Genomic DNA, 57202 nt, shown 5'->3' on the forward strand with positions numbered 1-57202 from the left:
GATTCTTTTTATTACGCATGAGATGTCGCCTTTCCTTGAACTTACCAAAATTTCTGAGATCACCCGCCAGCTTCCCCAGGCAATGCAAGACAAAGGATTTGAGATCCGGATCCTGATGCCACGTTTTGGTAATATTAACGAACGCCGTAACAGGCTACACGAAGTGATTCGTCTTTCAGGAATGAATATTATCATTAATGACAATGATAACCCATTAATAATCAAGGTAGCTTCTATTCCTTCAGCACGGATGCAGGTTTACTTCCTTGATAACGAAGAATATTTTCAAAGGAAGCATGTATTTGCTGACGGAAACAATAAGTTTTATGAAGATAATGACGAGCGTACTATCTTTTTCTGCAAAGGTGCGCTCGAAACAGTTAAAAAACTAGGCTGGTCTCCTGATGTGGTTCACTGTCACGGATGGATGAGTTCTTTGGTTCCTGCTTATCTGAAAACTATCTATAAAGATGATCCTACCTTCAAGAATTCAAAAGTAGTTTACTCTGTCTACGACGACGCGTTTGAAAACAGCCTTAATGCAGGGTTTGCTGCCAAAGCAATCATGAACGGCATGAATGCAGAGCACACGGAAGTTTATACTGCTGCAACAAATACCGCGTTGAATATCGGCGCTATTTCTTATTCTGATGCGGTTATTTATGCAAGCGAAAATATAAGCGAGGAAGTGTTAAAGTTTGTTAAAAAAGGCAATAAACCTACGCTGGAATTCAATTCCACTTCAGATTTCGAAAATTATTACAACCTTTACGAAGAAATCGCTAACGAAGAGCTGGTCTCTTTAGCTTAAAGGTGTATCGCCAATGAAACCACGACTATCGCTTAAAGCGATAGCCATTCGGGATTCATAAGGCTCTTAAAACAAATGTAATACAGATGAAATTATACAAATTAGACTTATTAACGTTGTTGATAAGTCTTTTTATTTTAAGTGGCTGTCAGAATACAGATTCTATAGGTCTGGATGTGGATCCCGCAACTGGGATTAGCGGAACGTTTACCGATACGGTAACGGTCAGGACATCCACTGTACGTGAGGATTCAATACCGACAAATTCATTATCTCAATATCCGCTTGGATATTTTAACGATCCTGTTTTTGGGAAAACCACTGCCAATATCGCCATGACGTTAAAGATCGCTAATACCGGTGCTACTTTTGGAACATCCCCCACATTAGACTCAGCTGTTCTTATTCTTCATTATGGTAAGGAGTTTTATGGCGACAGTACTTCTAAATTTCAGATCGAGGTACGCCAGCTGTCCGAGCAAATGAACAGAACAAAGAGCCACTATAATCAATATGGGTTTAACGTTTCTCCCGCGGTTATAGGGAGCCAGCTTGTTACTGTAAGGAGAAGAGACAGTGTTAAAGTTAATGAAATCGTTACCGGTAAGCCTGATGTCGTTAAAACCAAGGCTCCTCAGATACGTATTCCAATAAGCGCGGCGTTTATAAACAACAACTTTCTAAATGCGCCGGCAACGAACTTCAGCACTAACGAGCTTTTTATTAAATTTATTAAAGGCCTGCACCTTCGGGTCAATGAGGCACAGAGTTCCGGACCAGGTGGTATCGCATTCCTTAACCTTACAGATTCGAGCAGGCTGGATGTTTTCTACAAAAGTACAAGCGGAACAACTATCGATACGACCATGATGTCGTTTCCTATTTCAAACCTTGAATACCCGGTATCTGCGCAGTTTACACACGATTATACAGGAACTGATGTCCAAACTCAGCTTAACAATCCAAATACCCAATACGATTTTACGTATGTACAGGGCTTGGGGGGCGTTCGTACCAAGATCCGTTTCCCGTATATCGAGAAACTAAAGGAACTGGGTAATATTACCATTAATAAAGCTGAGCTGATAGTCACCGTGGTCGGAGGTACAGATAATTATACGCCTTCGCCGCGCATGATCATTTATACGACGGATATTGCGAACCAACGGCAGTTTATACCCGATTTTGGTACAGACCCCCTTGTCTCATTAACTGACAATGAGTTCGGCGGCTTTTACGACGCTACTAAAAAGCGTTATAAATTTGTAGTTACAACTTTTCTGCAGGATATCATTAAAGGAAAATCTAAACAGTACGATACCTTTATAGCCCCTGTTAGTGAAGGTTACACTCGTTCGGAAGGCAAAGGCCCTTCAGGCACTACCGCATCAAGAACAATTTTCGGCAGCGGCAAGACTGGGGTGACCTACAAGATGAAGTTGAATATTTTTTACAGTAAAATAAATTAAGTTCCGGTAAATTTCTTCATTTACTTCTTAGTTTTCAGTAGTTTCGTCACATACATTATTAACAACTATGTGCGGAATTGTTGGATACATCGGTTATCGGGATGCCTGGCCGATCGTAATTAAAGGGCTCCACAGGCTTGAATACCGGGGCTATGACAGCGCCGGAGTGGCACTGATAAATGATACCCTTAAAATCTATAAAAAAGCTGGCAAGGTAAGTGACCTTGAAGATGCCGTTAAGGGAATAGATCTTAATGGCAAAATAGGCATGGGGCATACCCGTTGGGCAACCCACGGTGAACCTTCGGATAGAAACTCGCACCCGCATACATCGGGTGACGAGCGTCTCGCTATCATCCATAATGGGATCATTGAAAATTATTCCGCGCTCAAAGAAACCCTGTTGTCCAGGGGGCACGTTTTTAAAAGCGACACCGATACAGAAGTTCTGATACACCTGATAGAAGACATTCAGGATCAAACTGGCCTTGATCTCAGAGAGGCTGTAAGGATAGCTTTAAATGAGGTTGTCGGTGCATTTGCCATAGTGATTATGAGCAAAGACGATCCTGATGAACTTATTGCCGCGCGTAAAGGCAGTCCTATGGTTCTGGGTGTGGGAGACGATGAGTACTTTATTGCTTCAGATGCTTCCCCGATCATAGAATATACTAAAAACGTAATCTACCTTAACGACAACGAAATTGCTTTTATCAGGAGAGAAGAGCTGCTGATTAAAAATATCGATAATGTTGTGCAGATCCCCTATGTGCAGGAATTGGAATTAAAGCTGGAGATGCTTGAGAAAGGAGGATTCGACCACTTCATGTTAAAAGAGATTTACGAACAGCCTCGATCTATAAAAGACTGTATGCGCGGAAGGATCTACCCTTCCAGCGGGCAGGTACAATTAGGAGGTATCAAGGAATATGCTGAAAAGCTAAAAAATGTTGACCGGATAATCATTGTAGCCTGCGGTACCTCCTGGCACGCAGGCCTGGTTGGTGAGTATCTTATCGAAGAATGTGCAAGAATACCGGTGGAAGTGGAATACGCCTCAGAATTCAGATACCGTAACCCAATCATATCAGAAAAGGATATCGTTATCGCTGTTTCACAATCCGGCGAGACTGCTGATACAATGGCCGCAATCGAGCTTGCGAAAGAGAAGGGAGCAACCATATTTGGAATTTGTAATGTAGTAGGTGCTTCAATCCCGAGACTGAGCCACGCCGGCGTTTACACTCATGCCGGCCCCGAAATAGGCGTAGCCTCTACCAAAGCCTTTACAGCACAGGTGACTGTACTGACATTGATGGCCTTATATATGGCCCAGCAGCGAGGAACGATCTCTCAAAGTAAATTGATTCACTTACTTACCGAACTTGACAATATCCCCGGTCTGGTAGAGAAATGTCTTGAATCAAATGAGAAGATCAAAACTATTTCAGAGCATTTTAAAGGGGCCCTTAATTTCCTCTTTCTGGGCAGGGGAAGCGGTTTCCCGGTCGCACTTGAAGGTGCTCTCAAGCTGAAGGAAATCTCATATATCCACGCTGAAGGATATCCGGCAGCTGAAATGAAACACGGCCCTATCGCGCTGATCGATGAGGAGATGCCGGTGGTGTTTATCGCAACAAAGAATTCATCTTATGAGAAAGTAATTAGCAACATCCAGGAAGTAAAGGCTAGAAAGGGAAGGGTTATCGCAATAGTTACTGAGGGTGATACTGTTGTACGGGGTATGGCGGACTACGTGATTGAAATCCCTGATGCGGATGAAGTATTTTTACCTTTGCTGGCTACCATTCCGTTGCAGCTGCTATCATATCACATCGCTGTGCTTCGTGACTGCAATGTTGATCAGCCCCGGAATCTGGCTAAATCGGTAACAGTAGAGTAAATTCCTGTTAAATCCTATCAATTATGGCACAAGGTGCGTAACTTTGTGCCATGTTTATTACTGTTCTTAAATCAAAGATCCACCGCGCGACGGTTACGGACGCAGATCTAAATTATGTTGGCAGCATTACAATAGATGAAGACCTTATGGATGCTGCAAATCTGATTGAAGGCGAAAAGGTGCAGATCGTCAATAATAACAATGGAGAACGCTTTGAAACTTACGTCATAACTGGTGAGCGGAAAAGTGGTACGATAACACTAAATGGGGCTGCAGCCAGGAGAGTGATGAAGGGTGACATCATCATCATCATTTCATACGCAATAATTGATACCGAAGAAGCAAAGAAATTTAAGCCTGCTATCGTATTTCCGGTAGAAGGAACGAATTTATTAAAATAGCTGTTCCGGCAGATCGGTATGCGTTTTTGAAGATGTTGATATCAGGTTGTTGATATCATTCAGTTCCCGGTCTGTCAGGTATCGCCATTTACCTATAGGCAGATCAAGCACGATATTCATTATTCTTACACGTTTAAGCTTAACCACTTTAAAGTCAAGATACTCACACATACGGCGAATTTGTCTGTTAAGCCCCTGTGTAAGAATTATCTTAAACGTATTCCGGTTAATCTGTATTACTTCACATTTTCTTGTCACGGTATCCAGAATAGGCACTCCTGCGCGCATCTTTTTTAAGAAATCCGGCGTCACGGGCTTGTTTACAGTTACTATGTACTCTTTTTCGTGATTATTTCTGGACCGAAGGATTTTGTTGACAATATCCCCATCACTGGTCAGGAGGATTAATCCTTCACTTGGCTTATCCAACCGGCCTATCGGAAATATCCGCTTAGGATATTTAATGTAGTCGATGATATTATTCTTCTCTGCCTTTGTATCCGTTGTACACACGATACCTATAGGTTTATTAAAAGCGATATATACCGGCTTTTCGTCAGGGGGAGAGACAAACTTCCCGTCCACCTTTACCACGTCTCCCTGAACGATCTTCGTTCCCATCTCCGGAACGGCCCCATTGATAGTTACCCTGTTCTGAAGTATCAGACTATCCGCTGCCCTTCTGGAACAATATCCGATCTCGCTTAAGTATTTGTTTATCCGGGTAGTTTTTTCGTCCTCCATCTCTGATTGCCGCCTTCAGGTATTATGGGCTAATTGATTTTCACTGCAAAGGTAGGAGGATTTAAATATTTAACTTTACATCAACAACAAAATACCATGACCATTGTCCAACTTGAATATATTGTTGCAGTCGACACCTACAGAAGTTTCGGTACTGCAGCAGAGAAATGCTTTATAACACAGCCAACTATGAGCATGCAAGTGCAAAAGCTGGAAGAAGAGCTCGGAGTAATCCTTTTCGACAGAGGTAAACAACCCGTAGTGCCTACAGAAATAGGGACCGAAATAATCGAACAAGCGAGGATTATTCTGAAAGAAAGTTATAAGGTAAAGGAACTTATAAGGAACAGAAAAGGAAAAATTGAGGGTGAGCTGAAGATTGGTATCATCCCAACTATGGCCCCCTACCTGATGCCTAAGGTCATCTCTGCTTTTATGAATAAATTTCCAGGTGTCCAGTTATTAATCTGGGAATATACAACAGACCAGATCATCCACGAGTTAAAAAATGGTTTGCTCGACTGCGGCATTCTGTCAACACCCGTTGATGATAAGAGTTTACACGAAAATCCGCTCTTTTATGAATCGTTTGTTGCTTACCTGTCCAAATCCAGTCCGCTCATTAAAAAGAGAAATCTGGTTCCGAAAGATATCGACCTAAATGACCTATGGCTGCTAAACGATGGGCATTGCATGAGAAATCAAATACTGAATATCTGTAACAGGGAAAAATCGACCATGCTCAAGCCATTTGAATACAACACCGACAGCGTTGAAAGTCTCAAGAGAATGGTAGACATGAATAACGGAATTACCCTCTTACCCGAGCTTTCGACGGCAGACTTTTCTGTGAAGCAACTCGATCGTGTACGCTATTTCAAATCACCCGAGCCCAGCCGGGAGATAAGTATAGTCACTCACCGGAACTTCCTTAAGAAAAAACTGATCTCTGCACTTGAGCAGGAAATTATTGCTGCAATACCTAAGCGTATGCAAAGCAAAAAGAAAAAAGAGATACTGGATATATATTGAATTATCCTCTGCCCCTGAATTTTGACAAGAGCCAAATGATCAGCGCAATAATAATAACAACAATGAAAATTCCGGTATAGGCACCAGCTGCAAAGATATCACCTATAAGCTCGCAGCCTGACAATAAGGTGATGACGAAAAGAGCAACTATCGGATATATTTTGTTCATGATCTTTAAATTAAAAAAGTGATGTACTTTCATAATACATCACTTTTTTAATAAAGTTTGCTTTCGCAGGTTTTATTTTGCTTTTGCGTAACGATCTGAAACTGCGTTCCAGTCGACAACATTCCAGAAAGCAGCAATATAATCAGGACGCTTATTCTGATATTTTAAATAATAGGCGTGCTCCCAAACGTCCATACCAAGAATCGGAGTCCCTTTAACCTCAGCAACATCCATTAAAGGGTTATCCTGGTTTGGAGTTGAACTCACCTGTACCTTACCGTCGCCGCCTACACTTAACCAGGCCCATCCTGAACCAAATCTGGTAGTGCCTGCCTCAGCAAATTTCTTCTTAAATTCTTCGAATGACCCGAAGGCTTCGTCAATAGCTTTTGCAAGATCGCCAGAAGGAGCACCACCTCCATTTGGTGACATCACCGACCAATACAAAGTATGATTAAAATGACCGCCACCATTATTTCTAACCGCCGCCGGGTACTTTGAAACATTTTTCTGAATATCTTCTATGCTTTGGCTTTCACCATCTGTCCCGGCCAGAGCTTTGTTTAAATTATCTACATAAGCCTGGTGATGCTTCCCATGGTGGATCTCCATGGTAGCTTTATCAATATGTGGTTCTAAAGCGTCGGCCGCGTACGACAGCGCAGGTAGTTCAAATGCCATGATATTTTAATTTTAAGTTTAACAATATTACTTTAACAAATATAAGAGTGTAATGTTGGAAATTATTCAATTAGATGTCATGATTTATTACGTTTTGCAATAAAAAAATCTTTCATTAACTGCGCCGCATTCTCAGCCATAACGCCGCTTATCACCTCAGTTCGCGGATGCACAATTCTTTGCTTGATCTGGCTGAATCCACGTTTCATATCATGTGCTGCAAAAACTATTCTGCTGATCTGTGTCCAGTAAGAAGCACCTGCACACATAACACAGGGCTCAATAGTAACAAACAGCGTGCAGTCTTTTAAGTACTTTCCTCCCGTATAATTCGCAGCTGCAGTAAAAGCCTGCATTTCGGCATGAGCAGTTACATCGTTAAGTTGTTCAGTAAGGTTATGCCCACGCCCGATTATCCGCCCGTTATGGACAATCACGGCGCCAATAGGCACCTCATCGAGCTCTAGTGCCTTCTGGGCTTCCTTAAGTGCCTCTTTCATGAAGAACTCATCCGGAACTACTGCCGGTTCGCTGTTAAAGCTGACATATTTCATAGATCAAAGCTAGGCTTGTTTTATTTAGGAAGCAAGCCAATGGTAGTTGTAAGTTATACGTTGTAAGTTATACGTGCTGCTTCGAAAGGGAAACTATCTTATTTGACGCATGGTACACTTGAAAGAAACGCACAACCTATAACGTACAATCTATAACTTATTTAGGTATTTCAGTTTGGCAACTTATCGCGATCCTGTTCCACGCATTGATGGTTACAATTGCCATGATCAGCTGAGCAATATACTGTTCGTCAAAGATTTCGATAGCTCGCTGATAAGTCTTATCGGTAAGTCCGTGCTGGCTGATTAGAGTAACCTCTTCAGTAACAGCTAAGATCACTTTCTCTTCGTCAGTAAATAGATCTGTTTCCTTCCAGGCATTTAACAGGAAAATCCGTTGAGCTGTCTCACCATTTTTTAAGGCGTCTTTACTGTGCATATCAATACAATAGGCACAGCCATTTATTTGAGATGCCCTGATCTTTAAAAGTTCCATATGCGTTTTGGAGATCTTGCTCGTTCCCAAATAGTTCACCAAACCATACATAGCTTTGTAAGCTGCGGATTCGGTTTCTGCGATGTTTACTCGTTTACTCATTTCGTTTGACTAAAGTTTGTTAATTATTCAAGGGCGTGCCTCGTTTGTGTTTACACATCAAAGGTCTTAAATGATTAAACAGAAAAACTTAAACTGGTTTAAGAAATGATCCTCGCCCTTAATTCACTTAAATATTCGGGGGTCATGCCAAGATAAGAAGCTAGCAAATACTGGGGCACCCGTTGGATAAATTGGGGGAAATTCGCTGAAAAGTATCGATAGTTTTCTTCCCGTGAAAAGTCATAAAGATATCTGATCCTTACCTGGGTGGCCGCATTGGCAGTCTGATGTACCATTCTAAAATAACGCTCCATCTGCGGAAATTTCCTCAGCATATTTTCCTGTTCCTGAAGACCAAGAGCCCATACTTCAGATTTTTCAACTGCCTGAATGCAGAAGCTGGAGGCGGTTTGGTTTTGAAAAGAAAAATAGTCAGCCAGCCACCAGTGCTCAAGAGCAAACTGTGTGGTTTTTTCAACACCTTTTTCGTCGATAAAGAACATCCGCAGACATCCGCTGGAAACAAAATAGTTGAACTTGCAGATCTGTCCTTCTGTTAACAGATCCTCTTTCTTTTTCGAATGGATGATCTTAAAATAACCCAGGATAGAAGAAAGGTCTTCATCATTTACTGCTATAAATTTGCGAATGTGATCCTGAAGAATTTGTGACATATACAAAGGTATTCGATTCCGGATGAAACTTTTATGTCTTATTAATTTCCAAGAGTGGTTGCTTAAAGCGGCTTCAGATAAGCGCAGATCCGTTTGGAACGTTACGTTCTACTGTTGACAAGACAATATCTCCATTTTCATCGGCAAAACCTGTCACAAGAAACTGCGATTGAAACCCTGCAATGTTCTTTTCAGCGAAATTAACGACCCCTATAACCTGGCGCCCAATTAATTCCTCTTTCGTATAATGTTTGGTAATCTGAGCGCTGCTCCACTTAAGACCGAGTTCACCAAAATCAACCTTGAGCTTATAAGCCGGCTTCCTAGCTTTAGGGAAATCGTAAACTTCCAGTACTGTTCCAACTCTTAATGCTACCTTTTCAAAGTCACTCCATTCTATTGTTTCCATTCTTGATCAATCGCATTATTATTTTACAGTCGTTGTTCCATCCGGCCAGGCAACAGGCAGACCACTGCTTTTATATATAGGCATCTGCGCCTTATACGACTTCAGCATCTCACTAAGCTTCGCAGCCAGCTCTTTGGCTTTCTTGGGATTTGTTGCACTAATATCCTTTTTTTCACCCAGATCATCTTTAAGATTATAAAGCTCCAGCTTCTTCTGCTTCATCAAATAGATCAATTTCCAATCGCCTTGCCGGATGGCGCTTGCGTAACAGAATGCATTACTTTCATCGCTAGTCCAACGGTTAGGGTAATGCCATACAATAGCTCGGGAATCGTCTTTCAGCGCCGGATCTTTGAGGGACGGTATGAAGGTTATCCCGTCGACCGTCTGCTTTGTTGACACATTGCGGATCCCGGCCATTTCCAGAATTGTCGGAAAAAAATCATTGATGTGAACATTCTGGCCCGAAACCGATCCCGCCTTCGTGACACCCGGCCATTTTACAAGCATCGGTTCACGGATTCCACCTTCATATAAAGAGCCTTTTCCGGCTTTAAGCGGATAGTTATGGGTATAAGCTTCGCCTCCGCGGGGAGGAACTAAGCTGAGTCCACCGTTATCAGATATGAACATAATGATCGTATTATCAGCTATTTTCTTCTCTTCAAGCATATCCATCACATCCCCCAGGCTCTTATCCATTCCCTCGATCAAGCTGGCATATTTCGCCTCAATACTGTCAACCCCCTTGTCCAGATACTTTTTCAAAAACCTCGGATCACCCTCGATAGGAGTATGTACGGCATAGTGAGACAAATACAAGAAAAATGGCTTCTTGTATTTTATCGGATCAGCTACTGCCTTTATCGCTTCTAGGGTCAAGGCTTCTGTCAGAAAGATATCTGAGCCATAATATTCTCCCAATCCGGGCACAGCGTTTAACATCAGCGGCCGGCCTGGATTGTTCCCATAATTCTCCTCTCCATAATAACTTTCAGGATGACCTATTGAACTGCCTGCTATGTTCACTACAAATCCTAGGTTTCGTGGGTTGGATGCCGGGGTACCAAATGGCCCCCAATGTGCCTTTCCTACATGTGCGGTGAAATATCCGGCGTCTTTAAGTAATTGCGGCAAAGGTGTAGCGTTTACGGTCGCAGGGATTGACGGGCCAGAACTTATACCATTCAGATTCCAGGAAGGCGAGGTAAATAAGTCATCTGCATAATCAGTAAGCTTATCTTTCTCAGGAGATGTCCAGTTAGTTACCCGATGCCGTGCCGCACTCATCCCGGTAAGGAAACTCACCCGTGTTGGTGTGCAGACTGAATTAGCATAGGCATTCGTAAACTTCGTACCTTGTGCCGCGAGACGTTCCATATTGGGCGTTTTATAACGCTTGTTCATTTCCGTAACCCCGTCCGCGAAAGGTACAGACGTATCCTGCCAGCCCATATCGTCAACCATAAAAACAATGATGTTGGGACTATTTTGGGAAAAGGCCATCCCCGATGCTAATATTAAAGCAATGAGTATAAATAATTGTCGTTTCAGAATCATAAGCATAGTTTACATTCCCTGGCTAAAAATGAATAGCGATAGAATCGTATAAAAAGTACAAAATTACCATATTAAAGCTATAATTCAATAAATTATGTCCGTCAGGTGCTAATGAACTACCTTTGCAGATATGTTCAAAGTCAGATTAAAAAAAGGTAAAGAGAAAGCGGTCAGGCAATTGCACCCTTGGGTGTTTTCGGGGGCAATAGAAAATATAAAGGGTGCACCTCAAAACGGGGATATCGTGATGGTGAACGATAATAGCGACAACTTTCTTGCCTACGGGTTTTTTAATGATAAATCGCGCGTGGCCGTTCGTCTGCTGGAATGGAACCTTGAAACTGAAATTAACGAAGACTGGTGGCGTAAAAAGATTGCAAAAGCGGTAAAAAGCCGGGAACACTTGTATACGGGGGATACAAATACTTATCGCCTGATCTTTAGTGAGGCAGATTTCATCCCCGGGCTGATAGTGGACCAATATGCTGATTTCCTCTCCGTTCAAATACTTACCAGCGGCATAGAAAGGATAAAGCCGATAGTCATTGAAGAACTTCAAAAGCTTCTGGATCCTAAGGGAATATTTGACCGCAGCGATGCTTCTGCACGTGCCCATGAAGGAATGGAGACATCTTCAGGCGGCGTCCTGGCAGGACTGCAGCCTCCTGATTTTGTCAGTGTAAAAGAGAATGGCATCTTTTATCATGTAAATATTGCTGATGGTCAAAAATCTGGCTTCTATTGTGATCAGCGTGATAATCGCAGAATGGTTGCAGATCATTCGAGTGGCAGAAAAGTCCTTGACTGCTTTTCTTATTCCGGTGGCTTTAGCCTGAATGCTTTTAGAGCAGGCGCATCGGAAGTTGTAAGTGTAGATAGCTCAGGCCTTGCAATTGAAACGTTAAGACGTAATATTGAAATAAATGACTTCAGTAAGATCCCGCACAGGTTAATTCAATCAGACGTCAATAAGCAATTGAGGCTGTTCCGTGAAACCAATGAGACATTTGATCTGATCATTCTCGATCCGCCGAAATACGCACCTTCACGGTCCGCGTTAACAAAGGCATCAAGAGCATATAAGGACCTGAACCGTCTTGCAATGCTCCTGCTGAATGAGGGCGGCCTCCTGGCCACGTTTTCATGCTCCGGGGCGGTCGATATCAATACATTTAAACAGATCCTTGCCTGGGCTGCGCTCGACGCCGGCAAAGAGGTCCAGTTTATAGAACAATTCGCGCAGCCGGCAGATCATCCGGTAAGGTCATCTTTTCCGGAAGGAGAGTATTTGAAGGGTTTGCTGTGCAGGGTGAACTGATTACTTCGGCACTATTTCTCCTCAGGTACGTTTTTAAGCTTAACCGGCTTAGCGCTACCTGTTTTCATCTTGAGGTTCAACATTTCAACCAGTACAGAGAATGCCATGGCAAAATAGATATATCCTTTCGGTATATGCTGATCTAAACCTTCCGCTAAAAGGGATACTCCGATCAATAGAAGAAAAGACAAAGCCAGCATCTTCACGGTAGGATGCTTATTAACGAAATTGCTGATCCCTCCGGCAGACACCATCATAACTATTACAGCAATTATCACGGCTGCTATCATCACCCAAATGTGGTCGGCCATACCAACGGCGGTGATTACAGAATCTAATGAGAATACTATGTCGAGAAGCAGGATCTGAAATATTACGCCGCTAAATGTAACAACTGTCTTAGCCTGCACCGCATGCTCGTCGCCCTCCAGTTTTTCATGTATTTCACGTGTGCTTTTGTAAATAAGAAAGAGTCCGCCAATAATGAGTATCAGGTCGCGCCCGGAAATGGCCAGTTTTTCGTACCATTCTCCTGAACTTAAACCAACCCAGTCTGCCATATTGAATAATGGAGAAGTTAGACGCATAATCCAGGTGAGCGACAGCAACAGCAGCACCCTGGTGATCATCGCCAGAGCAAGTCCAACCTGCCTGGCTTTCTTCTGCTGATTTGCCGGAAGCTTCGAAGCCATGATCGAAATAAATATGATATTATCTATTCCCAGCACTATCTCAAGTACTGTCAGGGTAACAAGGGAGATCCAGATCTCAGGATTCGAAAGCCATTCCATAGTTCAGTGTTTCTGCAAAAGTAATTAATTGCGGTTACTATAAACAAAAAAACCTCCCGGAAGTTCCGGAAGGTTTTAAAACATTTAAAGCAGTATTAAAGAAATTTCACCCCGCCGTAATTTGACTTGATGGTAATCTTTGAATCTGACCCTTTGCCCATGCTTCCCTTATAATTCTTCGTTGGGTTCCATGACTTTGTCTTGCTGGCGTCTGTCATCTGATTTACGAGGTTCATCTTTTGATTATTATAGTTGAATCCGGCATAGCTTACAGTAACATCAAAGTTAAAATCAGCGTTTTCGTCTATCCCGAGAGTAACCCCTGAGTAAGACGAATTAATGTTCAAGCTCTTGACATTTTTATCTACATCATCGATTTTAAAGCCGCTGGCATAAGCTAATTCGAAGTTCCCCCCATTGCTAAGCGTGGCAATTTTAGCATTGCTATATTTTATAGTCGCATTTATCTTTTCAGCACGCGATAGCTTCAGGCCACTGTATGACACATTAAGGTTTCCATTCGCGTATTCCTCCATGGTAGCTGAACCATAGCTTATTTTTACCTGGTTAGCCGGATTATCCAATCTTCCGGATTTAAAGGAACCGTAGGAACTACTAATATTTACAGGACCTGAAAAATCGGGAACGGTTGTACTACCATGACGATTATGTATGTCCAATGCATTTTTAGCCGGCATATAGATCACATAATTTATCTGCACACCGCGTCTTTCCTCTTTTCCATTTCTGATACGGGTCCAGATATTCATCGTGCTCTTTTCGATCGTTGTTTTAAAACTGATGAGATCATTCTGACGAAGATCGGTGATCTTTACTTTATCGAGCAGCTCCTGAGCACCATTATCAGTGGCTTCAAAAGCTTTTACCTCAACATCAACTTTTATTTCGTTCTTATTCCAGACGTGAACTTCAACTTTGCCATATTGGTTATTGATCGCAAGCTTATCGCTTTTATTCACCGAATAAGTTTTGCTGATGATCCTGCTTTTCTCCGCAGTCCCCACAAGCTCCCTAGGCTCCGGATCCGGCTCATCCTGACCTTCAACTATTACTTCAATATCTCCAACTTCGCTGCCGATCTGATCTGCAACAGAGGCAACAGCATCGCCTACTCTTTCGAAATCGATCTTATTTATTTCGAAAGCAACTGTTCTGAAGACATTTGAGATTTCTTTCGAAATATTCCGGGTATCGATCCTGATGGTATTATGCTTATGTTCCTTAACGTCGGACTGCCCCACTGCCACCTGCGCTAAAAGAAGACTAAGAGCTACGAGAGCAAGCTTCTTAAATCTGTTGTGTATCATCTTTTTGTTCTTTTTTAACCTTATTAATTTGTTGAATAACATTGAGCTGCTGATTTAACAATTCTGTTTGTATCTGCAAGTTCTGGATCATGGCCCTTACTGTTTCCTCCTGGTTAGGACTGGCTGGCAGATCACTCTTTAATTTCTGATAATTAGCGTCCATTTTGCGGATTTCCGCAGAGAACTCATTAAATAACTGAGGTTCTTCTTTTTCTATCTGCTTCAGCTCGCTTCGCTTAATTTCAATTAAGGTAGCGTAGTGGACCTGCTGCCTGGCTAACTGAGGGTCAATGTTACTCAAGTCCATCACCTCCTTTTTGTTGTACTGATATCCCCCGAGAGCCACAGCCACCACAACAACAACAGTAGCCGCTATTTTCAGCAAAAAGCTCAATCGTACTACCTTTTCCGTTTTCCTGACAGGGGAACCACTTAAGCGCTTCTCATCCAACTGCTTCTCTATTTTATCCCATAAAGCAGGAGGCGGATCAAACTGATCAAACTCCTTCCTATTATCCCTGACAAAATTTTCTAATCTATCATTCATCTTTAATCTCTCCCTGCCCCTTCCCCAAGAGGCATATTTTTATTTATTAATTATAACCTATTCCTTTGTTCCTCAATATTTCGGCAAGTTTCCTTCTCGCTCTCATAAACTGTGTCCTGGAGGTATTCTCACTGATCCGCAAAATATGCGAGATCTCTTCATGATCGTAACCCTCTAACAGGTACAGCGTCAGTACTACCCGGTAACCATCCGGAAGCTGTTGGATGGCCGTTCGTACCTGCCGCACCTGCAATTCCATTTCTTCATTGTCAGACATTTCCGTATCCGGGATTGCCTCCACATCCGTGTCATCAATTGATATCAGTTCTATCTTACGTTTACGAAGCTGGCTGATCGATTTATTGATCACTATCTGCTTCATCCACAGCCCAAAGGTTGTCTCCTGCCTGAAGTCTCCAATTCTTCCGAAAGCATCAATAAATGCTTCCTGTAATACATCTGCCGCCTCGTCCTGGTTGTTAACTATACGCATAGCTATGTTATACATAGCTCTTGAATAGAGCTTGTACAGGTCGTTATGCGCCTTTCTACTACCGTTTCTGCATTCGACGACAAGGTCATAATGCTGATCTACGTAAACAGCTTCCAAATTTTTACGTGTTTCTTATTCAAGAGACGCAGAGATTTTCCCGGCGTTGCATGAGGTGTGAGAAATATTGTGCAGATAGGCTTATTTTGCGTTAATTGGTGTTTTTAGCATATATAAAGTTCATTTCCAGATCAAATAGGGGCTTTTTTCAGCCAAATTCGCTGAAAAGATTTCCTTAGACCGGTGCTTCGTGTACTAAAGGTGTTATTATACTTAAATATACCAGATAAAATACTTCTGCAATAAGAAATGGATGAACGGACTAGACGCTGTGCAAGGAAAAAGGTCGTGCATTAACTACCAAGAAAACCATCAATCCTTTTAATCGCGTTGCTCAGCCTCTCCTTATCCGTTCCGGAAATCAAATAATATTTGGCATCCAGGGTTTTCAATTCCTTATGCCAAACTTCCATAAAATACTCCCGGAGATGGGGAAAATCCCGGAGAGGATCATCCTGCCAGGGCAGGTCGATATCCATCAGGAGATACAAGTCATAAGGGTGTTTTGGAAGCTCATCTAAAACTTCCTGGGGCGACTTCCCGAACATCTGGTCGCTCCAGATCTTTACGGTGATGAACGTTGTATCGCAGATAAGGATCTTATTTGCTTTGGGAAGCAGGCTCCTCTCAAGCTCCAGCTGCCCGCGAAACATATTTATTTCGTCTTGCCAGGTACATGGTTCAGTAAGAGCCGCACAATATTCACGGGCAAACTCCGGAACCCAGACCGTATGATAATGAGCTGCAAGCTGGGCGGAAATAGTGGATTTCCCCGTAGACTCGGGACCTACGACCGCTATTTTGAATATTGAACGGTCCTGGTTCATCCGGCAGCCTTAACAGAGTTTTTCGGGCCTTGGGAACGGAACTCACGACGCCATTCAACATATCCCATAGCGGCAATGTAAATATATAATGCATACATACCTGCAGTTAAATGAAGATCTTTGGCTACATACACGCCCACGTAAATTATATCTACAAAGATCCAAATCAGCCAGTTCTCTATGACCTTGCGCGCAAGGAAGATCTGTGCTACGAGGCTGCAGGCCGTACAAAAGCTGTCTACAAAAGGAAACGACGCGTCTGTGCCTTTATATAGAAAAGTGCCGAGGCCGGCTGTAAAAACAGCAATGCCAATAACCGATAATATTATTTCCTTTAGCGTTATCGTCGAAACCGGAACTTTTAATTCTAAATCCTTCCGGCTCCAGAAATACCAGCCATACAGATTCATGATAAGAAAATAAACCTGCAACCCCATATCTGCATACAGCCTCGCATCCCAAAAAATAAAAATGTAGATGATTACGCTGACTATAGCGAAAGGCCAGTTCAGGATCTTGTTTTTCGCTGCAAGATAAACACACAAAATCCCGGTGATGACCCCGAAGGTTTCAAGAATGTTCTGGTTTTTAAGCCAATCAGCTACGGAATCTGAGAGAGTAAGGAGGATCATCGATCAAATATACGTTGCTTCGCTTCGCTCGCAATGACATAATAACAATTGTCACTGTGAAAAAAGGAGAACGTCATTGCGAGCGAAGCGAAACAACTACCTTGCCGTATTGGGAGCCACACTAAAGCCTAGGCTGGCTTTTAAACTGACATCCGAAGTCAATGAACTTCTTAGTACGTATTCCATCCTTACTCTAACTGTCGAGCTCTTTATATAGTCGTCCAGCAATCTTGAATTATCAATATCCAGCATAATACTGTTGCCTACCGCGGTTCCAATATCATCCCGTGAAGCTACCAGAACTTCTGACGCGCTGTCACCTCTTGAGACGTATATGCGGATCGATTTGAATGCTCCCATATTTTGACCGGACGGACTGGTTGCATCGAGCCTTGCCGAAGCAATTCGCACATCCTTTATCGCATCAGTATTTGAACCTTGTCCGGTGAAGATCTGGTCGAAGCTACTCGCCTGACTGGTAGCAGATAGAGTAGTATTGACCTGGCTGGCGGCCGGGACAATTAAAGTAGCTGTGTAAGGAAATGATGAACGAACAATTGACTGTACTGCTGCGCATCCTGTCATAATAACTGCTATGACAAAAAGTAATACTAATGGCTTTTTCATTTCGTTTATTTGATTTAGGTCTGCGGTGCAAAATACGTTCCAATACTCACAGTATATTCATTTTTTAAACATTCGCGCTGCTTCAGGACCATTGCATAACTGAATTTCTGACTAACTTGCTGGCAACTGTGTGATTTTTTCCTTATTCTCCCAATAAATCCGCTAAAAATATCTAACTTTGCATCCCGACAAAACAGCCGGGATTTTTTGTTTCCACAGCATAGCAATCTCGTTTTGTAGAGTCTTTTCAAGAATCCAAACACGTACTATGCCATTAGATACCTCCATCCGCTCAGTTCTAATCATCGGTTCAGGTCCAATTATCATTGGCCAGGCCTGCGAATTCGATTATGCCGGTTCACAAGCTGCGCTTTCATTAAAAGACGAAGGAATTAAGGTTTCCATTATCAACTCTAACCCTGCCACTATTATGACAGATAAGGTTATTGCTGATCATGTATACCTTTTACCATTGACTTGCGAAAGTATTGAACAGATCCTGAATGAGCAGAAGATTGATGCCGTGCTCCCGACAATGGGCGGACAGACAGCCCTGAACTTATGTATAGAGGCTGAAGAAAGAGGAATCTGGGAAAAGTATAATGTGCGCATTGTTGGTGTAGATACTGCCGCAATAGAGAAAACTGAAAATCGCGAAGAGTTCAGGAAACTGATGGTCGAGATTGGAGTAGGTGTTGCGAAGTCTAAAATTGCCAATTCGTTTCTGGAAGGAAAAGAGGCCGCACAGGATATAGGTTATCCGTTGGTTATCCGTCCATCCTACACCCTGGGAGGATCAGGCGGTGGCTTTGTTCATAAAAAAGAGGACTTTGACCAGGCGTTAAGCCGTGGATTGCAGGCCTCGCCAACCCATGAAGTACTTGTTGAAAAAGCCGTTCTTGGGTGGAAAGAATATGAGCTGGAATTACTTCGCGATGGGAACGATAATGTGATCATTATTTGTTCGATCGAAAACTTCGATCCTATGGGAATTCACACAGGCGACTCTATAACTGTAGCGCCAGCTATGACCCTTAGCGACAGATGTTACCAGGAGATGAGAAACCAGGCGATCAAGATGATGCGTGCTATCGGAAATTTCGCTGGTGGTTGTAACGTTCAGTTTTCGGTTGATCCTACTACAGAAGATATCATTGCCATTGAGATAAACCCAAGAGTTTCGCGTTCATCAGCCCTTGCTTCGAAGGCGACAGGCTACCCGATCGCTAAGATCGCAGCTAAGCTTGCCGTTGGATACAATCTGGATGAAATAGAGAATCAGATCACCAAAACCACCTCGGCTTATTTCGAGCCGACGCTGGATTACGTCATAGTTAAAGTCCCAAGATGGAACTTTGATAAATTTAAAGGCGCTAACACCGAACTCGGACTTCAGATGAAATCCGTGGGCGAGGTAATGGCAATCGGGCGTACGTTCATCGAAGCTCTTCAAAAAGCTTGTCAGAGTTTAGAGACAAACCGTCTCGGACTTGGAGCTGACGGAAGACAAAACCGCAACCTGGAAGAGATCATGCACAGCCTTGAACACCCAAGCTGGGACAGGCTTTTCCATGTAAAGGATGCCATGAGCCTTGGAGTGCCTTTAGAATCTATCCGCAAGATCACTCATATTGATAAATGGTTCCTGACCCAGATCCTGGAACTGGTTAACCTCGAAGCAGAATTAAAACGTTATTCCCTCAACAATATTCCTACAGATTTCTTTACTAACCTGAAACAAAAAGGCTATGCCGATGCGCAAATTGCATGGCTTTTGGGAAATGTGACGGAAGACGAGGTTTACAAGCGACGCAAGGAATTAGGTATTCACCGGGTCTACAAAATGGTTGATACATGTGCTGCGGAATTCCCTGCAAAGACGCCTTATTACTACTCTACATTTGAGGATGAAAATGAATCAATTGTAAGCGACAAGAAAAAAATAATTGTTCTGGGATCTGGTCCAAATCGTATCGGGCAGGGGATAGAGTTCGATTATTCATGTGTTCACGGTTTGCTGGCGGCAAAAGAAGCTGGTTACGAGGCTATCATGGTCAACTGTAATCCGGAGACAGTCTCAACAGATTTCAATATGGCTGATAAGCTTTATTTTGAGCCGGTGTTCTGGGAGCATGTAAGGGAGATCATCGAGCTTGAAAAACCTGAAGGTGTTATTGTTCAGCTTGGCGGGCAAACAGCGCTTAAGATGGCTCAGAAGCTTCATGAAAATGGGATTAAAATCGTCGGTACATCTTATGATGATATGGATATCGCTGAAGACCGCGGACGCTTCTCTGATCTTCTTAAAGAGATGGATATTCCCTATCCATTGTACGGTGTTGCCGAAAGTGCAGAGGAAGCACTTGAGGTTGCTCATAAAGTAGGCTATCCGGTATTAGTTCGCCCAAGTTATGTACTTGGCGGGCAGGGCATGAGCATCGTTATAAACGATGAGGATCTCGAAAAGGCGGTAGTCAAGCTGTTAAGAAATCTGCCTGGAAATCGTGTTCTGATTGACCATTTCCTGGATCGTGCAGAAGAAACTGAATCAGATTCGATATGTGACGGGGATGATGTGCATATTATTGGCTTGATGGAACATATCGAGCCTGCGGGAATTCATTCCGGAGATTCATTTGCTGTGCTGCCACCGTTCAGCTTGCCGGAAAGTGTAATAAATGACATGACCGAATATAGCAAGAGAATTGCCAGAGCCTTAAATGTCAGGGGTTTATTAAACATCCAGTTTGCTGTCAAGGACAACAAAGTTTATGTAATTGAGGCAAATCCACGCGCTTCCAGAACAGTTCCTTTTATAGCAAAGGCATATGATGTTCCATACATTAATATTGCCGCCAAGATCATGTTAGGTGCAAACAAATTAAAAGATTTTAACATCGAAAGAAAACTAAAAGGCTATGCGATTAAAGAGCCTGTTTTCTCTTTTGATAAATTCCCCGAAGTGGAGAAACAGCTTGGGCCTGAAATGAAATCAACAGGAGAGGCTATCAGGTTTATAGATTCACTTGAAGATCCTTATTTCAGACATTTATATAAAGAGAAGTCGATGTACCTCTCTAAGTAGGAGTAATAAAGAGCTGAAAAACAAGAAAATGGCCGCCGGATTAAGATCTGGCGGCCATTTTTGATCTGGAGGTAGGTATTTCCTTATCTACCCAAAAAGTGCATTAAACACTTCCTCTACCTTGGCCACCGTATGTATTTCGATTTTAAATTTCTTCCAGTTAGGGTCATCAGATACTTTCTTTCCTGCCGGCAGGTTATATTTCGATATAAAGATTTTCTGAAACCCTAATTTCTCCGCCTCGGCGATCCGCTGCTCTATACGGTTCACCGCCCTTATCTCCCCGGATAATCCTACCTCAGCTGCGAAACATATCTTAGAATCTACAGGCATATCCTCGTGAGATGAAATGATGGCAATAACCACCGAAAGGTCGATCGCGGGGTCTTCGACCCTGAGGCCACCTGCTATGTTCATAAAAACATCCTGGGTGCTCAGCTTAAAACCACATCGCTTTTCAAGTACCGCAAGCAGCATATTCATTCTCTTCGTATCAAAACCCGTAGCAGAGCGCTGCGGCGTGCCATAGGCTGAAATACTTACCAGAGCCTGGGTTTCGATAAGCATCGGCCGCAGGCCCTCTAAAATGACCGAGATCGTTATACCGCTGAGCGGCTCATCGCGTTGGGAAAGCAAAATCTCTGAGGGGTTCGAAACCTCTCTAAGTCCGCTGCCCAGCATTTCATATATACCAAGTTCTGAAGCAGACCCAAACCGGTTTTTGACTGCCCGTAAGATCCGGTAAACATGATGCCTGTCGCCCTCAAACTGAAGAACCGTGTCAACCATGTGCTCCAGGATCTTTGGACCCGCAATCATACCGTCTTTGGTAATATGTCCGATAAGGAAAACAGGAGTACCGCTTTCTTTCGCAAAACGAAGCAATTCTGCCGTGCACTCCCTTACCTGTGAAACGCTTCCCGGGCTGGACTCAATGTGCGCCGAATGCATAGTTTGTATGGAATCAACAACAACAATATCCGGTTCAAGGGTCTCGATCTGCTTGAATATATTCTGTGTAGCGGTCTCTGTGAGAATGTAAGTATCAGCAGTCCCGGTAATTTTCGGGCCATCGCCTGAAGGGATATTCATGAGCCTTTCTGCCCTCATCTTGATCTGCTGCTCACTTTCCTCTCCGGATACATACAGTACTTTAAGGCCGGGCAGGTTGAGAGCTACCTGGAGCATTAAAGTCGATTTGCCAATACCTGGTTCGCCGCCGATCAATACAATAGATCCGTTTACGATCCCTCCGCCAAGAACGCGGTTCAGTTCCTTATCCGGGGTAATGAGACGATGCTCCTCTGAATAGACAATGTCATGAATTGCTGCCGGCTTATTAGAACGCTGCGTACTTGAAGAATTGCTCTTCCAATCAGGAACAGAGGTATTGCCTTTTTCTACTATTTCCTCGACGAAGGTATTCCACTGACCACATGAAGGGCACTTGCCCAACCATTTTGCTGATTCATGGCCACAGCTCTGGCAAAAGTAGGCGGTACGGGTTTTAGCCATTGCTTATACGTTTCAGTAAAGGTATAAATTTAACTAAAAATATTAGTACGCGATAAAACAAAAAATGCGCAATGATTACTCATATGCGCATTTCTCAAGTCTACAATTGGTTGTTATAGTTTTATTTCTTCCTCTTTAGAATTAAGGAAGTGGAACTCCGTAAGGTAATACGATGGTGAAGACTTAACGGTTATCCATTTACTGTACTTAAAGAACCATTTCCACTGGCGGGAAAACAATCCTTTTTTAATATATGCTTCGATATAAGGGTGCACACAAAGAGTAACATTCTTTTCATTCTGTTCATTAAGAATGTAATTCAGGTTATTCTCGATATCATCCATTAAAATGATGCTTGCCTTAATCTCACCTGTCCCATCACAGGCCGGGCACTTCTCGTTGGTTACTATATTCATTTCAGGCCTCACACGCTGGCGTGTTAGCTGGACAAGACCAAATTTACTTGGGGGCAGGATAGTATGCTTGGCGCGATCCAGAAGCATCTGTTCCTTAAGATAATCGAAAAGCTCCTTCCGGTTCTGCGGTTTGTGCATATCGATAAAATCGATAACTACTATACCACCCATATCCCGGAGACGCAATTGCCGGGCGATCTCCTTAGCAGCCTCCATATTGATCATCAGGGCATTTTGATCCTGATTTTCGGTATTGGCTGTCCGGTTGCCGCTATTTACATCGATAACATGGAGAGCTTCGGTATGCTCGATCACAAGGTAAGCCCCGCCGGGGAGATTCACAGTCCGGCCGAAAGCAGCTTTTATCTGCTTTTCGATACCAAAATGCTCGAAGATTGGCTCCTTACCACGATAGTGCTTTACGATCTTCTCCATTTCAGGAGAGATCTCATGCACATAAGACCTTATCTCTTCGTGAAGGGCAGGATCCTGGATGTGTATATTAGTAAAATCGGCATTTAAGATATCACGAAGAATAGTTGATGTGCGTCCCATCTCACCAAGGATTTTCTTTGACGGTTCGGTATGAGGAAGCCGTTTTGAAAATTTCTCCCATTTTTCGATAAGGTCAAGCAAATCCTTCTGGAGTTCCGCAACACCTTTTCCTTCAGATACGGTTCGGATAATGACGCCAAAGTTTTTAGGCTTTATGCTTTCAACGATCTTCTTAAGCCTGTTTCGCTCAGTATTACTTTTTATCTTTTTCGAAATCGAAATAACATCCGAAAAAGGAACGAGAACCGAAAAACGGCCCGCTATGGAAATATCCGAGCTTAGACGCGGACCCTTGGTTGAAATAGGCTCTTTTGCTATCTGTACCGGAAGCAACATGTTCCGGTTTAATATTTCTGAAATCTTGCCCGACTTATTAATGTCGGCTTCCAGTCTGAAACTATTAAGCAGTTTATCTCTATAACTGCCATTCTTTACAATCTTGGTAAGCTTTAACAGCGACTGGACTTGTGGTCCAAGGTCAAGATAGTGCAGGAAAGCATCTTTTTCATAGCCAACATCTACAAATGCAGCATTCAATCCGGGCATGATCTTTTTGATCTTGCCCATATATATATCGCCAACAGCATAATTGTTGTTGACCTGCTCTGTATTTAATTCTACGAGTTGCTTGTCCTGCAGTAAAGCAATAGTAACTCCGCTAGGAGATGAATTGATAATTAATTCCTTTACCAATAGCTACTGTTTATAATGCCGTGAACACGGCATTTGTTTAATACAAGGACTAATTTGAAAACGAACAGAAAACAGACAACCTCCAGCGCTGATGCGGGGAGGTTAACTGCGGTCGAGTCTTAAATAATCATATGAGGTTAAGCTCAGACAATTAATCAGACTATTTTTTCTTATGTCTGTTCTTTCTTAAACGCTTTTTGCGTTTGTGGGTAGCCATTTTATGTCTCTTTCTTTTTTTACCGCTTGGCATAATGTTGTTTTTTAATGTTTTCTAACTTAATTACTTAATTCGTTCACTTTGCGATCCACGAACTGACTCATATTCGGGTCGGCTGCAATCTCTTTGGTTTTTAAATAGGCCCCGATAGCTTCGGGTTTCATTCCCATGTTTTCATAACTTGAAGCAAGATAAAACCATGCTTCGGCGCTTGGTGCCTGAGCTATTACCGTTTTAAAACGCTCCACAGCTTTATCAAACTGACCAGACTTCATTGAGAATAAACCCAGGTTAAGGTTGGCCTTCAAATTTTCCGGATCGTCTTTTACAACCTCCAGCAGTAGTTGGATTCCCTGCATTGGATTTGGGGTTCCCGTTACATAGGCTATACCCAGGCCGGTTTTAACTTCAGGGGTATTAGGCTGAAGTTTATCTGCCTGTTGATAAGCATTGATAGCCTTTTGCACTAATGCCGGCTGCATCAGGGTGTCGGCGGTTTGCTGATATGCTTCTGTAAACTTGTCGCCCGTTTTTAACCAGGGTGTATAACCTGGCTCCTTTTGAGCGATAAGCTCATAGTAAAAAGCAGCTGGAGCAGGCTGACTCAGGTCGTCCCACTGCTGGGCTAACTGCTTTTGAAATTCAATCTTTTCTGTTTCGGAGGCATCCTTAAGAGCCGCCTCCAGATCAGAAACCTGTTTCTTAAGATTAGCAGTTAACTGCTGTTTGGAAACTTCAGAAACCTCTTCGACACTGAAGGACTTAACGGGAGCCGCTGCGGGAGTTGCCGTTGCAGCTTCATTACCTTCGTTCGGTTTAACAAGCCCTTGAATGTCCATAGAAAGCATAAGGCCCATCAGGACAACCGTCGAACCTACTACTATGATTTGCTTTCTATTTAACATCAGGATACTAATTATTTGTTGCCGCTTTTAACCTTCTCTACAAATACCTTGGCAGGCTTAAAGCTAGGGACGTAGTGCTCGGGAATGATAATAGCAGTGTTCTTTGAAATATTACGCGCAGTTTTCTTAGCTCTCTTTTTAACAACGAAGCTACCAAAACCTCTCACATAAACATTCTCTCCACTTACCATAGAGTTCTTTACCACCTTAAAAAACGCCTCTACCGCTTCCTGAACGTCAACTTTCTCAATTCCTGTTTTATTAGCGATTTCTGTAATGATTTCTGCCTTGGTCATGTCTGTATTCTTTATTTTTTTATCGTAAAAACTCAACTGTTTTGGGGTTGCAAAAGTATTGGTTTAAATTGAATTTGGGAAATAAATCTGCTTTTTTTTACAGCAAATCGCTATAAAACAAATAGTAAGATACTTTTGTACGCGTAAAATTGTTAATACTAAACTTTATATATGGATTTTTCTGGCGAGATAATTAACTGGTATATGCTTCACAAAAGAGACCTCCCCTGGAGACAAACAAGCGACCCATATATCATCTGGCTTTCAGAAATAATCATGCAACAAACACGTGTAGAGCAGGGTACACCGTACTTCATCCGCTTTGCAGAAAAGTATCCCACAGTAGCTGATTTTGCATCGGCAGAGGAGGGCGAAATACTTAAATTGTGGCAGGGCTTAGGCTACTATTCGCGCGGAAGGAACATGCACCATACCGCTCAAATAGTGATGGAAGAGCATGGGGGTTATTTCCCTAAAGACTACAATTCGCTGATAAAACTTAAGGGAATCGGCGAATATACAGCCGCGGCGATCTCGTCTTTCTCTTCTAATGAAGCCAAAGCAGTGGTCGACGGAAATGTCTTCAGGCTTTTATCCCGGTACTTCGGGATTGACACACCGATAAACTCAAGCGCAGGCAAGAAGCTATTTACTGAACTTGCAAACGAGCTCATTGACAAATCAAACGCCGGCATTTATAACCAGGCGGCAATGGAGTTCGGTTCGCTTGTATGCAGACCTAAGAATCCGGATTGTTTTCAGTGCCCCTTAAGGCCGGGCTGTGAAGCATACAAAACCGGGCGCATAAATGATCTGCCGATTAAAATTAAGAATCAGCGGATCAGGGAGCGCTATTTCAATTATATCGTTGTCCGAAATGAAAAGGGAATCTTAATGAATAAAAGAGGAGCTAACGATATCTGGGAAAATCTTTATGAACTTCCCCTTTTCGAGACTCATGAACGGCGTGAACCCCAAAACCTGATAAATCAGGATGATTTTCGGAAAGCGTTTGGTAATAAGGTTCTTATAAAATTTGTTAGCCCCGCAGTTAAACATATTTTGAGTCATCAAAAACTGTTTGCGACATTTATCGAAATCGAAAATTATTCAGAACAATTTGCCATCGAGAATGGTTGGTTCTATGTAAAAATAGAAGATCTGGAAAGTTTAGCGCAACCAAAACTAATATTTCAGTTCTTCGAAAATTTCCTTAAATTGAAAGATTGATTCAACTAACCAAAGAAGAATATGTCGGGTATTAACAAAGTGATTCTGGTGGGACATCTGGGAAAGGATCCTGAGGTCCGCCATCTTGAAGGAAACGTAACTGTCGCCAGCTTCCCCCTGGCAACTTCAGAAACCTATAACAAGGACGGAAAGAAAATTGAGCAAACCGAGTGGCACAATATTGTGATGTGGAGGGGGCTTGCGGATGTTGCGTCAAAATACTTACAGAAAGGGAAGCTGGTTTATATAGAAGGTAAATTACGTACCCGGTCGTTCGAAGATAAGGAAGGTCATAAAAAATACACCACAGAGGTTGTTGCCGAAAACTTTACCATGCTGGGAAGAAAAAGTGATTTTGATAACGGGCATGGAGATAACGGTACGAACACTGATCATACAACTCCGTCAAAAGCGGCAGAGGACCAACCGATGGATTATAACAAGCCGGGAAATGCCGAGGATGATCTGCCTTTTTAGTTATGAGCTGCGAGCAATGAGATATGTGCATTGACCTCTGAGCTATTGGAATCATCCGCAGACGATTACTTTTTCTGCATCTCCATATAATCTACTGTCAGGCCGGCAAGCGCCTTCACACCGAGCTTAAATGCACTCTCATCAATGAAGAAATCCGGTGTATGGTGCGATGTCGCAGTTTTAGGGTCCTTCCCTTTTGGCATCCCGCCCAGGAAGAAGAATAAGCCGGGAACTTTCTCCTGGAAAAATGAAAAGTCTTCGGCGCCGGTAATAGGCGGTATAAGCTTGACATTATCTGCTCCTGCGGTTCTCTGTAATGAGGGAAGCATCTTATCGGTTAGTGCAAGGTTATTGAATGTAACCGGATAGTGTGTACTGAACGGGATCTTAACTTCAGCCGTAGCACCTGCCGCTTCTGCCGTTTTAGTTGCGATGGTCTTGATCCTTTCCTCCATCATTTTGTAATCACCATCACTCAGGTAACGGATGGTGCCCATCATTTCAGCCTGCTCCGGAATGATATTGAACCTAACGCCTGAGTGCACCGATCCGATGGTAAGTACTCCCGCATTTTCAGTCACGTTTAGGTTTCTGCTTACAATAGTTTGCAAGTTGTTTATGATCTGGGCGGAAGTCACGATAGGGTCAACCGAGGACCACGGCGATGCGCCATGAGCTTGTTTTCCTTTTACAAGGATCCTTATATCGTCGGCACCGGCCATCATGCCGCCAGGACGATAGGTTAGCGTTCCCACTTCTGTCTGTGCCCAAATGTGAAGCCCGAAGATGACATCAACTTTCGGATTTTCAAGAGCTCCTTCGGCAACCATTAGCTTAGCTCCACCTTCTTCGCCCGCCGGCGCACCCTCCTCTGCTGGTTGAAAAATAAACTTAACAGTCCCTTTAAGATCAGCCTTCATCCCAGCCAAAATCTCAGCAACGCCCATCAGCATAGCTGTATGTGAATCGTGTCCGCATGCATGCATTACGCCCACCTCTTGCCCTGCATATTGTGTTTTGACGGTTGATTTAAACGGCAGGTTACCTCGCTCAGTTACAGGGAGTGCATCCATATCGGCTCGTAAAGCTACTACAGGTCCTGGCTTACCCCCTCTAAGAATGGCTACTACACCGGTTTTTGCAACACCTGTTTTAACTTCCAAACCCAGGCTCTGCAAGTGCTTGGCAACAATACCAGCGGTCCGGTTCTCACGGTTTCCAAGTTCTGGATTGGCGTGAAAGTCGCGCCGCCATTCGATTACTTTAGCCTCTATTTTATCGGCAGCGAGACTGAGTTTAACTCTGGAATTAACAGTCTGTGCAAAAGCGGGTAATGATCCAGAAAAGATAATAGCCGCAAGTAAATGTTTAATAGTGTTGCTCATGAGACTAAATGTAGTAAAAATCTGGGATTGTACTCCCGCCTACATTTCTTTCAAAACAACAGACATTTGAAACATTCGCTTCGTATATGTCTGCGAGCTTCTTATTTCAGCAGGTAATATATTTTCCTGTACATCTCCGGCAACGATGGTTCGGGATGGATCAGGTTGCCGTCAATCTTAACATTCTCGGGGTTGCCTTTAGAAATGTCATAGTCGAAAGTCAGCGTATGTACTTGCCCGTCTCCCAGGTCTAGAAAAAATTCATTTGCTTTATTGCTCAGTCTTAAAGCAACAAGTTCTGTTGACATAATCTGGTTGAAGGGAAATGTGTTTTTGAGATTCTCGCCATAGGAAAATGGTTGCCTTATAATAAAGCTAATATTCTTGGAAACGCCGTTTTCCTTATAGCTGATCTTAATATTATCCTTATTAAACGACCCGGCAAACGCGGTATTCAAACGATCTTTATTCTGATCGTCTTTTATGATTAATCTAAACTCCGGGCTGTCTACCGGACTGCATCCGCAGACGCTCATTGGGTCTTCTTTTGTGCAGCTAAGCCCCATTGTTAAAACAAACAGGCAGGCAAGGAACTTTTTCATAGAATTGAGGATGATTGTGAAACCAAATAGGATCTTTATAACGATACGCCTGATCTGGTTTAAATGCAACAGACTGGTAGCAGTTTATTCTCCCAGCTTAAATCGCCCTCAGGATCTGCCGCATTAATTTCACTTTTTCAATATCAGTCTGATACGGATACTGATCGCCGACACTATTCTGAATCATGTCCACGGGTGCTTCGGTCATCTTTGATTTGGCTGTGCTATGGAACTCAATCGCGCCGGTTTCTTCTATTATTCTCGGCAAATTAGCCGTAGTAATTCCCGATCCCGGCATAATGATGATCCTTTTTCGGGCTTTTTTTATAAGCTTAGCAAGCAATGGTATACCATCCTCTGCAGATGCTTCTCCGCCGGATGTTAAAATACGGCTAAATCCAAGATCAATAACATCCTCGAGCCCCTGCAAAAGATCATTGCAGCGGTCAAAAGCACGATGGAATGTAACCTGCATTGTCCCGGCTAAAGCCATAAGCTCCTCGCATCTTTCCGTGTCAATACTGCCGTCCGCTTTCAGTATTCCAAATACAACTCCAGGACAGCCGGATTCTGCGCAGCAAGCCACATCCTGCTTCATTACTTCGAACTCGTTACGGGAATACACAAAATCACCGCCTCTGGGACGGATTATTGGAAAGACAGGTATATTGAATAAGCTAATGCAGGTTTTAATCATCCCATACGAGGGTGTGGTCCCGCCTTCCGAAAGATTATCGCAAAGTTCAATACGATCAGCGCCTCCATCTGCTGCCGCGGAGACCGAAGCCAGTGAGCCTGCGCATATTTCAAGAGTATAGTTCATTAATAATAACTATTGCCCTTTATGAGTAATGCCTGATCGTTTTTATCACACACAGCAAAGCTAAAGCCCTTCTGGATCGCATAGGCTCCGTATTCCCCTTGTTTATTGATTGCCAGAAAGCCCACCTGGATATTCTTTGCCGTCTCAGGCTTCTTTTTAATGATCCTCATTACCGCTTCTTTGCAGGCATTCTCCGGCGAATAACCCTGACGCATTAATTCCACTACGAGAAAACTTCCAACATTCCTGATCACTTCCTCGCCCACACCGGTCGAAGTAGCTCCGCCGATCTCATTATCTACATACAAACCCGCGCCTATAATAGGCGAATCCCCAACGCGCCCATGCATTTTAAAGGCCATCCCGCTTGTGGTACAGGCTCCTGATATATTGCCTTTCGCATCAATAGCCAACATTCCGATCGTATCGTGATTGTATTTATTACCGGGAAGCTTGTCGGGCCGGAAAGATTTATTCTCAATATTTATTTCCGGCTTATATTCAGATTTCTTAAGCCATTGTTTCCAGGCCTCTTCCGATTCCGGAGTCAGAAGGTTTTCCTTTTTGAAGCCTTGCTGCAGCGCAAAATTCAGGGCTCCCTCACCTACTAACATGACATGAGGTGTTTTTTCCATTACCAGCCGTGCAACAGAGATAGGATGAACTATGTTTTCAAGAGCAGCAACGCTGCCGCAATTACCAAATTCATCCATGATGCAGGCGTCAAGCGTTACTTTGCCATCCCGGTCAGGGAAACCTCCCAGGCCAACGCTTTGATTGTCCGGGTCGGCCTCGGGGATGCGGACACCTTTTTCTACCGCATCCAATGCCCGTCCATTATTTCTCAGCACTTCCCACGCAGCAGCGTTGGCGGCAAGGCCAAAATCCCAGGTGGAAATTACAATGGGCTTGTCTGAGACGGGATTAGAATTAGGAATACCGGCTTCGCCGAATGAACTGTTTCCAGCCAGTATTGAAGCTCCGGCTAAAGAAGTGGCTTTAAGAAATTTTCGACGGTCTACCATGATTAAAGGTAGCGAATTGAGTGGGAATATATTGACACAAGAGCCAAGAATCAAGACCTATTTATACTTAGCATCAAATTTCTTCATCGATTTTACACTGGGCGTTTTGTGAAAATCCTGATTCTTGGCTCCTGATTCTTGATTCTCGGTTCTAAACAGTTGTATCAATACTCAACTCCTTCAACTGCTCAATAGAAATAGTCGAAGGTGAATCAATCATAATATCCCGTCCGGAATTGTTTTTAGGGAAGGCGATCACGTCCCGGATTGAATCCAGGCCGGCAAAGATCGATACCAAGCGGTCGAAACCAAATGCTATCCCCCCGTGCGGCGGCGCACCGTACTCGAAGGCGTCGAGCAGGAAGCCGAATTGCTTCTGTGCTTCCTCTGTACTAAAGCCCAGGTGCCTGAACATCAGTGATTGCAGCTCACGATCGTGGATCCGGATAGACCCGCCACCAATTTCGGTACCGTTGATAACCATATCATACGCATTGGCGCGAACTTCGCCCGGATTGCTATCCAGCATGGAAATATCTTCCGGCTTAGGTGAAGTGAACGGATGGTGCATGGCATGGTACCGCTGGGTATCCTCATCCCACTCCAAAAGAGGAAAGTCCAGCACCCATAATGGGGCAAATGTGTTCTTATCCCTCAAACCTAGTCGGGTGCCCATCTCAAGGCGAAGCTCGCTTAATTGTTTACGAACCCTGTCTTTTTGGCCAGCCATGATCAGCATCAAGTCACCCGGCTTCGAATCGAAGGCTGCCGACCATTTCTTCAGATCGTCTTCATTATAGAATTTATCTACGGAAGATTTCAGACTGTCATCGGCGTTATGGCGAAGGTAGATCAGGCCAGTTGCCCCAATCTGAGGTCTTTTAATAAAGTCTGTAAGCTCATCAACCTGCTTACGGGTATATTCCGCACAGTTTTGAGCATTAATACCGATAATAAGTTCTGCATTGTCAAATACCGGGAAATCCTTGCCTTTAACTATATCCGTAAGATCAACGAACTTCATTTCAAAACGGGTATCCGGTTTGTCTGAACCATATAAACGCATAGCATCAGCATACTGCATCCTTGGCACATCAACGAGGTCAACGTTTTTCACGTTCTTAAACAGTGTACGGATCAGTCCCTCAAAAACGTTCAGAATATCTTCCTGCTCGATAAACGCCATTTCACAATCGATCTGAGTAAATTCAGGCTGACGGTCCGCACGAAGGTCTTCGTCACGGAAACATTTAACGATCTGGAAATATCTGTCAAAACCCGACACCATCAAAAGCTGTTTAAACGTTTGCGGCGACTGGGGCAGGGCATAAAACTCACCAGGGTTCATGCGGCTCGGTACCACAAAATCACGCGCACCCTCGGGTGTAGACTTAATCAGAACCGGGGTCTCCACCTCTATAAAGTCAAGGCCATCCAGGTACTTACGCACCTCCTGAGCCATTTTATGACGCAACACAAGGTTATTCCTTACCGGATTACGGCGCAGATCAAGGTATCTGTATTTTGCACGAAGGTCGTCGCCCCCGTCGGTTTCGTCTTCTATAAGGAACGGGGGAAGCTTCGCGGCATTTAAAAGCTCCATATTGGAAACTTTTATCTCCACTTCTCCAGTTGGCATTTTAAGGTTTTTATTTGAACGCTCAATAACCTTACCGCTCACCTTAATTACAAATTCACGCCCAAGATCACGTGCCTGTGCACGCAGATCAGCATTGTCGTCAGAGTTAAAGGTCAGCTGCGTAATACCGTACCGATCGCGCATATCAATGAAGGTCATACCTCCCAGATCGCGCGATTTCTGCACCCAACCGGTAAGCGTAACTTCTTTGTCTAAATCGTTGATGGTTAGTTCTCCGCAAGTGTGTGTTCTGAGCATAAAATTTCTTAAAGTGGCAAAAGTACGGTTTTTGGAAAACTTGAGATACTATAAATTGCATTTTTATGCAGGGTTCTGCTAGAAGTCAGCCATTTAAGGCATTTGACAACGCAGGCTTATTATCCAAAACAAAATAGCGGGATTCAGAGGAAGGCAGAGGGCAGCAATAATAGCAAGGTTTCAATACAATAATTAGTTTTTATTCATAACTTTGCTCCATCAATAAGGGGTGCCTTGTTTGCGAAATCAAACACAAAAACAGGCTGAGATTAAACCCATCGATGGACGTTGTACGTTATACGTTGTACGTTATAAGTCTTACACAAGGCTCATAGCTCACAGCTGATAGCTCATCTCCTGAGAGCACCTGATCCGGATAATGCCGGCGTAGGGAGGTAATGTTAAGGAACTGGATAGAACCCCACTGTCCAGCATGTTTAACTGTTTTATTTTATTCATTTTGAAACCATCATGAGCATACAGCTCAAAAATTAGCATAACTATGCTCATGATAGCTTCATTGCCGTTGAAACAATCATTTAATCAATGAAAAACTTATTAATCATCGCTGCGGCGATCCTGATGCCATGCATGGCTTCAGCTCAATTTTCCATTAACGGAAAAATTACCGACAAACAAACCGGAAAGGCTCTTGAACGGGCCAGCGTTTACCTCGAAGACTCCTTTTTTTCAACCCAGACAGACAAGTCGGGCGAATATTCGCTGAAAAACCTCAGGGCTGGAAATTATGTGATCCGGGTATCCTACCTGGGCTACCAGAATACCCGGAATGCAATATCTGTTTCCGGCAACACAACTCTTGATTTCCAGCTTGACCTGAATACTTTAGTAGCTGATGAAGTTCTCGTAAGATCTACCCGGGCTACTGAAAACTCGGCAACTACATACCGCAACATCGGCAAAGAAGAGCTCACTAAAAACAATCTGGGCCAGGATTTGCCCTATCTCCTGAACCAGACCCCTTCAGTAGTAGTAAGTTCCGATGCAGGAGCGGGAATAGGTTATACCGGTATCCGCATCCGCGGAAGCGATCCAACGCGGATCAACGTTACGATCAATGGCATTCCATATAACGAAGCCGAAAGCCAGGGTACCTTTTGGGTAAATATGCCAGATTTTGCGTCCTCTGTTGATAATATCCAGATCCAACGCGGTGTAGGTACATCAACAAACGGCGCCGGTGCATTCGGCGGAAGTCTCAATATCCAGACAACCACAAGAAAGGATTCGGCCTACGCCGAACTTAACAATACCTTCGGCTCATACCAAACCCTGAAGAACACGGTCAACGTCGGGACCGGTCTGATCAACAACAAGTTCAGTTTTGACGGGCGCCTTTCCCGGATCAAATCAGATGGCTATATAGACCGTGGGGCATCTGACCTTAAATCATATTTCCTGAGCGGTGCCTATTATGGAAAGAATAATCTGTTGCGGGCAAATGTATTTTCAGGAAGCGAAAAGACCTACCAGGCCTGGAATGGCGTCCCACAAAGCCTGTTAAACACAAACCGGACTTTCAATAGCTTTGACTACGAGGATCAGACCGACAACTACTGGCAAAGCCACTACCAGCTTCTTTATTCACATTCATTTTCATCGCAGTTTACCGCCAATGCCGCTCTCCACTATACCCGCGGAAGAGGCTATTATGAAGAGTTTAAAGAGGAACAGGATTTCGCAAATTATGGCATAGCACCTTACACCGTTGGCGGCACGACAATTTCTGAAAGTGACCTTGTGCGACGGAGGTGGCTGGACAATAATTTCTACGGAATGACCTACTCTGTCAGCTACGCTCCATCAGCAGCGCTTGACTTTACATTGGGGGGCGGCTACAACGAATATGACGGCGACCACTTCGGAGAAGTTATCCGGGGACAATTTGTTCCGGTTAATTTAAGCCTGCAGCGTTACTACCAGGGCAACGGGTTTAAAACAGATTTCAACACCTATGCTAAAGCCGGCTACACCATTGGCAAGCTAAACCTCTTTGCCGACCTTCAGTATCGGGCAATAAATTATAAGATACGCGGCACCGATAAGAACCGCCTTCCGCTGGGCCAGGCTGATCAGCTGAACTTCTTCAATCCCAAAATCGGCTTAAGTTATCAGATCAATACCGCTAGTAATATCTACGCCTCTTTTGCCGTGGCAAACAAAGAACCAAACCGCGATGATTATATAAATTCCACCCCGGCAACCCGGCCCTCATCAGAGAATTTACTGGATATTGAAGCCGGCTACAGGTTACAGAAAAGCAATTTTTCTGCGGGTTTGAACTGGTATGCAATGCTGTATAAAGATCAGCTGGTGCTGACGGGGAAGATCAACGATGTGGGTGAATATATCCGTCAGAATGTAAAGGATAGCTACCGGCTGGGACTGGAGCTTGACAGCCGCTTACAATTGAACCGAGTTCTTGCGTGGGGATTAACTGCTTCGCTGAGCGAGAACAAGATCAAAAACTTCTCTGAGTTTATTGATGATTATGATAATGGCGGACAGATCGAGAACACTTACACCAATGTCGATCTGGCATTCTCTCCTCAGTTCATCGGTTCGAGTGAGCTCAGCCTGCGTCCCTTCAAACGAACTGAAATAGCTTTATTAAGCAAGTACATCAGTGATCAGTATTTGGATAACACGTCTAATTCTGCAAGAAGACTGGATGCTTTTTTTGTGAATGACGTCAGACTTGCCTACAACACCTCATTTAAAGGCTTGAAAAATATCGGTCTTACCCTTTTATTCAACAATGTATTTTCCGAGAAATACGAGTCGAATGGTTATACATTCAGCTATTTATATGGCGGGGCTTTCACAACAGAAAATTATTATTTCACTCAGGCACCAAGTAATTTCTTACTTTCATTGAGTCTTAAATTTTGATCAACAGGAAACTTACCACTACCGCTTGAACGAATAATTAAACGCAAAGGTCACAAATACACCTGCCTACCGGCAGGCAGACGCGACGGATGCAAAAGTTTTATCCAGAGTATCCTGTAATTGTCGAAGATAAAATCAGGCAAATGCTTTGCGACCTTTGCGTTTAAAAATTTCAGACTGCAATCATCTTATCATGAAAAAATACATCTCTAAATTGCACTACCTAACCCAGGATCTGCCAAACCGCAGCCATATCGAGCAGGCTCAGATAGCATGTCAGGCGGGCGCAAACTGGATCCAATACCGTTGTTTCAGTAAAGATGATGACGAGCTTATTGGCGAACTCCATCAGGTTGCTTCAATTTGTGATGATTGGGGCGCGACCCTGATTCTTACTGATCATTACCATCTCCTGGATAAAGTAGATGCACAAGGGGTTCATCTTGAAAATATGAAAGCCGACCTTAATGAGATCCGCGAGATCATCAGTGATGAAAAAACACTTGGCGCATCAGCAAATTCAATAGCTGATATCCAGAAGGTAGTCGATTCGGGAGTTGCAGACTATATCGGTTGCGGGCCTTTTAGCATAACTAAAACAAAACCTAATGACTATCCCATTTTGGGGTTAAAAGGTTATGAAGCGCTTATCCGGGAAATGACTGAAAGAAAAATTGACATACCCGTGCTCGCTGTTGGCGGTGTGCAGATTAACGATGTTGAGGTCCTTATGCAAACAGGTATTTTTGGCATAGCCGTATCTGCTGCGGTGAATCTCGCCGACGAACCAGGAAGAACTTTAAAAGAGTTTTATCAAAAGATCTACTGATGGATCAAGGAATAAAGAGTAAGGACCGTATTCGGTGGCACGCCATTTGTCTCTGATCTTTGTTCCTTGCTTTTTGTTCATTATATTCATTTTCCTAAGTTTGATCTATGTCCTCACACCATATCGTTCGCGAAAAGCAGGAGCCTGCATTGCTTATCATGAGCCTTGACGGGTTTGAAACAGAAAATCTCGGACAGCTCCTGGAGTGGAGTCCTACGGTGATTGTTAATGAGGATCTTTACGAGCTGGCAGATTCCCTCGCTTTAAAAGTTGATTGCGTCTTAACGCGTGATCCGGATTTTGTGGCACAAGAAAATACCCGGATTATCTTAACAGATACCGATCCGCTGGAGGATTGCCTGAAGCATCTCGTTGGTGAAGCATACCCTGCCGTAAATATTATCGCCAGGGATTTCGTCTTGAAAGACTATGCTTTATTTGTCGAGGATATAGATATCGTTGTTTTTATCGGCAACCAAAAGATCTTTCCGGTCCGGTCCGGCTTTAGTAAATGGCAGCCTGCCGCTGAGCAGGTACATCTGCTTCATGAGATCCATAACCTGAGCACAAGCGGCCTCGTTCACAAAGAAGAGCAGGTGCTGGAAACTGAAAAAGACGGTTTTTATTCCCTGACATTCGACCAGCCCTTTATATTCATTGCCGAAAAGATCTGATATGCATATCGTCAGGGTCAGCCAACGAGACATCCCGGTTATTCATCAACTGGCACATCAGATCTGGTGGCCCACCTATAGCGCCATTCTATCGGAGGAACAGATCAGCTTTATGCTGAAGAACATGTACTCCCCGGACGCACTCGGCGAACAAATTAAAAATGGCAGCCAATTTATTCTCGTGAAAAACGAGGGGACAGATGTTGCCTTCGCGGGGTATTCTATAGAAGCCAAAGTGCTGAAGATCCATAAGATCTATATTCTACCTTCGGAACAAGGGAAGGGCACCGGCAGGAAGCTGATCGAATATTTAGATAATATTGCCCGTGAATGCGGTATCAGCAAACTTCAGCTAAATGTAAACCGGGCTAATCCTGCTTTAAGCTTTTATCAAAAAGTAGGCTTCAAGATCGTCAAGACCGTTGATATTCCGTATTTTGAGTTTGTGCTGAATGATTATGTGATGCGGAAGGAGGTTTGAATTGGTTTCGCCAATGTTTTACCGCAGAGTTCGCGAAGTAATCGCAAAGGCCGCATACTTTTTTACAAAATCTACCGACAAATTCTTAAGCAAAACTTTCTCCGCGTCCTTTGTGTTTTTCCACTGCGCTCTCTGCGGTTAAAACTATCTCGCGTCCAGCTTCTGTATCCGTTTCGGTGTATCCGTTCCCGCTACTATACTTCTCGCGCTTAACGCGATTGCCTTAATTGTGGCCCAGATATTAGCTGCATCCAGTGTCTCCACCTCATCATCCACAGTATGATAGAATTTATCTGAATCGATCTGAACAGTAGAGATAGTGTGTGCCGGAACGCCAAGAGCAGCCAGGGTCGCATTATCACTTCGATAGAACAAATTCTGATCGGGATAAGGATCGGGGTGAAACATGAAGTCGGTTCCGGCAAGGTTCTTCTGGAGGATCTCGCCAAAATCAGAACGCTCATAGCCGGTAATAAATGCTGCGTTCCTGCCAAACTTTGATTCCTTGCCGATCATTTCTATATTGAACATTGCTGTCACATCATCGGGATTAAGTTTCGATGAAAAATGACGTGCGCCAAAGCCGCCAATTTCTTCTGCCGTAAAAGCCGCAAAGATCAGTGTGCGCTCATTATCCTTTAATTTCTTGTAATATTTTGCCAGGGCAATAACTGCCGTAGTACCCGAGGCATCATCATCTGCGCCATTTGCGATCGAATCGCCCTGTACACTTTTGATCAGTCCGATGTGATCGTAATGAGCTGAAAACAAAACAAGCTCTTTTTCCTTTGATTTCCCCGGTATCATTCCAGCAACGTTAAACAGCGAAAGATGCTCCACTTTGTTTTCAATTCTCACGTTGTAAGCCGCCGCCTCCGTTGCGCCCAGTACAAAGACTGAACCTCCATCCCCACCCGGTTCTTCGACTATACGCCCGCGCCTGGAATTCTCCTGCAGACGCTTGAAAATTGCCTGATGCGACTGATCCACCAATACCAGCACGGGCGTTTTACTGGCTAATGCCTCGCGGTAGCGCTGACCAAACTGGTCGCCGGCTGCTATTTTCAAAATTTTAGCGCCCGAAGTATTGTTCATTTCAAAAAGGCCCTGATCAGAGAATGTTATCAGATTGGCCGCATCGATCTTTTTGCCGTCAATGGTAACATCAGCCAGGGAAGGCAAAACCCTCGTTACTTTAAACTCCTGACGGAAACCGCTGGCACCTGTCAGGGGCTGCAGCCCGGCTTTTCTAAACTCGTTCTCGATAAAGCTGGCTGCTTTTTCGATGCCCGGTGTGAATGTCCCGCGTCCTTCCATTTCATCCGCCGACAGGCTGCTGATGATACAGCTTATTTCGTCCTGCTGAATGTATTGTTCCGGCTTCTGTACTGCACACGATCCTAAAATAAGTATCGACGCAGCGACTGCAATTATCTTGTTAACCTTCATTGTTTTATTTTTGACGAGAGCCAGTTATTTCTAAACTGTAACTGTTGAAGAGTCGCATTTTCTAAAGCCACCACTTCCAGAGTATTATCTTCCTGAATTATTAAATCGGCTGTTTTAATTATACCCTTATGTTCGAAAGTAACAGGAACGCGCTGGCCCGGTTTGTACCTGGAAATAAGCTGATCTATGTCAATATTACCAAGTAAATTGTCATCGCCGATCTTAAGAATATAATCGCCGATGTCAATCCCTGCTTCATAAATCGGCGAACCTTTAACAGTAGGATTTGCTACACGATTCTTGCCGGTATAAGATACAAGCGTGAATCGAAGCGGCCCGATAACCGGCTTTCCCGGAGCTGCTTTACGCAGCCGCAGCCCAGCCTTCTTTAATAATTCCGAATAATCATTTTTATCAGTTCCTTCAATGTACTTCTTAAAAAAATCTGCCGCGAAGGATGTGCTGGTGAGCTTTGCCAAAACATTCTGCAGGTCTGAAACAGTATAAGGGATCTCTGTTTTACCGTGAACAGTCCAGACTGCCTTCATATAATCGTCCAGGCTAAGCTTAAACTCAGAGCGAAGGCGAAGATCAAGTCCAAGGGCGACAGCTGCACCGTAAGTATAATACGAAGCAAAAGTGTTTGCATAATTATTCTGATCTACAGATACGCCAGCATCCACAAACACCGCGTACCTGCTCATGTGCGTAACGGGAAACCGGCCTGGCCCGGGTGCATTTAAAATTCCGTTAAGAATTCCTGACAGGACAGCTAGGTATTGTTTATCGGTACGGTAGCCGGCACGTTTGAGAATAAGGTTGCCATAATATTGGGTAAAGCCCTCGGCAAACCAAAGATCGCTGCTCATATTGGCATGAGAAAAGTCAAAAGGCTCAAGGCTTTTCGGGCGGATACGTTCTACATTCCAGGCATGAAAGAATTCATGTGAGAAGGTGCTCAGCATGGCTTCCTGGTTTCCCGCGATCTTAAATCCGCTGTTGGTGATCACAGTCGAGTTTCGATGCTCCATCCCGTCACCGTTATTATCCGGGTTTACGTCCTGAAGGAAGGTATATTCGCCGTTATCAAATAACGGCAGTTCGCCGAAAACGGCCTTTTGTTCTTCCACCACCTTTGCAACCATACCGGCATAATCATCAATCACCTTCTGGTCGTCTGCCGTGCCATGAGAGCTAAGCCGGATAGTCTGACGTCTACCCCCCGGATTTACGTCCTGCCAGGTAGCAATCTTAAAATCAGAAAGTTCAACCGGACTATCCATAAAATACTGCAGGTCGGGCGCTGTGAAGATATTAGCACCGCCCGGCTTTAACTGAGTAGCCACCTTCCATTTATATTTCTCCAGATCATTGAACCGGATCCTGACAGGCCTGTTTGTCATAGCAGGGAACCACATAAATGTAGCCGGCATATTCATGTGAGCATGGCTTTCATCTATCGCCAGGTAGGTTCCATCTACATGATTACCATAGATCGTGTAACTTATCCTGGCTGAGCCATCATGCTTGTCAATACGATATATATCACCCTGAACCTGCGTTACCGGCACCGGATTTCCCTTCCCGTCGATGGCCTTCACACCATATACATTCTTTCCAAACTCATGCGTTGCATACCGGCCGGGCGATGAGCGGCTCATCCGGAAGGTAAGCGGTCCGGATGGCACCCTGTTGACGGTTATTTCAATTTCGGCTTCATGATGCACCGCGTTAGGGAACGAGATGGAATAATCTATTGTTTCCTGTCCGATAGCGCGGAAGATCCCGGAAAAGGATAAAAAAAAGATCAGGAGGTAAAATCTCATAGCGGCTCTGCTTAATCCCATTCATGCCTTTCCAGTTCACGGGCTGAACTGCGGGATACCAGTTGTTTCTGTTTATCGATCTCGGTATTTATCCTGGTATCGTGAACGCCATCGGTAACGGCAATATCATGATCCCTGGTTTTGTCTGATTTGTAAATATAAGTTTCATCCACATTCTGCAGGGCGATATCATAAGGGCCCTTATTACTCATCAATTTTACGAATACCGGCAGACATTCGAATAAAATAAAAAGAAATCCTATAAATGAAATGGCAAGATAGTTATCCAGGTCGCGCGAGCCATCTTCCTTGAAGGTCAGTTGTCCCAAGGCCCAGTTGCGGTCGGCAAATCCGGCAACACTTGCCAAGCTGTCCAGCTGCTTGCCGCTAAACATCCGCTGGTCCGAAAGGCCATCCAGATCCTTTCGCCGGGTAAAGAAAACGTCCATTGCGGCAAGCTCAGAGCGAATATTTTCCAGTCTTTGTTCCTTCTGGACTACAATCGATTCTTTTTGCTTCGCATAAGTCCCGTACCCGGTAATGCCAGACGTCTGGTTCGTTTTATCTCCAAAAACCTCCTGATTGAGAATATACCGTGAGCGGTTTATATCTTTTTCGAGCGAATCCTTCTCAGTCTTAAGTTCCGCAGTCTTTTGAAGTTCCGCAGCATATTTATTCGCGAAAGTCTTGTTCAGCGTGTCTATTTTAGAACGCTGCCCATTCAGATAGCTGGTCTTAAGCTTCTCACGGATCTCCTTGTCAAATATTTTTAGCTCAAGCGGCCGCGATATGACGATTCCTATCATGATTGCTAAAAGTATCCTCGGTGTAGCTTGCAGTATTTGCTGGTTAGTTGTACCGCTCTTACTGATACTGGCTACGATATAGCGATCCATATTGAATATGGCCAGGCCCCATATCAGGCCAAAGAAGATTGCAAAAATTACCGCCATGGGGTTTCCGGCAAAAACGAAATACATGGCATACCCACCGGAAAGAGAAGCAAAAAGTGCTGTGAAGAATATCGTTGCGCCTATACCAACATATTTATTGTGCTCTGTGGGGTACCTCTTCAGCGTATCTACATGTGCTCCGGAACAGAACCAGAAAAAATCGGTTATCTTTTTCATCTACTTAGTTTTTGCTTTTCAGCTCATGCGGTACCGTTGTGAATTGAAATATCTAATTAAACGCCCGCTTTATCAACATGTTACAAGAGCGTCATTTTATTTAATGCAACACCACATCGCCCCTTTGGTTTATATAAATATTTAGGAAAACCGTATCTTTGGCTTACAAATATATCAGAGATGAAACCTGCTTGAACCTGCCTTTCAAAAAAAAATAATTTAAGCTCAAGCAAGCTTCATTGCCATTGAAAAACAAACTATAAGCAATGAAAGAAGTTACAGTACAGGAATTGAAGCAAAAAATTGACAACAACGAAAGTTTCCAGCTTATCGACGTTCGTGAACCTTTCGAGTATGAAATGTCTAATATCGACGGCGAAAATATTCCGTTGGCAGGAATCGTAATTGAATCTTCAAAGATAAGCAGAGATAAGCCTGTTATCATGCAATGCCGTAGTGGTGCCAGGAGTGCTGCAGCGGTGATGCAACTTGAACAACTGGGTTATACCAACCTTTATAATCTTAAAGGCGGCATTCTTGCCTGGGCTGCAGAATATGAGCCAGACATGAGGGTCTATTAATATGCTGAAGAAGATTCTTTTTAATATTTTCCTGAACATTGCCCTTATCATACTCATCCTGTGTATTGTCTGGTCAATAAAGAACGGTTTCTATCTGTACGCCATAGCTGCAACCCCTCCGTTTGCCATGCTCATATTTCTGAAGGTCAGGCTTGCAAAAAGCGTGAGGGATATGACCAGCAAGAAAAAATAAACACCGCGTTCAGTCCGCTTATACTCCGCTTGATGTCCGCTCGGACTCCGGTTCAGGTCCGCTTGAGGTCCGCCTGGACCCCGGTTTAGAACCGGCTTAGGAATGTCTTAGAACCGGTATAACACCGCTTGAATAAAGAGCTGTCTCCGTGTGGTGTTTCTAAATAACCTGCTGATCGTGCCTTATCCCCAGACCGGGGTCATCACTAAGAACCCACTTCCCATCTTTAAAATCGGGATCTTTATAGGGATTATTACTGGTAAGGAAAGGCCCGTCTAGATCGGCCCAATCGCACAAAGGAGCCAGGGCCGCAGCGGCAAGCGTGGCGCAGCTGGTTTCGCTCATGCAGCCGATCATTACTTTCATGTCCAGCTCTTTGGCTTTCTTTATCATCCGGTAGCCCTCATGCATCCCCCCGCTTTTCATCAGCTTCATGTTAATCGCATGGTAAACACCTTTAGCTTTTTCAACATCCGCAAAGCGCTGCACCGATTCATCGCCGACAATAGCGACCGGGCTTCGTTCAGTGATCCAGGCGTTCGAATCAGGGTCGTCCTTTGCCATAGGCTGCTCAATCAGGACAACTCCCTGCTCATGAAGCCAGTGAGCCATATCCAGTCCCTGCTGCCTGTCTAACCAGCCCTGATTGGCGTCTACGAATAAGGGCTTATTGCTTACCGAACGGATAGTATTAATGAGCTCCTTATCATTATCACGGCCGAGTTTCACTTTGATGATGTGGCAGTGTTCGCCCTCTTTGATCTTTTGAATCAGCACTTCCGGTGTGTCTATACCCAGAGTGTACGATGTTTTCGGCATCCGGGCCGGGTCAGTGCCAAAAAACTTATAACATGCCGTATTCTCCATCTTTCCTTTGAGGTCATGCAGGGAAATATCTATTGCAGCTTTGATACTCGGATTGGCAGGAGCGATACTATCGAGGTACGCAACAAGCTCCTCGAAATCAAATGGTTCTTTCAGCCAGGACAGGTCTACCTTCGACAAAAATGCTGTGGCAGTTTCCATATTTTCACCCATATAAGGCACCATCGAAGCTTCTCCATACCCCGTGAAACCTTCATGGCTTATTTCCAAAAGCATGATCGGGGTTGAAGTGCGTGAGAATTTTGCAATGGTAAAAGGATGCTTTAATGCAAGTTCGAAAGGCTTATAAGTGATCTTCATAATGAGTTTTTGACAGTACGAAATAACAAAATTTATTATGTTCAATACGATTAAATTTTGGGGGACCGCAACAGGTCTAACTCGCCAAATCACAAATAAACTTTTATTTTTTCAAACATTCACCTAGATTGCGAGCCTCTTAACATAGCATAAAATTAATATTGGCTTAACGTTGTCTTTGTGAAAAAAACCCTCCTTTTATTTTTATTTTGTTCCCTTTATTTTACTTCTTACTCTCAAAACACTCGCTTAAAAGATAAAAACAGCATAGGCTGGTATGCGTTTAATGCTTCCCTGAAGTTAGATCCGAAATGGAGCCTCACCGGTGAATTTCAATGGCGCAGAGATCATGTTATTTCTGATCCGCAGCAAGCTGTATATAAACTGGCCGTCAACCATCTGGTAGCGCCCGGGCTGAACATAAGAGCGGGCGTCGCACTAGCCGACACTTACAACTATGGCGATATACCGGTTAATGGTATGGGTAAACAGTTTACCGAATACCGCACTTACCAGATGGCGGGATTGAGTAACAAGACCGGTATTGCTGAAAACAATCATCGTTTCATGCTCGAACAGCGTTGGGTGGGCAGGTATTCTGATGCTTCCCTGAATAAAGAAGACGAGTACGTATATACAAACCGATTTCGCTATATGTACCGGCTTCAAATCCCCTTAAAGGGAAAGGCAATTGCTGACAATACTCCCTACGCGGCTGTATATGATGAAATATTTATCGGATTCGGTGAAAATGTTGGCGAAAATGTTTTTGACCAGAACAGGTTTGGACTTTTACTGGGGTATCGCTTTTCCCCGCAAATAAGGATAGAAGGTGGCTTCTTAAGTCAGATTGCTCAATTCGGGCGCGAAATTAACGGAAGAAACGTCTTTCAGCATAACAGGGGAATTATTCTAAGCACTAACCTGAGCTTCTAAACTTTACATTAAAACATTATTTCCCCGGACAATTATTACCAACTTTGTAGTCAAATTGTCCTGGTATGCAGATAGAACAAATTTATACAGGTTGCCTGGCTCAGGGGGCCTATTATATTACCTCCAACGGCGAAGGAGCGATCATTGATCCATTACGCGAAGTGCAGCCTTACCTCGACCGCCTGGAAAGGGATAATGTAAAACTTAAATATATTTTCGAAACACACTTTCACGCTGACTTTGTGTCGGGTCACCTCGATCTGAGCGATAAAACAAAAGCGCCGATCGTTTACGGGCCGGAAGCTAAACCTGAGTTCGACTTCATATCAGCAAAGGACGGGCAGGAATTCAATGTGGGTAAGATCATACTGAAAGTCCTGCACACGCCGGGACATACCATGGAAAGTACATGCTACCTTTTGATTGATGAATATGGGAAGGAACATGCTCTCTTTAGCGGCGATACTTTATTCATCGGCGATGTGGGCCGGCCGGACCTTGCCCAAAAGGCTGCACACATGACCAAAGAAGAATTAGCAGCTACACTTTACAGGTCGCTAAGGACAAAGGTGATGACCCTGCCGGATGAAGTGATAGTCTATCCGGCGCATGGTGCCGGCAGCGCCTGCGGCAAGAACATGAGCAAGGAAACAATATCGACAATAGGGAATCAAAAGCAGTTTAATTATGCTTTACGGGCAAACATGACCGAAGCCGAATTTATAAAGGAAGTCACCGAAGGGCTTCTCCCTGCTCCTGCCTACTTCAGCGCCAATGTGGCGATGAATAAAAAGGGTTACGAGAGTTATGATACAGTGCTCGGCAATGGCATGCGTGCCTTAAGCCCGGAGGAATTTGAAGTCGCTGCCGGGGAAACGGGGGCCCTGATCCTGGATACAAGAAATAATATTGATTTTTATAAAGGATTTATTCCTCAATCTATCAATATCGGTTTAAGCGGTGATTTCGCACCATGGGCAGGATCGCTGATCGCGGATGTAAAACAAGAGATCCTGCTTGTAACGGATAAGGGAATGGAAGAAGAAGCGGTTACCCGCTTAAGCCGCGTCGGATTTGATAATGTTCTTGGCCACCTGGAGGGCGGATTTGAATCCTGGGAAAAGGCAGGGAAAGAAATCGACCAGGTTGACAGGATAAGCCCTGATGAATTTGCCGGGTCATATTCAGCAGGCCACAAGATAATTGACGTCCGGAAAGAGTCTGAATATGATGCACAGCATATACAGGATGCGGAGAACATGCCGCTCGCTGATATTAATACATGGATAAAAGATATCGACCCCAAGGAGCATTTTTACATCCATTGTGCCGGCGGCTACCGAAGCATGATGGCCGCTTCAATTTTATTATCCAGAGGTTACAGAAATTTTAGCGAAATTAAAGGTGGGATTTCTGCAATAACAAATCCGCGTGTTCCAATGACAAAAAGCTAAAACGATGCTGGATCTTATCAAACAACCATGGCCCTGGTATATTGCCGGCCCGCTGATCGGCCTAACCGTGCCTGTTTTATTAATTATCGGAAATAAAGCCTTTGGTATCAGCTCCTCCCTCAGTCATATCTGCGCAGCTTGTTTTCCTGCGAACGTTTCTTTTTTTAAGTATGACTGGAAAAAAGAAGCCTGGAATCTTTTTTTCGTGTTTGGGATACTGATCGGCGGAGGCCTGGCTGCGAGCCTGCTCCAAAACCCGGACCCTTTTGTAATTAATCCGAAACTCGCTGCCGAGCTTTCAGGCTACGGGATCACGAATTACAATAACTTCATTCCGGCAGAAATCGTAAACTGGTCCGCGCTGTTCACCGCAAAGGGCTTGCTGATGATCGTGGCAGGAGGCTTCCTCATCGGCTTCGGCACGCGTTACGCGGGAGGCTGTACCAGCGGACATTCGATCATGGGCCTGTCAACTCTTCAATGGCCTTCCCTTGTTGCTACCTGCTGCTTTATGGTCGGCGGATTTATCATGGCCAATCTTTTGTTGCCACTAATACTTTCGATCTGACCATGAGCATAAAAGAAAAAAATAAAGCTCCCCTGACTGGCAATATTAAATACCTTATCGTAGGTGTGTTATTTGGAATCGTGTTTGTTAAAGCCGAGATCATCAGCTGGTTCAGAATACAGGAGATGTTCAGGCTTCAATCATTTCACATGTATGGCGTTATTGGAAGTGCAGTTCTCGTCGGCCTTGTCTCTGTGCTCATTATCCGGAAGTTTGACATCAAAACCCTTGGCGGCGAAAAGATCGTACTTCCTGTCAAAGCCTTTAGCAAAGGGCAGATCTATGGCGGTTTGCTGTTCGGGCTCGGATGGGCAATTACCGGCGCATGCCCGGGACCGCTATTTGCCCAGATCGGAACCGGGGCTACCATCGTGATCATCACATTCTTAAGTGCCGTTGCCGGTACATGGACCTACGGGTATCTGAAAGAGAAGCTGCCGCATTAGAAATTATTACTTAAATCAAACTAACCCGGGTTATTAAGCTAACCGGGTTTATTAACTTTGCCCGGATGGCAATACAGCTCTACAAACCATTTAACACGCTGAATTTCAGCAAGCAACATTGTTTTCTCAGCGGCGAAAGACTGCAGTCGACAGAAGAGGAGATCGCCGTTTTCCCGGTGTGGCTGATGCAGGAATATAAGCTGGAAGATAAACCGTTTAAGCTTCTTGACGAAAGCATGTCTACCTATAAGGACATGAGACTTCCATGTTCTAATGAAACATACGAGCTTGGTATTGAGCCTCTTGAAGATGAGATCCGCGCTGCATTTCTTAAAGGCTACGATGCCGTTGCCGAACTATCTCAAATAAAACTTTTCCAATGGATTGGAAAGATGGTTTACGGGATCCTCTTTAATGAGATCCGCATCGGAATTCGCCAGCAAAAAGCTAACAATGAAGAGTTTGTTTTTTCGCAGTCGCTGATCCATAAATTCAGCAACCTGCATATTATGCTGCAGTCTATAATCATGCCGGTAGAATTCGAGGGCAGTCTTCCATGGACGATCAAGGTCTTTAAAACGGATACAAAACAAGATCTTTTCAGTTACCGTGACGAGATAAATACACTTACGTTTTCTCTTGGGATGAAAGATTTCGGGATCGTAGCCTGCCTTCAGGATAACGGCACCAATGGGCTCTATCACAGGGAAATTCTTGAGAAGATCAATCAGCAGCCCCTGCATCTTATACAGTTTGAAGAAATATGCGGGAGGTTCTTTTATTCGAATTACCTGTTTAACCGTTTGCCGGAATATACGGTCATGCCCACGGAAGATACCATATATATTGAGGCTATGCCTTTACGTGGAATGAGCAATAAACCTCTTTTTGACGTGTGGCAAAATAGGGTTTATGGGCAGGTACTTGAGAATTTCTGGAAACCCTGGGGACTGGTGTTGTTCGAGATCATAAAAGACCCGGAAAAACCTCTTAGTTACCTGTTGGACCAGGAGGAGAACTTCCGGCCATCTGGTTCCGTCGTACTGCCATCCTGATATCTTCAGGTCTTACCCCCTTCCCGTTAGCTGGCTGATAAAATAACCGGCAACATCCGGGTAGAAAATAATAGTTAGAAGTACGCCTGTAAGTGCCCCATAAAAATGGGCGTCATGGTTAATTGCATCCCGCGAATTACGCGATGCATACCAGCAGTAACCCAGGAACAGGAAACCGTATATAACCGCCGGGATGGGGAGGGGTATCGGAAATATGATCATCTTGTTCAGGGGGTAGAATAAAATAAAACTGAACACTACAGCACACACGGCACCGGATGCTCCCAGGCTGTTATACCAGAAATCTTCCTTGTGCTTCAGGATAGAGGTGATATCGCTGAGCACAATACTGGCGAGATACAATATGCCGAACTGAACATGGCCCCAGCTGCTTAATGAAACGAGTGTTTTTTCGAGCGTAAACGCGAAAAAATAAAAAGACAGCATATTTACTGCCAAATGTCCCCAGTCTTTGTGAATAAGCCCGCTGGTGATCAGGGAATACAGGCGCCTGCCCCGGCTAACGCTGTAAGGGTGCAGCATGAACTTACCATATACCTCGGCATTGGAAAATGCATATATACTTGTTACTATAGTGAATATAAAAATTATCGTTGCTACCGGGGTATCGTTAATAAAGCTCTCCATTATATCAGTTCTCTTCTAGTGCTGGTTAATCGCCCGAAGGCTGCGTAAATAAATTTTTTCCAGCACCAAATATACTATACGCCGAGCATATCTATCTGTTCCGCCAGTTTCCTGTCCTTATCTGTTATCTTATTTCCGGCACTATGTGTGCTCAAACTAATATTTACTTTATTGTATGAATTACTCCAATCCGGGTGGTGGTCCATTTTTTCGGCTAAAAGGGCGACCTTTGACATGAAGCCCCAGGCACTTACAAAGTCTTTAAATTTAAATTCCCTGATAAGTGATTCTGAGTTTGTTTCAGGGTCTGTTGTTTCTTTCCAGCTCATATCAATGTTTGTTTACTTTTGGGAAGACTCTTCACAACGAGGTCGTATGAATGGTCTATCATTTCCTTTAACTGCACATCATTTAACTTTCCGTTCATAAAAACAGTGTTCCAGTGGATTTTGTTCATATGATATCCCGGCTGCACTTCTTCGTATTCCTCGCGCAGGGAAACTGCTTTCTCGGGGTCGCATTTTACGTTAAACCTGTCAGCCTGATCGAGCCCGGCGAGAAGAAATATCTTATCCATCACTTTAAACACAATTGTTTCTTCTCCAAAAGGGAAAGTTTCCTGTACCCGGCTTTTTGAAAGACAATAATCGCGTAAGGTTTCAATGTTCATGTTTAATGGAATAATAGTTGCCGATGTAGAAGGCGGGTAATACAATTGATCTATTTTTGTACTTAATAAAATTAAGCAAAAATGAGTGTCTCTGAAAATATAAGCTATACCGTTGTTGAACGGTTCATAAAATATACATCGATCGATACCCAGTCGGATCCTTCGTCAGGCACTTGCCCTTCAACTGAAAAGCAAAAGGACCTTGCGAGACTGCTCGTTGCAGAGCTTTTTGAAATGGGTATAGCCGATGCGCACCATGACGACAACGGCTATGTGTATGCCACCATCCCGGCAAATACGAAGAAAAAAGTTCCGGTAATATGTTTTTGCTCGCATATGGATACGTCGCCTGACTGCAGCGGAAAGGATGTGAGAGCGATCATACATGAAAATTATCAGGGCCAGGATATTATACTACCTGATGACCCTACCCAAATATTGAGAATGAAAGACCATCCTGACCTGAAAGACCAGATAGGCAATGATATTATTACGGCAAGCGGTACTACCTTGCTTGGCGCCGATAATAAGGCGGGATTGGCGGAAATAATGGATGCCGCTAACTTTTTAGTATCGCATCCTGAATATAAGCACGGAGCAATTAAAATCTTATTTACACCTGATGAAGAGATCGGCCGGGGTGTGGATAGGGTTGATCTCAAAAAATTAAATGCTGAATTTGCTTATACTGTTGATGGCGAAACTGTAGGCTCGATAGAGAACGAAACCTTTTCTGCCGATGGTGTTAAAGTGGTGATAAACGGCGTGAGCAGTCATCCTGGTTTTGCCCGCGGGAAAATGGAAAGCGCTATCAAGATAGCATCTCAGGTTTTAGCTTGTCTCCCAAAGGAAAAACTCTCTCCCGAAAGCACTTCAGATAAAGATGGTTTCATTCACCCGGTTTCAATTTCCGGAACAGTGGAACAAGCTACCATAGAACTGATCATGCGGGACTTCAACGCCCTTTCCCTTAAAAGCCACGAAAGGATCCTCGAGGTTATCATCGAGGAGGTACTACAAGAATATCCTAATTCTACTTACAAACTGGTAGTCGAAGAGCAATACCGGAATATGAAGGAAATAATTGACCGTCACCCCAAAATAATGGAACTCGGAATTAAGGCTATTGAACGGAGCGGGTTGAAAGCAAAGCTCCAGAGCATCAGGGGTGGTACTGATGGCTCGCGATTATCATTCATGGGCCTGCCCTGTCCCAACATTTTCGCGGGCGAACACGCCTTCCACGGCAAGCAGGAATGGGTTTCTGTTCAGGATATGCAAAAAGCTGTTCTTACGATCATTCACCTGGCTCTGCTTTGGGAAGAAGAGAGCTGAGTTCAACCGCAGTTATCGTTTCCTATATTTGCGTGCCCTTTATAAATGTTACGTTGGTGAAAATTCAAATAGCGAGAAATCCCGTATGTGATTAGTGTAATTTACTTACAACAGGTTTAAACCTTAACTTATAGTCTAAACTCCAGAAGATGATCAAAAGAAAAAGTGCTGTGATAGCCGTTGCTTATGTCGCTTTACTCCATTTAAGTCCTGTATACGCTCAAAAAAAAGCAGAACTGATAACCACCGTATGGGCAGATAAAACAATTGTTGCAGACGGTAATCTGGGCGACTGGCAAGACAGCCTTACATACTACAATGACGCCACAAGGCTTAGGTACAGCCTCGCTAATGATGATAAGAATATTTACCTGGCTTTAAAGAGTGATTCCAGGGAAGACCTGACCAGGATCCTGGCGGGTGGAATAAGCTTTTCTGCAAATATCGAGGGCAAAAAGAAGGATCCGCCTACGGTGATATTCCCGGTTCTCGACCGCACACCTGGCAAGCCCCGTAATATTAAGGAGCAGCCTGAAATGGAGGAAAGGCAGAACCAGATCCTTTCCAGGATAAAAGATATTAAAGTAAGGGGCTTCAAAGAAATAATTGACGGAGGCATCTCTCTGCAAAACATGTATGGTATACGCGCTGCTGCCGGCTTTGATAAAGAAAATAAGCTCGTTCAGGAGATCATCATTCCCTTAAGCCTGCTGAATTTAAGCATATCCAACCCGGGGGACGTAATTTACAATATTAAGATCAATGGATTACCGGGACCTTCTGCTAATATGTCGCGGCAGAATATGCCACGCCAGCAAATGGGTGGTATGTACGGCAGCCCGTTCCCGCAGCGCAGCATGCCCCTGAATAAGCTACAAACATCAACCGATTTCTACATAAAAAGCAGCCTGGCTACGAGACAATAAAATCAACTTGCTGACAGCACTCCTGAACTTTTAATTACGTTATGTGGTAACGTACACGTTATTGTTTACATGATTTTTTTTATATTAGGATTGAAAAACCACCCTGATAATGGAAAGACGAAAGTTCATTACAAAAGGCATAGCAGCCAGTGCAATACTACCAGCAGCTTATTCAATAATGGGACAAGAGGCGGCAGCTGCAGAAATAGCTAGTAAAACCTCACCTGCCAGCCCCCCTGAAAATGATCCTGTTGTTATAGAACGACCTGTTGCCGGGAAACCCCACAAAGGAAAGGTACTGGCAGTGATCCAGCCCCATTGCGATGACATTGCTTTGTTTGCCGCCGGCACTGTCGCAAAGCTTGTCGATGAGGGCTATACTGCTTATATGATCCGGACTTCTAATGATGATGTGGCGGGCCGCGGCAAAACTCTTGGAGAACGTGTCGTTAATAATGAGATTGACACTGAAGCCACTGCGAAGGTGCTCGGGATCACAAAGGTTTACGATCTTCACTACCGGAATCACCGGATGGATGAATATAATATACAAGAGATTAAAGGCCGTCTGATATTCCTGTTCCGTTTGCTTAAGGTTGATACAGTTATGTGCTACGATCCCTGGGGGCATTATGAAGAAAACCCGGACCATTATGTCACTGCGAAAGCTGTTGAAGCAGCCCGGTGGATGGCCGGGAGCCTGGACTATCCCGAGCATTTTGAAGTTGTAAAACCGCATGCTGTGCAGGAGCGATATTATTTTGCCCGGGGTCCGCAATTAGTAAACCGCGTGGTAGATATCAGCAAATACATTGACATAAAGGTTGAAAGCAATGTGGTGATAAAAACGCAGGGACCTGGCGGCGACGCTGGTGCCAATCTAAGAAAAAGTTTAGCGGCTCAGGGTAAAACACTTCCGCTTCTGGGAGATAACGATGATACAGCCAACGCCGCATTTGTAAAACACTTTGTACTGGATGTTGACTCAGAATACCACAGGGCTGTTCCCTCAGACAAGGAGGTAGGAAAGAAGTATGGTCTTGAGTGGGCAGAGCAGTTTCATTATTTCGGGAAACCGGTATCGGTAATCCCTGATTATGTAGCAAAAAACGCCAGATAGAAATAAAAAAGCCACTCGTTTTGAGTGGCTTTTGTGGTCCCGACGAGAATCGAACTCATATCTAAAGTTTAGGAAACTTCTATTCTATCCCCGTCCGAACGGCGTTCAGCCGGGCGGGCGTTGAACTACCGGGTCAGTTTCCCCCTTAGATACCTGCGGCCCGCCGAAGATTTAAAATATTTCTCTCGTGCTATCGCCTCCTTTTCAGTCAAAAAACTCTCAAAATACGCCAGTTCAAAAGGCAGATAAGGACGAATCGAAACCGTCAAGCCCGAGTTGTGCTGCATTAACCGGTTATGAACATCTTTACAATGGCCTTTGTAATAAAAGTCTGCCACCTGGCTCTTAATTACGTATGCGAAGTACATAAGCTAGTGATGTGGCATAAATGTATACTGTTGAGAATGTATTTACAAACTGACTTAGGAAACGGTGAAAAAACAAAAGCTGCCCGGTTTGAGCAGCTTTGTGGTCCCGACGAGAATCGAACTCATATCTAAAGTTTAGGAAACTTCTATTCTATCCGTTGAACTACGGGACCTGGTCACCTTATTTCGCTGCCACTCGGAAATTCTTCCGAAGGCGCAACAAAACTAAGCTTTCCGTTTGAATTTTCCGCCATCAGAATCATTCCCTGGGATAAAATTCCTTTTATTTCACGGGGTTCAAGATTAATAAGCACTGAAACCTGTTTGCCAATAATGTTTTCGGGCTCGAAATATTCAGCAATGCCTGATACAATAGTACGCTGATCTATTCCGGTATCGACCTGAAGCTTTAAAAGCTTTTTAGTTTTGGCGACCTTTTCAGCTGCCAATATCTTACCCACACGAATATCCATGGCTGCGAATTGGTCAAAATTAATATTTGCTTTCGCCAGGGACGGCCCACTATCTTCCTGTGTATTTGCAAGCTTGGTATCCATCAATTTTTTGATCTGGAAATCAATAACATCATCTTCTATCTTGTCGAAAAGCAGAGATGCTTCGTTAAGCTGATGGCCTGATTGAAGCATGTCCGCCGTTCCGGCATTGGCCCAGGGCTGCGGATCCAGGTTGAGCATTTTAAAAAGCTTCTCTGCGCTGAAAGGCAGGAAAGGCTGAGCAAGAATTGCGAGGTTCGCCGCTATCTGCAGGCCAGTATTCAAAATCGTTTTAACGCGTTCCTCATCAGTCTTAATTAATTTCCAGGGCTCCTCATCTGCTAGATACTTGTTGCCGAGCCGGGCCAGGTTCATAAATTCTGTCAGGGCCTCTCTGAACCTGTACTGTTCAAGTGACGATGATACACTCACGGGATACTTTTTAAGCTCCTCAATAACATTCACGTCTGTTTCTGTTAATGCAGAACCGGATACAACCCGGCCATCAAAATATTTATGTGAAAGAACAAGTACACGATTTATAAAATTACCGAATATTGCTACCAGCTCATTGTTGTTCCGTGCCTGAAAATCCTTCCACGTGAAATCATTGTCCTTTGTTTCCGGAGCTGTTGCAGTCAGCACATACCTAAGTACATCCTGTTTTCCCGGAAAATCACGCAGGTATTCATTTAACCAGACTGCCCAGTTTCTTGAAGTAGATATTTTATCGCCTTCAAGGTTCAGGAACTCATTCGCAGGAACATTATCAGCCAGCTTATAATCCCCATGAGCCATTAACATAGCAGGAAAAATAATACAGTGGAAAACGATATTATCCTTCCCGATGAAATGAACCAGCTTAGTATCCTCGTCCTTCCAATACTTTTCCCAGTTTTGAGATGGCTTCTGGCCATCGTTCAGATAATACTCAGCTTTTTTCCTGGCGCTTAATCCCGCATCGCAAAGATCCTTAGTCGCTGATATATAACCTATAGGCGCATCAAACCATACATACAATACTTTTCCCTCCGCATTCTTCACCGGCACCTGTACACCCCAGTCAAGATCACGAGTCATGGCTCTCGGGTGTAAACCACCCTTCAACCACGACTTGCATTGCCCATACACGTTCGGTCGCCAATCTTTATGCGAATCTATATACCTTTCTATCTCGGGCTGCATTTTATCAAGAGGCAAAAACCAATTGGTAGTTTTTTTTAACACAGGCTTTTGTCCCGAAAGCGTCGAATGTGGGTTAATAAGCTCATTGGGACTTAAAGAAGTGCCGCACTTTTCACACTGGTCGCCATAGGCATTCTCGTTACCGCAGTTAGGGCATGTACCAACAATATACCGGTCGGCAAGGAACTGCCCCGCCGTTTCATCAAAATATTGTTCAGTTTCCTCCTCGGTAAAAACACCTTTATCATAGAGGTTTTTGAAAAATCCCGACGCGGTTTCATGATGGGTTTGAGACGATGTCCGGTGATAAATATTAAATGATACACCAAAATCCCTGAAGGAATCACCAATCACCTTGTGGTATTTATCTACCACTTGTTGAGGAGTCGTTCCCTCTTTTCTTGCTTTTAAAGTTATCGGTACGCCATGTTCGTCAGAACCACAAATAAACACCACATCGCGGCCGGCAGACCTTAGATACCTGACGTAAATATCTGCAGGGACATATACTCCGGCAAGGTGGCCTATATGTACCGGACCATTTGTATAAGGAAGCGCTGCGGTTACAGTGTATCGTTTGAAATTTTGTCCCAAAATCTGAAAATTAGCGTTAATTAGCTTTTTGATAATTTGCAAAGATAAACGCTTAGGGCCTAATTTTCTAATTGGATAATTTGACAATAAGTTTATATGCTATTTTGTTTATTTGTGAATCCTGAACCAAATAATTTATCCTGGCAACTTGATAGCTCCACCATATTTAAATAAAGGCGACACAGTCGCAATTACTTGTCCGGCAAAAAAACTACCCGTGCCAATAGATGACGCGGTACGCCTGCTTGAGTCATGGGGATTAAATGTGATCCTTGGCGATACAGTCTATGCATCCTGGAATCAGTTTGCCGGCGATGATGAAATGCGCGCCTCAGATTTTCAGCGGTTTATCGATGACGATTCCGTTAAAGCTATTTTTGCTGCCAGGGGCGGATACGGCACGATTCGAATAATCGACGACATTGATTTCTCTTCTTTTCAGCGAAACCCGAAATGGATAATTGGCTTTAGTGATATTACCGTCCTGCATAGCCATATCCACAGCGTGTTTAATGTTCAGAGCATCCACGGACAAATGCCATTAACAATCCCCGACGGTACAAAGGTCTCCCTCGAAACGCTAAGAAAAGCTCTTTTTAATGAAAAAGTAGATTATGAGTTTGAAAGCTTCGCAAAAAACCGGAGTGGTTCGGCTACCGGCATACTTACCGGCGGCAATCTTACTTTATTGCTTATGATGGCAGGCTCGGTTTCAGAACAGAGTTATAAAGACAAAATACTATTTCTGGAAGATGTGGGGGAGTATTTCTACTCTATTGACAGGATGATCATCAACTTTAAACGGGCCGGCATACTCAGGAGTTTGAAGGGGTTGATAATTGGGGGATTTACGGATCTTAAAGATAATGACATACCCTTCGGACAAACGGCAGAGGAGATTATCATGTCCCATGTCAGAGAGTATGATTACCCGGTTTGCTTCAATTTTCCTGCAGGCCATATAGAAGATAACAGGGCGCTTATCTTTGGACGGGAGGCTACACTGTTAGTCAGCGGCCAGTCAGTTTCATTAAAATACACAAATCACGTTTCATAACATTTTGCAATTATTATTATGGCTTTATTAGCATCCCTTGGAAAATACAGAAATACAGGATTATTGATCATTCGCTTAGGCCTTGGTATCATGATGATGATGCATGGTTATCCAAAGCTTCTCGGCGGTCCTGAAAAATGGGAAGCTGTGGGAAGTTCGATGAAGCACCTGGGCATTACGTTTGTGCCTGCAGTTTGGGGGCTTCTTGCTGCCGCTACTGAAACGTTTGGTGGGTTTTTAGTCCTTATTGGCCTGGCTTTCAGACCGGTTTGTCTTCTG

59 protein-coding genes, 2 tRNA genes and 1 riboswitch (2 of these 62 cut by a window edge) are annotated in these 57202 nt (G+C 43.9%); of the genes, 25 read left to right on the plus strand and 36 right to left on the minus strand.

Translation table 11 applies throughout. The features are described 5' to 3' along the window. The 4 genes from P2W76_RS02640 to panD form a co-directional block, all read left to right on the plus strand. On the plus strand, nucleotides 1-811 hold the 3' portion of the coding sequence (locus P2W76_RS02640) for a glycogen/starch synthase (protein ID WP_276345930.1). 14 nt of this gene lie to the left of the window's left edge; 811 of the gene's 825 nt are visible here — the last part of the coding sequence; its start codon lies beyond the left edge, outside the window; it ends in the stop codon at nucleotides 809-811. 86 nt (nucleotides 812-897) lie between these two features. Further along, the gene (locus P2W76_RS02645; RefSeq protein ID WP_276345931.1) at nucleotides 898-2280 is read left to right on the plus strand and encodes a DUF4270 domain-containing protein; all 1383 of its coding nucleotides are present in this window, start codon (nucleotides 898-900) and stop codon (nucleotides 2278-2280) included. A 67-nt stretch (nucleotides 2281-2347) separates the two neighbouring features. Beyond that, nucleotides 2348-4183 (plus strand): glutamine--fructose-6-phosphate transaminase (isomerizing), encoded by a 1836-nt coding sequence (gene glmS, locus P2W76_RS02650; RefSeq protein WP_276345932.1) that lies wholly within the window; start codon nucleotides 2348-2350, stop codon nucleotides 4181-4183. 50 nt (nucleotides 4184-4233) lie between these two features. Beyond that, on the plus strand, nucleotides 4234-4584 hold the full coding sequence (gene panD, locus P2W76_RS02655) for an aspartate 1-decarboxylase (protein ID WP_276345933.1): 351 nt from the start codon (nucleotides 4234-4236) through the stop codon (nucleotides 4582-4584). Here the strand turns inward: panD and rluF are convergent. Further along, nucleotides 4576-5328 (minus strand): 23S rRNA pseudouridine(2604) synthase RluF, encoded by a 753-nt coding sequence (gene rluF / locus P2W76_RS02660; RefSeq protein ID WP_276345934.1) that lies wholly within the window; start codon nucleotides 5326-5328, stop codon nucleotides 4576-4578. The two genes, panD and rluF, sit on opposite strands and share 9 nt — an antisense overlap. 96 nt (nucleotides 5329-5424) lie before the next feature. Here rluF and P2W76_RS02665 point away from each other — a divergent pair, with 96 nt between their 5' ends. Beyond that, nucleotides 5425-6360: a hydrogen peroxide-inducible genes activator gene (locus P2W76_RS02665; protein ID WP_276345935.1), complete on the plus strand. Its 936-nt coding sequence runs from the start codon at nucleotides 5425-5427 to the stop codon at nucleotides 6358-6360. 1 nt (nucleotide 6361) lies between these two features. Here P2W76_RS02665 and P2W76_RS02670 read toward each other — a convergent pair whose 3' ends face one another. The 7 genes from P2W76_RS02670 to P2W76_RS02700 all read right to left on the minus strand — a co-directional run bounded on the left by P2W76_RS02670 (nucleotide 6362) and on the right by P2W76_RS02700 (nucleotide 11005). Continuing rightward, nucleotides 6362-6529 (minus strand): hypothetical protein, encoded by a 168-nt coding sequence (locus P2W76_RS02670; RefSeq protein ID WP_276345936.1) that lies wholly within the window; start codon nucleotides 6527-6529, stop codon nucleotides 6362-6364. Between the two features lie 72 nt (nucleotides 6530-6601). Further along, complete coding sequence (locus P2W76_RS02675; RefSeq protein WP_276345937.1) at nucleotides 6602-7210, minus strand: superoxide dismutase; 609 nt, start codon at nucleotides 7208-7210, stop codon at nucleotides 6602-6604. Between the two features lie 77 nt (nucleotides 7211-7287). Next, complete coding sequence (locus tag P2W76_RS02680) at nucleotides 7288-7764, minus strand: nucleoside deaminase (RefSeq protein WP_276345938.1); 477 nt, start codon at nucleotides 7762-7764, stop codon at nucleotides 7288-7290. A 157-nt stretch (nucleotides 7765-7921) separates the two neighbouring features. Continuing rightward, on the minus strand, nucleotides 7922-8362 hold the full coding sequence (locus tag P2W76_RS02685; protein ID WP_276345939.1) for a carboxymuconolactone decarboxylase family protein: 441 nt from the start codon (nucleotides 8360-8362) through the stop codon (nucleotides 7922-7924). 98 nt (nucleotides 8363-8460) lie between these two features. After that, nucleotides 8461-9036, minus strand: a complete 576-nt coding sequence (locus tag P2W76_RS02690; protein ID WP_276345940.1) for a Crp/Fnr family transcriptional regulator — start codon at nucleotides 9034-9036, stop codon at nucleotides 8461-8463. Nucleotides 9037-9109: 73 nt separating this feature from the next. Further along, nucleotides 9110-9445 carry a tRNA-binding protein gene (locus tag P2W76_RS02695; protein WP_276345941.1) on the minus strand — a complete coding sequence of 112 codons (336 nt, stop codon included), beginning with the start codon at nucleotides 9443-9445 and terminating at the stop codon, nucleotides 9110-9112. Between the two features lie 18 nt (nucleotides 9446-9463). Further along, complete coding sequence (locus P2W76_RS02700; protein ID WP_276345942.1) at nucleotides 9464-11005, minus strand: sulfatase; 1542 nt, start codon at nucleotides 11003-11005, stop codon at nucleotides 9464-9466. A gap of 130 nt (nucleotides 11006-11135) precedes the next feature. On the opposite strand from P2W76_RS02700, the gene P2W76_RS02705 reads away from it, so the two are divergent. Then, nucleotides 11136-12323, plus strand: a complete 1188-nt coding sequence (locus tag P2W76_RS02705; RefSeq protein ID WP_276345943.1) for a class I SAM-dependent rRNA methyltransferase — start codon at nucleotides 11136-11138, stop codon at nucleotides 12321-12323. An 11-nt stretch (nucleotides 12324-12334) separates the two neighbouring features. Here the strand turns inward: P2W76_RS02705 and P2W76_RS02710 are convergent, their stop codons facing one another. From P2W76_RS02710 to P2W76_RS02740, 7 genes are all read right to left on the minus strand, one after another. After that, entirely contained in the window at nucleotides 12335-13114 is a 780-nt protein-coding gene (locus P2W76_RS02710; protein ID WP_276345944.1) for a TerC family protein, read from the minus strand. Nucleotides 13115-13209: 95 nt separating this feature from the next. Then, nucleotides 13210-14442 carry a hypothetical protein gene (locus P2W76_RS02715; protein WP_276345945.1) on the minus strand — a complete coding sequence of 411 codons (1233 nt, stop codon included), beginning with the start codon at nucleotides 14440-14442 and terminating at the stop codon, nucleotides 13210-13212. Continuing rightward, the gene (locus tag P2W76_RS02720) at nucleotides 14423-14989 is read right to left on the minus strand and encodes a hypothetical protein (RefSeq protein WP_276345946.1); all 567 of its coding nucleotides are present in this window, start codon (nucleotides 14987-14989) and stop codon (nucleotides 14423-14425) included. The genes P2W76_RS02715 and P2W76_RS02720 overlap by 20 nt, the downstream gene beginning before the upstream one ends. A gap of 46 nt (nucleotides 14990-15035) precedes the next feature. Then, nucleotides 15036-15599 (minus strand): RNA polymerase sigma factor, encoded by a 564-nt coding sequence (locus tag P2W76_RS02725; RefSeq protein ID WP_276345947.1) that lies wholly within the window; start codon nucleotides 15597-15599, stop codon nucleotides 15036-15038. A 293-nt stretch (nucleotides 15600-15892) separates the two neighbouring features. Continuing rightward, on the minus strand, nucleotides 15893-16426 hold the full coding sequence (locus tag P2W76_RS02730; protein ID WP_276345948.1) for an ATP-binding protein: 534 nt from the start codon (nucleotides 16424-16426) through the stop codon (nucleotides 15893-15895). After that, nucleotides 16423-17058: a nicotinamide riboside transporter PnuC gene (gene pnuC, locus P2W76_RS02735; RefSeq protein ID WP_276345949.1), complete on the minus strand. Its 636-nt coding sequence runs from the start codon at nucleotides 17056-17058 to the stop codon at nucleotides 16423-16425. Before pnuC ends, P2W76_RS02730 begins: the two co-directional genes overlap by 4 nt. Nucleotides 17059-17154: 96 nt before the next feature. Continuing rightward, complete coding sequence (locus P2W76_RS02740) at nucleotides 17155-17685, minus strand: hypothetical protein (RefSeq protein WP_276345950.1); 531 nt, start codon at nucleotides 17683-17685, stop codon at nucleotides 17155-17157. 268 nt (nucleotides 17686-17953) lie between these two features. Here P2W76_RS02740 and carB point away from each other — a divergent pair, with 268 nt between their 5' ends. Then, on the plus strand, nucleotides 17954-20770 hold the full coding sequence (gene carB / locus P2W76_RS02745) for a carbamoyl-phosphate synthase large subunit (protein ID WP_276345951.1): 2817 nt from the start codon (nucleotides 17954-17956) through the stop codon (nucleotides 20768-20770). 87 nt (nucleotides 20771-20857) lie between these two features. Here the strand turns inward: carB and radA are convergent, their stop codons facing one another. From radA to P2W76_RS02770, 5 genes are all read right to left on the minus strand, one after another. Further along, complete coding sequence (radA, locus tag P2W76_RS02750) at nucleotides 20858-22285, minus strand: DNA repair protein RadA (RefSeq protein ID WP_276345952.1); 1428 nt, start codon at nucleotides 22283-22285, stop codon at nucleotides 20858-20860. 113 nt (nucleotides 22286-22398) lie between these two features. Continuing rightward, entirely contained in the window at nucleotides 22399-23949 is a 1551-nt protein-coding gene (locus tag P2W76_RS02755; protein WP_276345953.1) for an Rne/Rng family ribonuclease, read from the minus strand. A gap of 160 nt (nucleotides 23950-24109) precedes the next feature. After that, the gene (locus P2W76_RS02760; RefSeq protein WP_008506795.1) at nucleotides 24110-24199 is read right to left on the minus strand and encodes a hypothetical protein; all 90 of its coding nucleotides are present in this window, start codon (nucleotides 24197-24199) and stop codon (nucleotides 24110-24112) included. Nucleotides 24200-24225: 26 nt separating this feature from the next. Continuing rightward, complete coding sequence (locus P2W76_RS02765; protein ID WP_276345954.1) at nucleotides 24226-25071, minus strand: tetratricopeptide repeat protein; 846 nt, start codon at nucleotides 25069-25071, stop codon at nucleotides 24226-24228. 11 nt (nucleotides 25072-25082) lie between these two features. Further along, nucleotides 25083-25367: an HU family DNA-binding protein gene (locus P2W76_RS02770; RefSeq protein ID WP_276345955.1), complete on the minus strand. Its 285-nt coding sequence runs from the start codon at nucleotides 25365-25367 to the stop codon at nucleotides 25083-25085. A 171-nt stretch (nucleotides 25368-25538) separates the two neighbouring features. Here P2W76_RS02770 and mutY point away from each other — a divergent pair, with 171 nt between their 5' ends. Next, on the plus strand, nucleotides 25539-26597 hold the full coding sequence (gene mutY / locus P2W76_RS02775; RefSeq protein WP_276345956.1) for an A/G-specific adenine glycosylase: 1059 nt from the start codon (nucleotides 25539-25541) through the stop codon (nucleotides 26595-26597). Nucleotides 26598-26618: 21 nt separating this feature from the next. Next, entirely contained in the window at nucleotides 26619-27074 is a 456-nt protein-coding gene (locus P2W76_RS02780; RefSeq protein ID WP_276345957.1) for a single-stranded DNA-binding protein, read from the plus strand. 65 nt (nucleotides 27075-27139) lie between these two features. On the opposite strand, the gene P2W76_RS02785 is transcribed toward P2W76_RS02780, so the two are convergent. The 5 genes from P2W76_RS02785 to aspS form a co-directional block, all read right to left on the minus strand. Continuing rightward, the gene (locus P2W76_RS02785; RefSeq protein ID WP_276345958.1) at nucleotides 27140-28459 is read right to left on the minus strand and encodes an amidohydrolase; all 1320 of its coding nucleotides are present in this window, start codon (nucleotides 28457-28459) and stop codon (nucleotides 27140-27142) included. A gap of 101 nt (nucleotides 28460-28560) precedes the next feature. After that, the gene (locus P2W76_RS02790; RefSeq protein ID WP_276345959.1) at nucleotides 28561-29061 is read right to left on the minus strand and encodes a hypothetical protein; all 501 of its coding nucleotides are present in this window, start codon (nucleotides 29059-29061) and stop codon (nucleotides 28561-28563) included. Between the two features lie 97 nt (nucleotides 29062-29158). Then, nucleotides 29159-29884 (minus strand): copper homeostasis protein CutC, encoded by a 726-nt coding sequence (locus tag P2W76_RS02795; protein WP_276345960.1) that lies wholly within the window; start codon nucleotides 29882-29884, stop codon nucleotides 29159-29161. Continuing rightward, nucleotides 29884-30909, minus strand: coding sequence for a N(4)-(beta-N-acetylglucosaminyl)-L-asparaginase (locus P2W76_RS02800; protein ID WP_276345961.1), 1026 nt, complete (start codon nucleotides 30907-30909; stop codon nucleotides 29884-29886). Before P2W76_RS02800 ends, P2W76_RS02795 begins: the two co-directional genes overlap by 1 nt. A 151-nt stretch (nucleotides 30910-31060) precedes the next feature. Then, a complete protein-coding gene (gene aspS, locus P2W76_RS02805) occupies nucleotides 31061-32806 on the minus strand; it encodes an aspartate--tRNA ligase (RefSeq protein WP_276345962.1) in 1746 nt (581 codons plus the stop codon). A gap of 215 nt (nucleotides 32807-33021) precedes the next feature. Then, nucleotides 33022-33219, plus strand: a riboswitch (TPP riboswitch). A gap of 133 nt (nucleotides 33220-33352) precedes the next feature. Here aspS and P2W76_RS02810 point away from each other — a divergent pair. From P2W76_RS02810 to P2W76_RS02825, 4 genes are all read left to right on the plus strand, one after another. After that, nucleotides 33353-35719 carry a TonB-dependent receptor gene (locus P2W76_RS02810; RefSeq protein WP_276345963.1) on the plus strand — a complete coding sequence of 789 codons (2367 nt, stop codon included), beginning with the start codon at nucleotides 33353-33355 and terminating at the stop codon, nucleotides 35717-35719. Between the two features lie 193 nt (nucleotides 35720-35912). Next, entirely contained in the window at nucleotides 35913-36548 is a 636-nt protein-coding gene (locus P2W76_RS02815) for a thiamine phosphate synthase (RefSeq protein WP_276345964.1), read from the plus strand. Nucleotides 36549-36655: 107 nt separating this feature from the next. Next, on the plus strand, nucleotides 36656-37222 hold the full coding sequence (locus P2W76_RS02820) for a thiamine pyrophosphokinase (RefSeq protein WP_276345965.1): 567 nt from the start codon (nucleotides 36656-36658) through the stop codon (nucleotides 37220-37222). A 1-nt stretch (nucleotide 37223) separates the two neighbouring features. Then, on the plus strand, nucleotides 37224-37703 hold the full coding sequence (locus P2W76_RS02825) for a GNAT family N-acetyltransferase (RefSeq protein WP_276345966.1): 480 nt from the start codon (nucleotides 37224-37226) through the stop codon (nucleotides 37701-37703). Between the two features lie 144 nt (nucleotides 37704-37847). On the opposite strand, the gene P2W76_RS02830 is transcribed toward P2W76_RS02825, so the two are convergent. The 3 genes from P2W76_RS02830 to P2W76_RS02840 are packed head-to-tail and all read right to left on the minus strand — an operon-like array spanning nucleotide 37848 to nucleotide 42108. Next, nucleotides 37848-39152 (minus strand): M20/M25/M40 family metallo-hydrolase, encoded by a 1305-nt coding sequence (locus P2W76_RS02830; RefSeq protein ID WP_276345967.1) that lies wholly within the window; start codon nucleotides 39150-39152, stop codon nucleotides 37848-37850. Then, a complete protein-coding gene (locus tag P2W76_RS02835) occupies nucleotides 39149-40978 on the minus strand; it encodes a PDZ domain-containing protein (RefSeq protein ID WP_276345968.1) in 1830 nt (609 codons plus the stop codon). Before P2W76_RS02835 ends, P2W76_RS02830 begins: the two co-directional genes overlap by 4 nt. Nucleotides 40979-40989: 11 nt before the next feature. Continuing rightward, nucleotides 40990-42108, minus strand: a complete 1119-nt coding sequence (locus tag P2W76_RS02840; protein ID WP_276345969.1) for a DUF4407 domain-containing protein — start codon at nucleotides 42106-42108, stop codon at nucleotides 40990-40992. A 266-nt stretch (nucleotides 42109-42374) separates the two neighbouring features. Here P2W76_RS02840 and P2W76_RS02845 point away from each other — a divergent pair, with 266 nt between their 5' ends. Both P2W76_RS02845 and P2W76_RS02850 read left to right on the plus strand, forming a co-directional pair. Beyond that, entirely contained in the window at nucleotides 42375-42689 is a 315-nt protein-coding gene (locus P2W76_RS02845; protein ID WP_276345970.1) for a rhodanese-like domain-containing protein, read from the plus strand. Nucleotide 42690: 1 nt separating this feature from the next. Further along, on the plus strand, nucleotides 42691-42882 hold the full coding sequence (locus tag P2W76_RS02850; protein WP_276345971.1) for a DUF6358 family protein: 192 nt from the start codon (nucleotides 42691-42693) through the stop codon (nucleotides 42880-42882). Nucleotides 42883-43041: 159 nt separating this feature from the next. Here P2W76_RS02850 and P2W76_RS02855 read toward each other — a convergent pair whose 3' ends face one another. Next, nucleotides 43042-44067, minus strand: a complete 1026-nt coding sequence (locus P2W76_RS02855) for a dipeptide epimerase (RefSeq protein ID WP_276345972.1) — start codon at nucleotides 44065-44067, stop codon at nucleotides 43042-43044. 180 nt (nucleotides 44068-44247) lie between these two features. On the opposite strand from P2W76_RS02855, the gene P2W76_RS02860 reads away from it, so the two are divergent. From P2W76_RS02860 to P2W76_RS02880, 5 genes are all read left to right on the plus strand, one after another. Continuing rightward, the gene (locus P2W76_RS02860; RefSeq protein ID WP_276345973.1) at nucleotides 44248-45003 is read left to right on the plus strand and encodes a DUF2490 domain-containing protein; all 756 of its coding nucleotides are present in this window, start codon (nucleotides 44248-44250) and stop codon (nucleotides 45001-45003) included. 65 nt (nucleotides 45004-45068) lie between these two features. Continuing rightward, a complete protein-coding gene (locus tag P2W76_RS02865; protein ID WP_276345974.1) occupies nucleotides 45069-46457 on the plus strand; it encodes an MBL fold metallo-hydrolase in 1389 nt (462 codons plus the stop codon). A 4-nt stretch (nucleotides 46458-46461) separates the two neighbouring features. Then, nucleotides 46462-47025, plus strand: a complete 564-nt coding sequence (locus P2W76_RS02870) for a YeeE/YedE thiosulfate transporter family protein (RefSeq protein WP_276345975.1) — start codon at nucleotides 46462-46464, stop codon at nucleotides 47023-47025. Nucleotides 47026-47027: 2 nt separating this feature from the next. Continuing rightward, entirely contained in the window at nucleotides 47028-47471 is a 444-nt protein-coding gene (locus P2W76_RS02875; RefSeq protein WP_276345976.1) for a DUF6691 family protein, read from the plus strand. 65 nt (nucleotides 47472-47536) lie between these two features. Beyond that, a complete protein-coding gene (locus P2W76_RS02880; protein ID WP_276345977.1) occupies nucleotides 47537-48526 on the plus strand; it encodes a hypothetical protein in 990 nt (329 codons plus the stop codon). Between the two features lie 12 nt (nucleotides 48527-48538). Here the strand turns inward: P2W76_RS02880 and P2W76_RS02885 are convergent, their stop codons facing one another. The 3 genes from P2W76_RS02885 to P2W76_RS02895 all read right to left on the minus strand — a co-directional run bounded on the left by P2W76_RS02885 (nucleotide 48539) and on the right by P2W76_RS02895 (nucleotide 49844). Beyond that, the gene (locus P2W76_RS02885; protein WP_276345978.1) at nucleotides 48539-49174 is read right to left on the minus strand and encodes a rhomboid family intramembrane serine protease; all 636 of its coding nucleotides are present in this window, start codon (nucleotides 49172-49174) and stop codon (nucleotides 48539-48541) included. A gap of 74 nt (nucleotides 49175-49248) precedes the next feature. After that, nucleotides 49249-49503 (minus strand): 4a-hydroxytetrahydrobiopterin dehydratase, encoded by a 255-nt coding sequence (locus tag P2W76_RS02890; protein ID WP_276345979.1) that lies wholly within the window; start codon nucleotides 49501-49503, stop codon nucleotides 49249-49251. Next, the gene (locus P2W76_RS02895) at nucleotides 49500-49844 is read right to left on the minus strand and encodes an MmcQ/YjbR family DNA-binding protein (RefSeq protein WP_276345980.1); all 345 of its coding nucleotides are present in this window, start codon (nucleotides 49842-49844) and stop codon (nucleotides 49500-49502) included. Before P2W76_RS02895 ends, P2W76_RS02890 begins: the two co-directional genes overlap by 4 nt. 81 nt (nucleotides 49845-49925) lie before the next feature. Here P2W76_RS02895 and pepT point away from each other — a divergent pair, with 81 nt between their 5' ends. The 3 genes from pepT (at nucleotide 49926) to P2W76_RS02910 (ending at nucleotide 53225) form a co-directional block, all read left to right on the plus strand. Continuing rightward, nucleotides 49926-51179 (plus strand): peptidase T, encoded by a 1254-nt coding sequence (gene pepT, locus P2W76_RS02900; RefSeq protein ID WP_276345981.1) that lies wholly within the window; start codon nucleotides 49926-49928, stop codon nucleotides 51177-51179. Between the two features lie 149 nt (nucleotides 51180-51328). Further along, nucleotides 51329-52105 carry a hypothetical protein gene (locus P2W76_RS02905; RefSeq protein ID WP_276345982.1) on the plus strand — a complete coding sequence of 259 codons (777 nt, stop codon included), beginning with the start codon at nucleotides 51329-51331 and terminating at the stop codon, nucleotides 52103-52105. Between the two features lie 109 nt (nucleotides 52106-52214). Further along, on the plus strand, nucleotides 52215-53225 hold the full coding sequence (locus tag P2W76_RS02910) for a PIG-L family deacetylase (protein ID WP_276345983.1): 1011 nt from the start codon (nucleotides 52215-52217) through the stop codon (nucleotides 53223-53225). A 34-nt stretch (nucleotides 53226-53259) separates the two neighbouring features. On the opposite strand, the gene P2W76_RS02915 is transcribed toward P2W76_RS02910, so the two are convergent. The 4 genes from P2W76_RS02915 to metG form a co-directional block, all read right to left on the minus strand. Beyond that, nucleotides 53260-53354, minus strand: a tRNA-Arg gene (locus P2W76_RS02915). Beyond that, on the minus strand, nucleotides 53351-53593 hold the full coding sequence (locus tag P2W76_RS02920) for a GIY-YIG nuclease family protein (RefSeq protein WP_276345984.1): 243 nt from the start codon (nucleotides 53591-53593) through the stop codon (nucleotides 53351-53353). Before P2W76_RS02920 ends, P2W76_RS02915 begins: the two co-directional genes overlap by 4 nt. 101 nt (nucleotides 53594-53694) lie before the next feature. After that, nucleotides 53695-53766, minus strand: a tRNA-Arg gene (locus P2W76_RS02925). Nucleotides 53767-53769: 3 nt separating this feature from the next. Continuing rightward, entirely contained in the window at nucleotides 53770-55869 is a 2100-nt protein-coding gene (gene metG / locus P2W76_RS02930) for a methionine--tRNA ligase (RefSeq protein ID WP_276346070.1), read from the minus strand. 145 nt (nucleotides 55870-56014) lie between these two features. Between metG and P2W76_RS02935 the strand changes: the two genes are divergently transcribed. Continuing rightward, nucleotides 56015-56923: an LD-carboxypeptidase gene (locus tag P2W76_RS02935; RefSeq protein ID WP_276345985.1), complete on the plus strand. Its 909-nt coding sequence runs from the start codon at nucleotides 56015-56017 to the stop codon at nucleotides 56921-56923. Nucleotides 56924-56941: 18 nt separating this feature from the next. Then, nucleotides 56942-57202 carry the 5' portion of a DoxX family protein gene (locus P2W76_RS02940; RefSeq protein ID WP_276345986.1) on the plus strand. It continues 147 nt past the right edge of the window, so the window shows 261 of its 408 coding nt (coding positions 1-261); its start codon is at nucleotides 56942-56944; its stop codon lies beyond the right edge, outside the window.

The organism is Daejeonella sp. JGW-45, from assembly GCF_029360805.1.
Taxonomy (GTDB): Bacteria; Bacteroidota; Bacteroidia; order Sphingobacteriales; family Sphingobacteriaceae; genus Daejeonella.

Excerpts from the sequence above, each read along its gene's own strand:
- P2W76_RS02645 (WP_276345931.1), top strand. The coding sequence starts at position 898 with ATGAAATTATACAAATTAGACTTATTAACGTTGTTGATAAGTCTTTTT.
- glmS (WP_276345932.1), top strand. The coding sequence starts at position 2,348 with ATGTGCGGAATTGTTGGATACATCGGTTATCGGGATGCCTGGCCGATC.
- panD (WP_276345933.1), top strand. The coding sequence starts at position 4,234 with ATGTTTATTACTGTTCTTAAATCAAAGATCCACCGCGCGACGGTTACG.
- rluF (WP_276345934.1), bottom strand. The coding sequence starts at position 5,328 with ATGGAGGACGAAAAAACTACCCGGATAAACAAATACTTAAGCGAGATC.
- P2W76_RS02665 (WP_276345935.1), top strand. The coding sequence starts at position 5,425 with ATGACCATTGTCCAACTTGAATATATTGTTGCAGTCGACACCTACAGA.
- P2W76_RS02670 (WP_276345936.1), bottom strand. The coding sequence starts at position 6,529 with ATGAACAAAATATATCCGATAGTTGCTCTTTTCGTCATCACCTTATTG.
- P2W76_RS02675 (WP_276345937.1), bottom strand. The coding sequence starts at position 7,210 with ATGGCATTTGAACTACCTGCGCTGTCGTACGCGGCCGACGCTTTAGAA.
- P2W76_RS02680 (WP_276345938.1), bottom strand. The coding sequence starts at position 7,764 with ATGAAATATGTCAGCTTTAACAGCGAACCGGCAGTAGTTCCGGATGAG.
- P2W76_RS02685 (WP_276345939.1), bottom strand. The coding sequence starts at position 8,362 with ATGAGTAAACGAGTAAACATCGCAGAAACCGAATCCGCAGCTTACAAA.
- P2W76_RS02690 (WP_276345940.1), bottom strand. The coding sequence starts at position 9,036 with ATGTCACAAATTCTTCAGGATCACATTCGCAAATTTATAGCAGTAAAT.
- P2W76_RS02695 (WP_276345941.1), bottom strand. The coding sequence starts at position 9,445 with ATGGAAACAATAGAATGGAGTGACTTTGAAAAGGTAGCATTAAGAGTT.
- P2W76_RS02700 (WP_276345942.1), bottom strand. The coding sequence starts at position 11,005 with ATGATTCTGAAACGACAATTATTTATACTCATTGCTTTAATATTAGCA.
- P2W76_RS02705 (WP_276345943.1), top strand. The coding sequence starts at position 11,136 with ATGTTCAAAGTCAGATTAAAAAAAGGTAAAGAGAAAGCGGTCAGGCAA.
- P2W76_RS02710 (WP_276345944.1), bottom strand. The coding sequence starts at position 13,114 with ATGGAATGGCTTTCGAATCCTGAGATCTGGATCTCCCTTGTTACCCTG.
- P2W76_RS02715 (WP_276345945.1), bottom strand. The coding sequence starts at position 14,442 with ATGATACACAACAGATTTAAGAAGCTTGCTCTCGTAGCTCTTAGTCTT.
- P2W76_RS02720 (WP_276345946.1), bottom strand. The coding sequence starts at position 14,989 with ATGAATGATAGATTAGAAAATTTTGTCAGGGATAATAGGAAGGAGTTT.
- P2W76_RS02730 (WP_276345948.1), bottom strand. The coding sequence starts at position 16,426 with ATGAACCAGGACCGTTCAATATTCAAAATAGCGGTCGTAGGTCCCGAG.
- pnuC (WP_276345949.1), bottom strand. The coding sequence starts at position 17,058 with ATGATCCTCCTTACTCTCTCAGATTCCGTAGCTGATTGGCTTAAAAAC.
- P2W76_RS02740 (WP_276345950.1), bottom strand. The coding sequence starts at position 17,685 with ATGAAAAAGCCATTAGTATTACTTTTTGTCATAGCAGTTATTATGACA.
- carB (WP_276345951.1), top strand. The coding sequence starts at position 17,954 with ATGCCATTAGATACCTCCATCCGCTCAGTTCTAATCATCGGTTCAGGT.
- radA (WP_276345952.1), bottom strand. The coding sequence starts at position 22,285 with ATGGCTAAAACCCGTACCGCCTACTTTTGCCAGAGCTGTGGCCATGAA.
- P2W76_RS02760 (WP_008506795.1), bottom strand. The coding sequence starts at position 24,199 with ATGCCAAGCGGTAAAAAAAGAAAGAGACATAAAATGGCTACCCACAAA.
- P2W76_RS02765 (WP_276345954.1), bottom strand. The coding sequence starts at position 25,071 with ATGTTAAATAGAAAGCAAATCATAGTAGTAGGTTCGACGGTTGTCCTG.
- P2W76_RS02770 (WP_276345955.1), bottom strand. The coding sequence starts at position 25,367 with ATGACCAAGGCAGAAATCATTACAGAAATCGCTAATAAAACAGGAATT.
- mutY (WP_276345956.1), top strand. The coding sequence starts at position 25,539 with ATGGATTTTTCTGGCGAGATAATTAACTGGTATATGCTTCACAAAAGA.
- P2W76_RS02780 (WP_276345957.1), top strand. The coding sequence starts at position 26,619 with ATGTCGGGTATTAACAAAGTGATTCTGGTGGGACATCTGGGAAAGGAT.
- P2W76_RS02785 (WP_276345958.1), bottom strand. The coding sequence starts at position 28,459 with ATGAGCAACACTATTAAACATTTACTTGCGGCTATTATCTTTTCTGGA.
- P2W76_RS02790 (WP_276345959.1), bottom strand. The coding sequence starts at position 29,061 with ATGAAAAAGTTCCTTGCCTGCCTGTTTGTTTTAACAATGGGGCTTAGC.
- P2W76_RS02795 (WP_276345960.1), bottom strand. The coding sequence starts at position 29,884 with ATGAACTATACTCTTGAAATATGCGCAGGCTCACTGGCTTCGGTCTCC.
- P2W76_RS02800 (WP_276345961.1), bottom strand. The coding sequence starts at position 30,909 with ATGGTAGACCGTCGAAAATTTCTTAAAGCCACTTCTTTAGCCGGAGCT.
- aspS (WP_276345962.1), bottom strand. The coding sequence starts at position 32,806 with ATGCTCAGAACACACACTTGCGGAGAACTAACCATCAACGATTTAGAC.
- P2W76_RS02810 (WP_276345963.1), top strand. The coding sequence starts at position 33,353 with ATGAAAAACTTATTAATCATCGCTGCGGCGATCCTGATGCCATGCATG.
- P2W76_RS02815 (WP_276345964.1), top strand. The coding sequence starts at position 35,913 with ATGAAAAAATACATCTCTAAATTGCACTACCTAACCCAGGATCTGCCA.
- P2W76_RS02820 (WP_276345965.1), top strand. The coding sequence starts at position 36,656 with ATGTCCTCACACCATATCGTTCGCGAAAAGCAGGAGCCTGCATTGCTT.
- P2W76_RS02825 (WP_276345966.1), top strand. The coding sequence starts at position 37,224 with ATGCATATCGTCAGGGTCAGCCAACGAGACATCCCGGTTATTCATCAA.
- P2W76_RS02830 (WP_276345967.1), bottom strand. The coding sequence starts at position 39,152 with ATGAAGGTTAACAAGATAATTGCAGTCGCTGCGTCGATACTTATTTTA.
- P2W76_RS02835 (WP_276345968.1), bottom strand. The coding sequence starts at position 40,978 with ATGAGATTTTACCTCCTGATCTTTTTTTTATCCTTTTCCGGGATCTTC.
- P2W76_RS02840 (WP_276345969.1), bottom strand. The coding sequence starts at position 42,108 with ATGAAAAAGATAACCGATTTTTTCTGGTTCTGTTCCGGAGCACATGTA.
- P2W76_RS02845 (WP_276345970.1), top strand. The coding sequence starts at position 42,375 with ATGAAAGAAGTTACAGTACAGGAATTGAAGCAAAAAATTGACAACAAC.
- P2W76_RS02850 (WP_276345971.1), top strand. The coding sequence starts at position 42,691 with ATGCTGAAGAAGATTCTTTTTAATATTTTCCTGAACATTGCCCTTATC.
- P2W76_RS02855 (WP_276345972.1), bottom strand. The coding sequence starts at position 44,067 with ATGAAGATCACTTATAAGCCTTTCGAACTTGCATTAAAGCATCCTTTT.
- P2W76_RS02865 (WP_276345974.1), top strand. The coding sequence starts at position 45,069 with ATGCAGATAGAACAAATTTATACAGGTTGCCTGGCTCAGGGGGCCTAT.
- P2W76_RS02870 (WP_276345975.1), top strand. The coding sequence starts at position 46,462 with ATGCTGGATCTTATCAAACAACCATGGCCCTGGTATATTGCCGGCCCG.
- P2W76_RS02875 (WP_276345976.1), top strand. The coding sequence starts at position 47,028 with ATGAGCATAAAAGAAAAAAATAAAGCTCCCCTGACTGGCAATATTAAA.
- P2W76_RS02880 (WP_276345977.1), top strand. The coding sequence starts at position 47,537 with ATGGCAATACAGCTCTACAAACCATTTAACACGCTGAATTTCAGCAAG.
- P2W76_RS02885 (WP_276345978.1), bottom strand. The coding sequence starts at position 49,174 with ATGGAGAGCTTTATTAACGATACCCCGGTAGCAACGATAATTTTTATA.
- P2W76_RS02890 (WP_276345979.1), bottom strand. The coding sequence starts at position 49,503 with ATGAGCTGGAAAGAAACAACAGACCCTGAAACAAACTCAGAATCACTT.
- P2W76_RS02895 (WP_276345980.1), bottom strand. The coding sequence starts at position 49,844 with ATGAACATTGAAACCTTACGCGATTATTGTCTTTCAAAAAGCCGGGTA.
- pepT (WP_276345981.1), top strand. The coding sequence starts at position 49,926 with ATGAGTGTCTCTGAAAATATAAGCTATACCGTTGTTGAACGGTTCATA.
- P2W76_RS02905 (WP_276345982.1), top strand. The coding sequence starts at position 51,329 with ATGATCAAAAGAAAAAGTGCTGTGATAGCCGTTGCTTATGTCGCTTTA.
- P2W76_RS02910 (WP_276345983.1), top strand. The coding sequence starts at position 52,215 with ATGGAAAGACGAAAGTTCATTACAAAAGGCATAGCAGCCAGTGCAATA.
- P2W76_RS02920 (WP_276345984.1), bottom strand. The coding sequence starts at position 53,593 with ATGTACTTCGCATACGTAATTAAGAGCCAGGTGGCAGACTTTTATTAC.